Origin of the sequence: Dissulfuribacter thermophilus, from assembly GCF_001687335.1 — a bacterium.
Taxonomy (GTDB): Bacteria; Desulfobacterota; Dissulfuribacteria; order Dissulfuribacterales; family Dissulfuribacteraceae; genus Dissulfuribacter; species Dissulfuribacter thermophilus.
This window is the reverse complement of the sequence record NZ_MAGO01000014.1, coordinates 1-51,768: the sequence shown is the minus strand read 5'-3', so window position 1 is coordinate 51,768 and position 51,768 is coordinate 1. Positions and strand designations below refer to the sequence as shown.

The following is a 51,768-nucleotide window of genomic DNA, read 5'->3' as shown; positions in this document are numbered from 1 at the left end:
ATTTTCCTATACCGGCAATCCAGTCACCTATATAGTGAGTGATAGCTATAACAACCATAACGATTAAAAGATGTTCTAAAATTATTTTCCAAGGTTTTTCTCGTTGGGCTTTGGCCAGGATATAACTGAGCATTGTCAAAACAGAAAATCCCCAAGCAATGCTTACTAAGATCGCTTTTTCAAGCGGTAGAAATACTAAAGGGATGAGAAATGTAAAAGCAAATATAAATTTGGATAAGAATGTTACAATTGTAGATGCCCAAATTTGTTTCTGTGTATGAATATTTTCTGATTCTTCAGATACATGTATCCCCAAGGCGTCAGAAAAAGCATCAGCTATTGCTATAGTAATAATCCCACCTATCACAACTATTTTTGAATGGGTTCCAGAATGCAACCCTACTATGAGCCCTAGAGTAGTGATTGTTCCAGAGGTTAAACCGAACGAAATACCTGTCTTCAATGCATGTTTCATATTATTATTCATTTTTTCATCTAACGAGTTTTTATAAAAATATAATTTCCAGCCTGATTCCTTTCCGGAAATCTATTTCCCTTAAACGATCTAGTTACAGGAAAATCGTCGGAAACTCTGGACATCCGAACTCCATCCCTCCTTATTTTTTATTTTTTTACAACCTCATCTCATGTTTCAACATATTTTTATCAACTAAATCCAAATGCAAATCAGTGGATTTTGCTAATATTGTGCACTAAGCAGTAAAGAAGCCACTGGGTACGCTTGCCTCTGAGGGTAAAGCGGGATTTTCTCTCCTTTCGAACTATTTGTTTGAAACGATCTCGGTCCCTGAACCTGGGATCTCGTTTGCGAAACTGCCTATCTGCTATATAGGCATCTATTCCCTGGCTGAAGACCATCTCTATGTTCTTCTTTGTGTGAAACCCAGCATAAGCAGTCAACTTTACTTCCTTAAAAATATCTTCATCAGGAGACAACACCTTACAAGTCTTACTGGACCTCTCTATCATGGGCTTCAACCCAAATTATGCACTTCAAATGCCGCAAAAAAAGAATGCATATAAAATTTAATATGCATATCATAACATATGCTGAGTAAATACTTCACCTGATAGATCAATAGCAATTTTCACATGGTAACAAAGAAGTAAGCTCCATAAAAATAATTTTCAAGATTAAACTTTGAACTCGTCCGGTTTCAACTGTATATACATACATTCAAAGCCTGAGACCGTTTCTATTTTTGTCAATAATAAAGAATTGACTCTTTATTTCTTTACTATTGGTGTTTAGTGGGGACATGCTTCTGCACCTGAAATCGGAAATTAAGTTAGAACGTAATTTAATTCCTATATCATGCAGTATTTATGGAGAGCATACTATCAAATTTTCCGTTTCATGATTCCTTTATACAATTATGTCTATCGCCCCAGTTTCGCTTGAAGTCCGCGTATGCCTTACAGTTCAGCCGGAAATTGCTCCTGTATGATAGATTGCCAATCAAGGTGATCAGCGGTTGGCGGCCTTGCCACAAGTTGCCCCACACCCTGCGCATAATGCGCGACATGGAGTAGAAGTCCCGGTCGCAGGAAAGCATTTCTTCGATGATAACGTCCAGGGAAAAATGCTTATATTTGGCCACTGGGAAGGTCAGCGTGTAGTATTTCCAGTGTTCTGGGAACGAATCAAGGGCGATGCGATCCTCCGTTTTCATCTGCTTCCACAGGCGCGTACCAGGCAAGGGCGTCAAGAACAGCACGTTGAGATTGTCCACACCATACTGACTGGCCGCTTCGGCCACACGTTTACCGATGCCCGGTTTGTGTGCGTCCAAACCGATGATAAAAGACCCCACTACCAGAATGTTATGCCGTTGTATGCGTCGTACGGAGGCGCGGAAGTCCTGGCCTTTACGAAGGTTGAATCTCTTGCCGAGCTCCACAAGCCCTTCCGGATCGGGGGACTCAAAACCGATAAATACGCCTCTGCACCCGGCCTTCGCAGCCAACGCCAGAAGTTCATCGTCATCGGCGAAGTTAATGGTGACCTGGGCAACCCATTCCTTTTGCAAGTTCGCCTGTGCCATAGCGCGGAACAAGTCCTTTGCGCGGCTGATGTGTTCAGGACGTGTGCCGATGAGATTGTCGTCCACCACTAGAACACGTTTATCACGAATAGACTGAAATTCCCGCAAGACATCCGGAATAGGGCGTTGCCGGTAGCGGACTCCGTTAAACGCCGTCACGCTACAGAAATTGCAGTTCAAAGGACAGCCGCGTGTTGTCTGAATGGCCCCAAAGGCATATCTCCCAGTCAGCAAATCATGGCGGGCGAGTGGGATATCACTTATCTCGGCAAGCCCCCCGTCATACCGGCGCTTCAGGTTGCCATGTCGGGCGTCCTTCAGGACCTGCTGCCAGATACTATCGGCTTCCCCCGTAACAACTGAATCCACGCGTTCCATGGCCTCATCCAGGCACATGGTTGCATGAATACCACCCATGACGACGGGTATGCCCATATTCCGGAAGTACGCAGCCACTTCATAGGCGCGTGGTGCCTGTGAGGTGAAAGCAGTAATGCCCACAAGATCCGGCCGAGGCATGGCTTGATAGTTGGGAACTCCGAGATTCTCGTCCACGATCGTGATTTCCCACTCTGGTAGGGTCTTGCCAGCGAGAACCATAAGGCCGAGAGGTTTCCATACACGGTAACGGTTCCAACAGCTCTCCTTGAGGTTGACGATGCTGACAAGCGGGTTTGATGGATTGATCAGATATAGTCGCATGGTTTGTATTTACTCGTGATTGTGAATTTGCTATTCTGCTTCTTTACTTAATTTTACTCGATGTTTCTTTAATAAATGGGATATCGCGATCGCTATTCTTTGGTTTAACGCGTCTGTATAAAAATATATTTTCCAGCCTGATTCCTTTCCGGAAATCTATTTCCCTTAAACGATCTAGTTACAGGAAAATCGTCGGAAACTCTGGGGCCCCGAACTCCATCCTTATTTTTTCTATTTTATAACAACCTCATCTCATGTTTCAACATATTCTTATCAATTATTAATACCTTACAAAAGTAAAGCCACTTATGGTATATTAATTTTATGAAATGTAAGAGAGAATTTGACGGCAGAAAACTTGATCATAAGACCCTTGAAGCCATTCGTATGAGAGCAGTTCAGCAAGTTCTTGAAGGCAAAAAGCCAGAAGATGTTGCTGATTTTTATGGAATGAATCATCGGACTATCTACAGATGGCTTGAGAAGTATCATTATGGTGGCTTTGATGCATTGAAGGCCAAACCTGTTCCAGGGAGACCGCCCAAGCTTAATGCAAGTCAGTTGCAATGGTTGGCCAGAGCACTAAGAGACAAGGACCCAAGACAACTAAATTTTCCATTTGCACTTTGGACGTTGGCAATGGTGAAAGAACTGATTTTCAGGAAGTTTGGTGTGAGTTTAAGCGAGGTATCAGTAGGTCGCATTTTAAAGACCCTCGGTTTTAGTCCTCAGAGGCCCCTTTATAGAGCCACTCAGAGAGACAAGGCTTTGGTAAATGAGTGGAAAACCACAGAGTATCCTAAGATAAAAGCCAGAGCCAAGAAAGAAGGTGCAGTAATATTTTTTGGAGACGAATCCGGAGTGCGTTCTGACTATCATAGAGGCACAATGTGGGGTGAACGTGGAAAACCCCCGGTAGTTAAGTCCACAGGTGCATGTTTTTCATTAAACATGATATCAGCGATAAGCCCAAGGGGCCATTTTCGATTTATGACTGTTAAAGGTTCTGTAACTGCAGAGGTGTTTTGTGATTTTTTAAAACGTCTCGTCAATGGTATGGATCAGAAGATCTTTTTGATGTTAGACAATCACAGAGTTCACCATTCCAAGAAGGTAAGGGAGCTAGTATCGTCTTTAGAAGGGAAATTAGAGATATTCTATTTGCCTCCGTATAGTCCTGACTTGAATCCAGACGAGCAAGTTTGGAACCATGTGAAGCGCAAAGTTAGCCGGTCATTGGTGGTATCAAAAGAGCTTTAGAGAATAGAGTGATGGGAGCCCGCAGATCGTTGCAGAAGATGCCGGCATTGATTCGTTCATTTTTCAAGCATCCCTCATGTTGTTATACAATGGCATAATTACTGGCTTTACTTTTGTAGGTATTAATATCTCACCAGCGATAGTCTAGCTTTGTTTCAGGTTTTGGTGAGAATCGCTCGTGGGTAAGTGGTATGCATTTTAAGTAGGGTTGGAATAAGTAACTTATTGTAATAATGGAATTTTGTTGGTGGAGGCGGCGGGAATCGAACCCGCGTCCGAAGGCATTCCACTTAAGCTTCTACGTGCGTAGCCTGGGTCTTGACATTCGCCTGATGCTCCCCACCCAGGCAGGGGAACATGAGGCTAGCTTGCTGAATGTTCGCCATTCCAGACGCAAGCGATCCGGAATGACTATCCTGCCTGACCGTCACCCAATCTTAGCGGGCAGGCGCGCTAAGATGAGTGCTGGCTGTCTTATGCAGCCAGTGCGTACTCGTATTCTGAGTCGGCGTTTGTGTTTTTTCCCGATTTTTACGAGGTTCGGGGCCTCGGCACGCCACTTAAGCTTCCATACCCCCGTCGAATCCAATTCGCCCCCGGTATGGACGCTTATCTTGTATCACTAAACTAATGATTAGTATGCCTGGTGTCAAGCTGGGTTTATTTTATTTTGAATTTTTTTGCCAGTTCCCTATCTAGGTCCCTTCTTTTCAGTGCCTCTCGCTTATCATAGAGCTTCTTACCCCTAGCGAGAGCGAGTTCTACCTTGGCCTTTCCATTCCTGAAATAAATTTTTAGCGGTATTAAGGTATAGCCACGTTCCTGTACCTTTCCTGAGAGACGTTTGATCTCTCGTTTGTGGAGGAGCAATTTCCTGGGCCTTGTGGGATCGAGGCTGGTGTGGGTAGAAGAGTGCTTGTAGGGTGTAATATGCACATTTTGTAACCAGGCCTCTCCCCCTTTGAAAACTACATATGAATCAGTGAGATTGGCCCTACCTTCACGGAGGGACTTCACCTCTGGGCCCAGAAGGACCATTCCTGCCTCGATGGTGTCGTCTATATGATATAGATGCCTGGCCTTCCTGTTTTGGCAGACAATCTTTATGCCGTCATTTATTTTTTTCGCCATAAAACAACCTTTTTATGTTCCCTTCCTTCAACTCAACACTCAAAACTCAAAACTTCCAAAGTTCTTTTCCTTCAACTCAACACTTAAAACTCAAAACTCAACACTTTTTATTACCAGTCCCTTGGTTTTACGAGTATTTCCCTGACCTTTATGTCGAAAAGTCTGTTTGATGGTGCTGGTTTGATAATTACCGCGGTATCTGCACCATGGGCTGTACCTGCAATGGCAATGCAGTCCCTAGAGTCGATAAGCCCTGCATCCTGGGCCATCAATACAATCTCTACGCATACCTTCATGCCCTGGCCAAAGAGCCTGAGTGTGTTTGCTATCAGGTCCTGTTCAGAGTATCCTGTTTTTTCCCTGATAGCAGTGCCGATGTTTCTAAAGGCCATAGTGCCAGTAAAGACCTTTGCCCCAAATGATTCTATTTCTTGCCTGGTCTCAGGGCTCATTTCAAGGGTATCAGGCTCTTTGAAACCATAATTGTGAGTAACGATCACTGTCTTTTCAGACAATCCCTTTAGAGCCTTTGCAGCAAGGAGGCCGGTGGTTCCCTTGGTTGAGGCAACGACTACCTGTTTTATTTCTCTTTTTTTGCATTCATCAACCACTATATTAATCACGTTTTCCGTGTTCTTATAGCCAGGTTTTTCCAAATAAATGCTCATAGTAACCTCCAATTACGCGTATAAAACGCTAACAGCCTGATATCCAAGGATAGTCTCTACATCCTTAGCTAGGCTACTGTCTATTGAGGTATTATATTCATCCGGAAGTTGCAATACAACCCGGCCTTTACCTTCAATCGTGATGGCTAGCTTTGCAGTATATTGGCCGTGGTGCCTCTCAAGGACGTCCTTCAATCTCTCCATGGTGTCTTCTTTGACTTTGTCATGGTGAATCTCTATGATTACGCCAGTAGCCCTTTGATGCAGGGCCTCTTCTAAGGGAAGAAACTTTTCTGCGATTATTTTGGCATCTCCTCTGTCATCTGCCTTTTTGAATTTTCCCTCTACCCATAGCGGTTCGTCTAGGTCTATAAGGGCCTTGTGGTTTTGATAACACTCAGGAAAACACAGGACTTCCAAGGAGCCCAGTTGGTCTTCAAAGACCACAAACGCCATCCTTTCTCCCTTTTTGGTCTTTGTCTCCTTTTTTGACCTTACGATACCGCACAGTCCAACTGTCATGCCATCTTCCACGCCCTTTACGGATTCCGTGTTGTATGGCGTGAGTTTTTTTATCTCCTTAAGATAAGGGTCTAGAGGATGGCCACTAATAAAGAATCCAAGGGCCTCTTTTTCATAACCAAGAAGCTCTGAGGAACTCCATTCGTCAATGTCGGGAATATCAAGTAGCGTTACACTGGGTTTGTTGTTCTTGGATGAACTGTTCAATGCGCCAAACAGACTCTTTTGTCCGGATGTCCTTTCTTTTTTGGCCTTTTGTGAAAATTCTACTGCCTTTTCCAGTATATTCATGAGTTGAGCGCGCCTATAGCCAAGGGAATCAAAGGCACCGCACTTGATAAGGCTTTCAAGGGAGCGCTTGTTTACCTTGTGTGGGTCTATCCTCCTTAAAAAGTCCTCAAAGTCCTTGAAAGGACCATTTTTTTCCCTTTCCTCAACAATGGACTTTATGGCATTGGTCCCGAGATTCTTTACTGCAGAGAGACCAAACCTTATACCTCCATTTTCTACAGTGAAATCCACATCACATTTATTTATGTCAGGAGGAAAGATGCCGATTCCACGGGCCTTACAGTCGCTTATAAACTTTAAAACGCCATCGGTATTCCCAAGTTCATTTGTAAGTAGGCTCGCCAGAAATTCCACTGGATAGTGGGTCTTGAGCCATGCTGTTCGGTAGGCGATGAGGGCATAACATGCAGAGTGGCTCTTATTAAAACCGTAGCCTGCGAATTCCTGTATCAACTGAAAGAGTTTTTCCGCCTTTTCCCTGTCTACGCCTCTTTGGGTAGCGCCCTCTAGAAATCTCTCTCTTTGGGCCTCCATGACTTCAGGGATCTTTTTCCCCATGGCCCGCCGCAGGATGTCTCCTTCACCAAGGCTATAGCCTGCTACCTCCTGGGCAATTTTCATTACCTGTTCCTGGTAGACAATAACCCCGTAGGTCTCTTTGAGAATAGGTTCGAGTTCTGGGAGTAGATATTGGACCTCTATCTCACCATGTTTGCCCTTGATGTATTGATCCACCATTCCGCTCTTCATGGGGCCTGGTCTGTAGAGGGCCACAACTGCTATGAGGTCTGTAAATTCAGAGGGCCTTAGTCGCCTTAAAAGGTCTTGCATACCGCTACTTTCAAGCTGGAAGACCCCTATGGTGTCTCCTCTGCAAAGAAGCTCATAGGTTTTTGGATCATCAAGGGGGATTCTTGAGATATCTACTTTTTCCCCAGTATTTTTTTCAATGAGCTTGAGTGCGTTTTCAATGACGGTCAAGGTCTTTAGGCCCAGGAAGTCGAACTTTATGAGCCCAACCTTTTCCACGCACTTCATGTCGAACTGGGTCAATGTTTCCCCTTCCTGGCCTTTGGTCAGAGGGAGATATTCAACTATGGGTTTGTCAGATATGACTACTCCAGCCGCATGGGTTGACGAATGTCGTGGAAGGCCTTCAAGGGAAAGCGCAATAGAGAATAGTTTAGAGACCTCTGGGTCTTCTTCAATAAGTTTTTTTAGCCTTGGCTCCTGCTCCAATGCTGAGGACAGATTTATGCCCAGGCCTTCTGGAATGAGCTTTGCAATTCTGTCTACCTTCTGATATGGAAATCCAAGGGCCCTACCTACATCTCTAATCACTGCCCTGGCATTCATCCTTCCGAAGGTGGCAATCTGGGCTACGTACTTGCTTCCCCCATACTTTTGGGCCACATATTCAAGGACCTTATCTCTGTGCTTCATACAAAAGTCAACGTCAATATCAGGCAGACTGGTCCTTTCAGCGTTTAGAAACCTCTCGAATACCAGGCCGTATTTTACTGGGTCGATGTCTGTGATGCGCATGGCATAGGCCACGAGGCTTCCTGCAGCTGATCCTCTTCCAGGCCCCACTGCTACGCCGTGTGATTTTGCCCAGTTTATGAAGTCTGCAACAATCAAAAAGTACGATGCAAAGCCCTTTTCCTTGATAACCTTAATTTCAAATTCAAGCCGCTCTTTGTATCTGTCTCTTTCTTCTTTGTCTGTGATACCTAGCTCTTCTAGACGCCCATTTAGTCCGTCTCTTGCGAGTTTTTCAAAACGTTCTTCGTAGGTTTCGCCCTCTTTGAGTGGGAATCTGGGAAAGTGATGCTTACCTGTCTCGAGTTCTACATTGCACTGTCTTGCAATGTCCAAGGTATTTTTCAATGCCTCGGGGCAGTACTGGAAGCGCTCTGCCATCTCTTCCGGAGACGTGAAGTAGAGGTCTCTTGTGGTAAAGCGCATCCTGTCTTCATCGTTTACAGTCTTGTTGGTCTGTATGCACAGGAGAACATCGTGCGCATCTGCATCGTCTTTGGAAAAATAGTGGCAGTCATTTGTTGCAACCAGAGGAGCCCCCTTCTTTTGGGCCAGCTCCATGAGGCCTTCGTTAACTATCCTCTGTTCTGGTATGCCATTTTCCTGAAGTTCCAAATAGAGCCTCTCGCCAAAGATTGCCGCATATTTTTCAAAGGTCTTTTCTGCCTCTTTGAGCCCACCTCGAAGTAGGCTATGGGGGATCTCTCCGTGGAGGCATGCAGTCAGTGCAATTAGGCCTTCGTTGTATTGTTTAAGGGCCTCAAGGTCTATTCGTGGCTTGTAGTGAAAACCCTCTAGGTGAGCAAGTGAGACGAGTTTTAAGAGGTTCTTATAACCTGTTTGGTCTTTTGCGAGGAGTACCAGGTGATAGGCTGCCTCTCTGGAACTTCTGGCACTCTTATCCTTCATCCCCTTTGGCGCCACATATACCTCGCAACCAAGGATGGGTTTTATCCCATGGGAAATGGCGTTTTCATAAAAGTTTAAGGCCCCGTACATATTACCATGATCCGTCATTGCAAGGGCCTCAAAGCCATACTCCTTTGCCTTGGGAAAGAGGTCCTTTAGCCTTATGGCGCCATCAAGCAGGCTGTATTCAGTGTGGAGATGAAGGTGAGTGAACATCTCTTGTTACTCCCATTCAATGGTTGAAGGTGGCTTCGAGCTTATGTCATAGCAGACTCTGTTTACGCCATCTACCTCGTTTATTATGCGCATGGAAAGTCTTGCAAGGACATCGTATGGAAGTCGAGTCCAGTCTGCTGTCATGGCATCAACGCTGTCTACGACCCTAAGAGCAACAACATGATCGTATGTCCTCTCATCTCCCATAACACCGACGGTCCTAATGGGAAGAAGCACTGCAAATCCCTGCCATACCTTTCTGTACCATCCGCTCTTTTTTAACTCTTCTATGACGATAGCGTCTGCCTCCCTCAAAATTCTGAGTCTGTCTTCTGTGATCTCACCGAGTATCCTAATGGCGAGCCCAGGTCCTGGGAATGGATGCCTCCAGACTAGTTCTTCTGGCATGCCGAGTTCGAGGGCGAGTTCTCTGACTTCGTCTTTAAAGAGTTCCCTTAAGGGTTCTACGAGATCGAGCTTCATTACCTCTGGAAGCCCACCGACATTGTGGTGACTCTTGATGGTAGCAGAAGGCCCTTTGAACGAAACACTTTCTATGACATCAGGATATAGGGTCCCTTGAGCTAGGAACTCTACTTTGCCGATCCTTTTGGCCTCTTCCTCAAATATCTTTATAAACTCTTCACCGATGATCTTTCTTTTTTTCTCTGGATCAACAACGCCTTTAAGTTTCTCAAGGAACCTCGACGAGGCGTCAACATAATCTACCTTTAGTCCCAATTTTTTGAGAAACGAGAGTACTGTTTCCGCCTCGTTTTTTCTCAAAAAGCCATTGTTAACGAATATAGAGGTGAGGTTGTCTCCTATGGCCCTTGAGACGAGAAGGGCAGTTACTGTGGAGTCAACTCCTCCTGAAAGGGCGCAGATGCACCTACCATTGCCTACCTTTTCCCTTATCTCGCGAGTGGCCATCTCCACAAAGGAGTGCATGTCCCAGATGGGTTCACAATTACAGATCTCAAAGAGAAAATTTCGTATGAGATCAGTGCCGATTTCAGTGTGTACAACCTCTGGGTGAAACTGTACGCCATAGATGGGGCTTTCGCTGTGTGAGATGGCAGCAAAGGGGGTTGACTCGGTCTTCGCAATGGAGACGAACCCTGGAGCCAGTTCTTCAATCCTGTCTCCATGGCTCATCCAAACCTTGTATGTAGAAGAGCCAACGTTCAATCCCTTGAACAATGGACTGTCTTTTACTATCTCAATCTGTGCTGGGCCATATTCCCTCTTTTCACTCCTCTCGACCCTTCCGCCAAAGAGGTGGGTGGTGAGCTGCATCCCGTAACAGATGCCAAGTATAGGACAACCTAGATCAAATAGCTCCTTTTCGACCTTTGGGGCTTCTTTGTCATAGACACTTGAAGGACCACCAGAGAGGATTATACCCTTTGGGGCCATTTCACGGATCTTTGAAACTGGCAAATTAAAAGGGTGTATCTCGCAGTAAACCTTTGCCTCTCTGACTCTCCTTGCAATCAGCTGAGTGGTCTGAGAGCCGAAGTCAAGTATCAGAATGAATTGACTTTTGGGGTCGTTTTTCATTTTCAATCTCCTAATTCAATTCTTTTTTGAAAACGCTGAAAGCGTTTACTGATGGGCTTCGTAAACGGCATGGCCTTTGCCAATCCCTTGAGAAGTTACTTTTCGCTGTGTCTCTGTCAACCTCTCAAATCCGTCTTCAGTGACGACAAATGTATCCTCTACGCCAACTAAACCCAAGCCCGGCAATACCAGTTTTGGTTCTAGGGCCAATACCATCCCAGGTTTGAGTATCATTTGATTATCTCTTGAAATAAAAGGATATTCATCGATTTCAATCCCCAGACCATGACCTATGAATTGGACCTTTTCGTCACATCCCATAAAATTTTCAAAAAAAGGGCTTGATTTCATAAAATCAATAGAAATCTGGTAAAGAACGCCTGCGACTACTCCAGGACAAAGTTCGGCCTCAAGTCTCTCCATGAGTTCAATCATGGTATCCAATCCCCTTTCCAGGGTGTCTGGAAGGGCCCCTATGGAAAAGATCCTTGTCTCATCACCTAAATAGCCATTAAAACACCCACCCAGGTCTACGCTAACGGGTTCACCAGGGCCTATGATCCTGTGGCCAGAGCCCATTCCAAAAGAGGGTGAAACCCCGGGGCCTCCAGCAGGTGTAAGGGTAAATGAAGAGATGGCACCGTTTGCTCCTGTGAGGATTTGGCTCATGGAAAGGGCATTTCCCTGTGCCACTCTCATTCTCAAAAAACCCTGATGTCCGTTTTTTCTAAGAATTGCCTCAATGCATGCTGCAAATTCCAGTTCATCAATGCCAGGGGTGAGAAGGGCAGGTATTTCACTCATGGCCGCGTCTATAACCCTGCAGGCCATGCGTATCTGCTCGATCTCCCAGGGACTTTTTATTGCCCTAACCGTGCGAATATAATGGGTGCAGTCTGAAAAATTTGCATTTGAAAAGAGTTTCTTAGAATAAAAGGAGAATAAGCTGTGGGGTATGACATCAAATGTGGTCCAAACCTCTTGGGCCTCGGCAAAGCCATCTTTTTTTACAAGTTCAATTAAGTGGGTAAAGTTCTTGATTCTTTTTATATTATTTAGAGGGGATTCTTCCTCTGCCCGTCTTGAGGATCTCCATACATAAAAACATGGGTCCCCTTTTACTGGTATAATGAGGTGACCATCCTGTACTGTCCCTGTAAAATAGTATAGGTCTGCACTGTGCCTTATGATGGCAAGGTCACCGCCTTTTTCCTCCATCAATTCCTGAAATCTATTTATGCGGTTTTGAATCTCAGTTTTTGGAGTGAACAGTTGTGTCATTTAGTCTTGTCTCGATCCTTTTTGCCACGCGTAATACTGTATTTGCGTATGGTCTTGAGTAGTTATAGGTGAGGATTACCTTGAAGGCCTTTTTTTCTGTAATGTCCTTTGACCAGCCGTTTTTAACAAGGTAATTGGCCATGCTTGCAAGGGCGTCTTCGAGGGAAAATAGGTCTACCTTGCCATCTCTGTTAAAATCTACACCAAACCTCAAGACACTAGAGGGCATGAACTGACAGAGTCCAAAAGCACCGAATGGAGACCCTTTTATAGAAACGGGATCGATGTCGTTTTTTTTCGCATAGATCAATAGCGCCTTAAGCTCTCTAAAGGCCCAGTTTGCCTTTTTTTTCGCCTTTTTCTTGAAGAGTTTCATATAGTTCTTGTCATTTGCAACACTTTTTGGCAGCCAGGGTTTAATCTTTTCTAAGTCTTCTGATATCGCCATACTGGAGAGGATATTAAATATTCTGTACTTGCCAGTATAATTTCCAAGATCTGTTTCAACTAAAAGGATAGCAGCCTTTATCGTAGCGGGAACACCATATTTCTTTTCAACTTTGTCAAAAAGCTCTCTGTGACTAGCAATAAATTTTGTAGCCCTATCTATCCTTTCTTCTCTTAAAAATTTGGAATAATTGAGTTTGGCCTCTTTATGGAGCAATTTTTTGGGCATGGTTTTGGGTTCGAATTTGACCTCGCTTCTAGAATAAAGAGTTTCAAGACGAGCTCTATCAAAGCCTTCTTGTGAAAGCCTTGTAATAAGACCATCCCATAGCCCAATATCTCCTGCAAGAGCGCAGGTGTTAGTCAAAAAGGCCAGTATCAGTATTTGAAAACAGATTGAAAAGGCTATTTTAGACATTAATCGCCCAAGAATTTTAGCCATACAGAACGGGTTCTGGGACCATCGAATTCACAGAAGAATACCCTCTGCCATGTCCCGAGACAAAGACGTCCATCTTCCACTATGACAGTTACACTGGATCCCATGAGCGAGGCCTTTATATGGGCAGGGCTATTTCCTTCGAGGTGTTTGTAATCAAAGGACCATGGAACGATTTTATTTATGACTTCTAAGATATCCCTTTTGACAGCAGGATCAGCACCTTCATTAATTGTCAGTCCTGCAGTGGTATGCGGGCAATAAGCTACGAGTAAACCGTTATTTTTGTCCTTTACTGCGTCTGCGAGCTCTTGGGTGATATCAATGAATTCTGTCCTTGATTCAGTAGATACTACAATTTTGTTCAAGATTTTTCCTCCAAGTCCGATATGTTTTCTGTGAATGGCTCACTAAAGTTGGTATTTTATTTTTGTATTTTAATCCAAAAAAGGACTATGTAAATGGATCACAGTTTAGTATTGCCATCACTACCAGTTGCAGTTACGAAATTTTTGGAAGTAAGTCTCAATGAATCATGTGATTTAAAAGAGTTAGCCAATCTGGCTGGTACTGATCCCGCTCTTTCTGCCCAGATATTGAGGGTGGCAAATTCGCCTTATTTTTCAAAAGGACGAAGTGTCAGTTCACTTCAACAGGCCTCTGTAGTCCTTGGGTTGAAATTACTTCAAAACATAGCCCTAACCATTGGTATTTATGATACTTTTTCTGATTTGTCCAATCTTCCTAATTTCTCTTTAGGGGCATTTTGGTACCATAGCCTGTCTACAGCAACCAGTGCAAGACGCCTTGCTGAGAGAGTTGGTTTTGGGGAGCCAGAAGAGGCATTTATTGCGGGACTTCTTCATGATATTGGACAACTTGCATTGATTAAAAATTATCCAGAGAGATACCAACAGCTCTTTGAGCTCGCCAGTTCTGGAAAGTCGGTAACTGGGAAAGAAAAAGAAATTTGGGGGAAAAATCACGCCCAAATCGGCGCTGAATTGTTAAAAAAATGGAGGATACAACCTGTTATTTGTGATGCCATATGGACTCATCACCAGCTACCATCTGAAATTGCTCAATCCTCCTTGTTGGCCAAAATTATTTATTTGGCAGATATACTCAGCCGTTCCATGCAGAGATCAGATAGTGTGGATATCAAGTATCTCGAGGAATTAGGAAAAGATCTCTTAGGGCTAGCCCAAAATGATATAGAAGAACTTTCTGAAAAGATAGAAACAGATGTCAATGAACTGTCATTGATTTTGGGTTTTACCACAGAAAAGGATGGTGGCGACCTATTTTTGGAAATAGTCTCAGGGGAACAAGACCATAGATTAAACCTCAAAGACAAGGCCAGGAACTATTCACTTCTAGTTGGAACTCTTCAAAGTCTTGTTGGAGCCGTTAATGAACGAGAACTTATCGAGACGTTTATCAAGTCTTTGATATTGTTTTTAGATGTAAATTGTATCCTTTATCTCAATAAAAGGGGAAAGCATTTATACGGAGAGATTGCTTTAGGTACAAAGGATGATGCCTTTGCGACTAAATTGGCTCTCCCCATGGGACAAGGGACAATCTGGGACAAAGTTTTTGAAACTGGAAGACCGATTTACAGTAAAGATTTTTTTGCAAGAAGCTCAGCCAAGATTATTGAACGTAAGGTTTTGTCATATTTGGGACAGTCTTTTGGAATATTTCCAATTAAAGGTGGGAATGAGTTTGTAGGAGCTATACTGATTGGTGAAGAAGATGGCCAAAAGCTGAAGGAATATTCTGAGATTATTGGCATACTCTCTAATCAGGTTGGTCAGGCCTTGAAGAGTTTTTCATTGAGAAAGCTCCTCAGAAAAGAACAGGCGATTAATGAGGCAATTTTAAAACATACGAAAACTGGTTTTATACTCTGTAAGGAAGAGGGAGACATTCTTTTCTTGAATCCTATTTGTAAGACTTTTTTGAATTTTTCAAATGGTAATAAGGTGATAACGAGAGAAAACCTTTGGGATTTATTGGGAATCGATGAAGAGACTAAGACGGAAATTATTCGTGCCTCTAAACAAGGCAAAGAGCATGATTTTATATGGCATAATGAAAAGGATAACTGCGAAAAATGGATCCGCCTTTTGACTAACCCCATAGAAATAAACGGGGCAAAAAGGCTTTTAGTCGCAGTTCATGATATATCGGCTGAAAAGCTACTTGAGAAAGAGAGACTTCAACATGAGGCGCGCCTAAAGGAAGAACTTGGAAGAAAGACAGAGGAGTTGAGAGATACCCATGAAAAGCTCCTTAAATTGGAACGACTTAGTGCAACGGCTGATTTTGCTAGAAAGGTAGTTCATGAAGTAAACAATCCTTTAGGAGTGATAAAAAATTATTTGAGGATATTAAAGATTCAGTATGAAAAGGGCGAATTAGCTTCTGAAGCCATTGATGCCATTGATAGAGAAATCGATAGGATTTCCAGCATATTAAATCAGCTAAGGGATTTTGCTAATGGCGCAGGAGGTTTGAATAATTCTAGTAAACGTCCAGGATCTGTTGAGAATGCCATAATGGATATAGAGCGTCTGATTAGACCGGACTTGGATGAAAAAGGTATAAAGTTAGAGGTAACGATTGAATCCAATTTACCCTTGGTAAAGTTGGATGAAGATGGTATTAAGCAGCTTTTAATAAACATGATAAAAAATGCAGAAGAAGCTTTAGATGGAAGAGAAGGCATTATAAGAGTCAAGGCCAGGAAGGGGCCCTATCATAGGGTTATCATTGAAATCTCGGATACCGGTCCGGGTATCGATGTTGAAATTAAAGACCGGATTTTTGATCCATATGTTTCTACAAAAGGGGCCATGAATTCAGGCTTAGGTCTGTCTGTGTGTTATGGACTAGTCAAGAGTGTAGGCGGGGAAATCCATGTGAAGGACACGCCCAGAGGAGCAACATTTGAAATTGGGTTGCCAATTAGCTGAGGCGCAACATAACTGAAAATATTGAACAGGATGTAGCTGAAGTGGAAAAAAAGATTCTCCTAGTGGAAGACGATAAAAATATGCTAAATAGCCTGTTATTGCTCTTTAAGCATTCAGGCTTTTTTGTCACAGGCGTCTCTTCTGTTAAAGAGGCCTTGAACAAAATGCAAGAGGTGCGGTATGACGTCGTAGTTACTGACCTCGTCCTTCCAGATGGTGAAGGATTTGATATCATGGTTTACTGCAAAGAAAATGGCCTTGAAACCAAGGTCATTGCCATGACAGGGTATGCTACCCTGGACTCCGTTGTGACGGCCTTAAGAAAAGGTGCCTATGATTACGTAGTAAAGCCCTTTGATTTTGATATCTTAAAACACGCTGTAGAAAAGGCGTTTGAGGCGATTGATTTAAGAAATAATGCGTTGAAGTTGAAAGAACGCTATGCCGAACTTGTTGAATACCTGGACGATGGTTTTTTCGTTCTAGAAGGAACAAAACTTTTATATGCCAATGAGGCAATGGCAAGGCACCTTGGTGTCCCCAAAAAATCTCTTATTGGAACAAATATAACTGATTATTTGGAGCCTGATCACAAAAAAAGCTTTGAGTCCAAATTAAAGGGACTTTCATCCCCCCATTCAAGACCACTTTTAGAAGAATTTACCTTTGTCAAACGCGATTCTGGAGAACGACTCATTGCCGAAGTGAAGCTTAGTAGTTCGCCCTCGGAGGGAGGAAAAAATAAGTTTATAGGGCTTATAAGAGACATTGGAGAGCGTAAAAAACTGTGGGAGCAACTTGTCAGGGCGGAAAAACTGGCGCTCATGGGAGAAATGGTTGCAGGGATTGCCCATGAACTCAATAACAAGCTTACGCCCATCCTAGCATATGTAGATCTGCTCACCAAGGAGGGACTACCAGAGCATTTAGAAAAGAAGCTTGGAATTATTCTAAATGCCGCCCTTGGGGCAAAGGGTATAGTGGAAAGCCTTCTGTTGTTTTCACGGCAAGAGAAACCCAAGATCGGTCCTTGTGATATCAATGAGTTATTGGAGGCTTCAAAAGACCTTGTATCTGCCTCTTTTCGAGGTAGCAATGTAGAAGTCATAACAGAATTTGATCCTGATTTACCCCTTGTAAAGGGTGATCCACTCCAGTTGGAGCAGGTCTTTTCAAATATTATCAAGAACGCATTTGAGGCCCTTGGAGGAAACGGGAAGATAATTTTACGAAGTACTCAAATCGGCGATGATGTAGTAGTAACGATTGAAGACACGGGGCCAGGGATCCCTAGCAATATCATATCAAAGATTTTTGAGCCTTTTTTTTCAACAAAGGGAAGGGGAAGGGGGACAGGACTTGGCCTAAGTCTGTGTTATGGCATTATTAAGGAACATGGAGGAGATATCTCCGTCTGTTGTAATAACCAGGGCACGAGATTTTCCATTATGTTACCTGCGGAAAAACGGTTTATACATAAGAGTTTAGCAGAAACCCGCCCAAATTCTGAAAATGCCCCTCGTTCTATGTTGGGAAAGAAGAGGATTTTACTTGTGGAAGACGAACCTGAAATAGCAGCTCTTTTGACTGAGATCCTCGGCCAGAAGTTTGATGTCAGCTGGGCACGTAATGGAGATGAGGCCTTGAGATCAATAGAGAGTAATGTCTTTGATCTCATTGTCTCGGATATCAGAATGCCTGGACTCGATGGTATTGCCCTGTATCAACAACTGCGGGAAATGGATCCAAGTTATTGTAAAAAGATAGTCTATACAACTGGTATAACCTGCGATGATCGCACTAGAAAGTTTTTGGATGAATCCGGTGTGGAATGTGTTAGAAAACCCTTTAGAATTGCCGAGTTGATGGGTATTTTGGAAAAAAAACTCCTCTATTCCAAACAGCCTAATGGCTGTTCATTTGGGATTTGACGAGGGCGTCCCTAAATCGTTGTAGTTGTCCTTCATAGTAATCTTTTTTTTCTGGTTTCATGCCAATTGCTTGTTTTTCCAATAAAATGGCTTCCTTAATATTGCCATTTTTAAAATAGGCCTCAGCTAGAGTATCTAAAATGTATGGGGCTTCTTTTAGTTTTAGGGCCCTTTTTGCCAACTCCAAGGCATCCTTTGGTCTGAAGAATCTCGGGTCATTGCTTGTGGCATACAGCCATGCCAAATTGTTTAGGGCTTCAGGGAGATTGGGTGAGAGTTTAAGTGCCTTTTTCAAAAAGCGCTCTGCCTTTTCATAATCCTTTTTTTCTAGAAAGAAGTTTCCAAGTTCCAGATAAAGTTCAGGGCTGTTTTTCCCTCTTTTCAATAGCTGTTCAATATATATAGTTGCCAGATTCTCTTTAGCCTTTGTTTCCCACACATCTTTTGGAAGGACAGAGGGCAGTGCTAGTAATAGGATGGAGATAATGACAAAGGCGGTTTTAATTTTAAAAAGGCGTTTTTTAAAGTTTAACAATATCTTCCTATCCTCATAGGCGGCTACCAAGAAATCGACCCGTTCTCTAATACTGTAGTGATGCCAGTTTGGTTGATTTCTGATGCCCCCTGCAAGGTAGGCCACTTTTTCCAGGGCATTGATTAGATGAATGGGATTGTTATCTGTTTCAAAGATTGATGCGTCTGCCTCCCTCTCAAAATTTCTCATAAAAAAGCCAACAATAAACCTGAAATAGAGTAAGAAGCTTAGTGCAAAGGGTAAGACAGAAAAGAGGCCAACCATGATGGAATCGTCTTGGGCCTTGAGGAATAATTCCAATACGCCCTTTTTAGTCAAAAGCCAGACCCACAGGGGATCAATCAACCTGTAGAGAATGGATATATAGGCAAGGAGCAACACTATGTACCAGAGCATGTGCCGTCTTTTGATGTGTTCCATCTCATGGGAGAGCACTGCCCTGATCTCGGGTACAGATAGGTAGTTAAGAAGGCAGGGAGTCAGGAGAATATAGCGAAATTGTGGTACTATCCCAAGCACAGCAGCAGTACATACCCCTAAACCTTCTGCTGGCCAGAGGAGTATCTCCTTAACTCTTTGCCCTTTTTTTCTTAAAAAATCCTCTATTTCTTGTCTCAAAGGCGATGGAGGAAGTGGTACACACGACCATAATCTGTAGGTAACTGGAGGTAGTATTATAACCATCGATACTATAAAGATCCCAGTAAAAAAGAACTCTGAATAGGGCAGGTTTGTTGCCCTGAAGATGTCACCAATAATGCCTGCAAAGAGATATGGGACAAGAACAGGTAATACCAATCGCGATTTTTCTAAGACAAATTTATTTTGGTCAGGAAAAAGCTTTCTGATCTCACGAGAAACACGCCAACCTACTGACCATCCCATTATGACGTAAAGAAAATACAAGAAAAGCCCGATACTCTCTGTAAAGGTGTTGGAGAAGTCTATAATGGGCAGGTGTGGGAAAAACCATTTAAGGTTAAGGGCGTAAAGATCAATGAAGAGAGGAATTATTGCAAACCAAAGGATTTTGTCTGGAAGACGCCTCAATTTATCTTTGCTGAGTTTGGTCCAGATCAGGCAGAGTCCATACCATGCCAAGGTCTTGAGTCCCCAGATAATGGCCAAGACTTTAGGGGATAAATCAGGTGGAACTTCATCAGGTGCACCTACAATAAGTGAAAGCGCTAATATAATTGCGAGTAACTGGCTGTAAGGCATGATTAAAAACTAACACATGAACTCCAATTATGCACTTCAAATACCAGACAGAAAAATTTTTTTAATAGCATTACAGGACCTTATAAATTGAAGTGAGGGGGTTGTAGTGAGTCTTATGGAAAAATCCTTCACCTGAAGGCGTTGATTCATTCAGGTTTATATCTCAGGTGGTTTGGTCAAAAGGGGCTTTGGCTCTTGGCTGATGTGTCTGGTAAGTTGGTTTTTAGAGTGCCAAAGCTCGTATGTATGTCTAGGGCTTGGTTAAATTTGCAAAGGTGTGACCTAAACATTTTCGGTTTCATAATGGGAGGAAATGATGGCAGAAATCGGCGAGCGGCTTATGGACATATATGAACGGCTCTACAGACACTTTGGTCCCCAGGGGTGGTGGCCAGGAGATACACCCTTTGAGGTATGTGTGGGTGCAATCCTCACTCAGAACACTTCATGGAAAAACGTTGAAAGAGCCATTGAAAACTTGAAAATAGAAGGGCTTCTCAGCCCTGAACAGCTTTCAAAAGTTGGTTTGGTTGAGCTTGCTGAACTGATTCGTCCAGCTGGTTACTACAATGTAAAGGCAAAGAGATTGCGAAATTTTTTAGATGCACTTATGAAGGATTTTTGTGGATCATTAGACAAATTGTTCTCCCTTGAACTCTTTGAGGCAAGAAGGTGGCTTTTGTCAATTTCAGGAATTGGCCCAGAGACTGCTGACAGTATCTTGTTGTATGCTGGCAACAAGCCAATTTTTGTAGTTGATGCCTACACCTTTAGACTCCTTACTAGGCATGAGATAATTTGGGGAGACGAATCCTATGACGAAGTCCAGGATTTGTTTTTAAAAAAATTACCTAATGATGTTAAATTATTTAATGAATATCATGCCCTCTTGGTGGCCGTTGGGAAAGAATGTTGCAAGAAAAGCTCTTATAAATGCCAAGATTGCCCGGTTCAAGGTGTATAATTACGTGGTATTTTTTTTGCAGTAAATAGGAAAGAGGTGGTGATGAGCCAATTTAAGATATTGTTAATTACAGCATTATCTATTTTCACTCTTATAGTTGCCAATAAGGCTAATGCCTTAGATGATATAGTTTTTAGTGGAAAAGTTATAGATATATCTGGAAATAAGGTAACTATTTTAATATTCGGTCCTTCATGTAAAGGCTTTCACAAATATTCGGTGCCAGACGAGAATAAATTGCAAAAAGGTAAAATGATCAATTTTATTGTTTATGGGGACTGCAAGAGTGAAGGTGCCCCAATTAGGATCTTTACATTGAAGGATATGACTAATGAAAAATAACAGGCTCCTTATACTTTTAGTTTTTATATTATTTTTTAAAATAACCAATAATGCCACGGCATCTTTAAATGAATATTGTGCTACTCCTCCATTTTTAACCTCTTCTATTCCGGCAAATGTACTGTTTGTAATTGACAAAAGTGGCAGCATGAGTTGGTTTGCCTATTATGATCCATGGGCAGATGCCTCTTATGATCCCACTTCAAGTTATAATGCCACTAAGGAGTATGAAGGCTATTTTGTTCCAGATAAAAAGTATAAACTAATAAATGGAATTTGGACTGAAACAAATGATTCCCTATCATGCAACATACATCATTTTGTCACTAGTAGCTCAGGTTCTTTCTATCATATCCTGTATCCTGTCGGTGTTTGTAGCGGAAATCAATTAAACTTTGCTTTAATGACAAGGATGGATCTATTTAGATGGGCTATAACCGGAGGAAGACCAGTAAGTTGTACAGATGGAGACTTTACTAATCCAAACTGTGATCCCAATTTGGCCTGCACAGGTCCAACCTGTGTTTTAGAAACGATCAATGATGGTGTGTGGTATTTATATTTTGATGGAAAGTGGCATCGTTATGATGCACGAGTGGAAGTCCCTATCTCACGTATAAATGGCATTACACAGATCTTTGAGGATTTGGAAAATAGACCTAGATTTGGAGCGCTTTTTTATAGTAACGGCATAGAATCTCACAAGGTATATATTGGTGATTATCCTGATGGTAATGATGCTGATCCTAATCATCCATATACTTATTTAAAAAGATACATTAATGCCATGCCTCCTGGCGGTGGGACAGGATCTAGTATAGCAATGTGGGAGGCATATGATTATTTTAAGCAACAAAATGATCACAGATATGCCAATGGTTTTAGTCTGAGCACTCCCTCAAGTCTTCACCGTGATCCCGTTTATATTTGCGATGCATATCGTTCCAATTGTCGTCCAGCACCATGTATGAAAAATTTTGTAATTCTTGTCTCAGATGGACAATGGAATTATGGAGGAGATCCTCCTGGCTGGACCTGTTCAATTGATTCTGGGGGGACAAATTATTCTGCTGATCCAGTTGTCCCGGCCTATAGAATTCATACTGAGACACTCCGTACCATGAATGGAATTCCTATAAATGTGCATGATGTTTATACACTGGGGTTGTTCCTTGGGGGGACAGGAGAACAGTCTTTAAAGAATGTTGCGATGTACGGATCATTCGACACCAGTTCTAATACATGGCCAGACACATTGACTGGTTACCCACAAACTAGCTGTGAAATGGACGATTGTGGCCAAGGAAAGGGCAGTGCATGCACTCCACTCCCATCGTCCACACCAGATTGGGATAGTGATGGAGATGGGAAGCCAGATACTTTTTTAAATGCCAAGGATGCAAATACAATAAAGAATTCATTATTGAAATTTTTGCTTGATATCCAGAAAAAGACATCGGCAGGAAGTTCGGTTTCTATCTTGGCGACCAAGGCCAAAAAGGGTAGCATCATGAGCCAAGCCGTATTTTATCCAGAGAAAAAATTTTCCTCTTACAAAGTTACCTGGCCTGGATATCTGAATTCTTTTTGGTTTTTGAATACTAAAACAGCACAAAATATTAGAGAAGATACTGTCAACGCAACTTATTTAGACTTAACAGGAGATTATATAATAGATTTCTTATTGGATTCATCGGGGAATTTGCTGATTGATGCCTATAACAGTGCATTAAACGGTACAGCTACTACATTGGCTACACAATATTTTTCCCTCGACGATGTTCATAAGGTATGGGAAGCAGGAAATAATCTAAGATCTATGTCTCCAGCCAATAGGAAAATAAAATATGCGTTTTCGACATCAGAATGGTTGGAGTTCAATGCAACAAATGTAGATGGTAATGAGAGTGGAATTCAAAATTTTTTGGGGACAGATTTGAGCGAATATCCTTCATGCCTCGGTAGCAACTTGTCTCAGGCACGACGCAATCTGGTCAAATACATAAGGGGTGAGGACGTGGCTAATTGCCGTGAGCGAGAAACCGGGAGTGGCGTATGGAAGCTTGGGGACATTATATACTCCACTCCTAAGCTCATTAATTATAAAGATTATTCTATGATTTTTGTTGGGGCCAATGATGGCATGTTACACGCATTTAGAGTTGGCAAGGCCAGGAATGATGGTCTGAGCCCAGGGCAGATAGTGCGTGTGTGTGATGATTCCAGTGTTAACTGCACAGTGACTAAATTGGGTAAAGAAGAATGGGCCTTTATACCTAAGAATGTCATGCCATACCTTAGATATCTTGCTGATCCCAATTATTGTCACCTCTATTTTGTTGATTTGTCTCCATACATAATTGAAGAAGACACCAATAATGATGGTTATATTGATAAACGTATATTGATTGGTGGCCTAAGACTAGGTGGGGCATGTGGATGCACATCTACTGATTGTATTCTACCACCATCTGATACATGCTCAGATCCCAGTTCCTCAGAGTGCGTTGGCCTCTCGTCTTATTTTGCACTTGATGTTACTGACCCAGCTGATCCAAAATTCCTATGGGAATTTTCAGATCCTAAATTAGCGCTAACTTTTTCAGGGCCTGCTTATATAAAGAGAAAAAAAACACAGTTTATCATGTTTCTGTCCGGTCCAACAAATTATAGAGGTGCCGCAGGACAAGATTTGAAGATTTTTGTACTGAAGTTAAACGGGGATTTTAGCCTTGATACTGTCTATAAGTTCGATGGAGATGGAAAGGATGTTGGATTTACAAAAATAAGCGAATTGGCCTCCTACAATAGGACTTTTGGAGGCAGACTTTTTACCAACGGAATTGATTATGATGGAAATGGTACTACAGATGCCGTCTTTTTTGGAGTGAGTCAGTATACAGGTACTGTGTGGCAGGGCAATGTCATTGGTGTATTGACAGGTGATGATGATCCCATGAAATGGGATTTTGAGACCGTATTTCAAAGTGCTAGAGAGCCAATTACTTCCAAGGTGGAATATATGAAGTGTTTTGACATGAACTATATTTATTTTGGTACGGGAAGATGGTTTTATAAGACTGATGAAGAGGGTCAAAATATCAATGATACAGAGAAGTTGTACGGCATAAGGATTGATGAGTGTCTATTGGAAGGGCCTGGCCACTGCAGTCTCAACAATGCCCACAATTCACAGGATGTCTGCAATGAACTTGATCGAAACGCAGCGCAAAATGTTGCATGGACCATTGAGGACTTGGAGCCCAATGATGGGACATATTTTAAGGAACGGACTATTACCGATCCAACTAGTTCTAATATGAATCTTATATTTTTCACAACAATGCAGCCTTCTGCTGACCTATGTTCTTTTAGTGGTCGATCCAGGCTATGGGCCTTGAATTGCGCTACTGGTGGAAACATGACCTCCAGCTGTAATGGACAGTTTGCCATAAAAAATCATGGGGGGACCCTGTTCTTACAACTGTCACGAGGAAATATCGAGGATGCTTCCATAAATGAAGGTGTATTCTCTCTTGAAGGGGGACGTACTACTGGATGGATGACTGGGGTGCCTCCAGAGTCATCCACGCCTCTTGCTGGAGGTTCCCCAGGACGAGAAGGCGAGATAATGTTGTGGATGGAAAAGTGACGAATCAAAAGGGTCTTACACTAATAGAAATAGCAGTGGTTCTCGTAATTTTAACGATTCTTGGGACTATTTTTGTTAGAAATCTATCGCGTTTTCATGCTTCAAGCTCTGTTGAGAACGATTGTAAAATGATTCATGCCTTCTTACAGCAGATGAGGATGGAGGCATTCTCAAAGAAGGTCTCACTCAACATAGTAATATCAAATAACGGTACTAGATTGTGTGAAACTGTTCAGGGAAAATGTATAGACCTCAATAATCGGTTTTCTGCAAGTGGCAATTTTACCATTACTGATAGGGGGATTTTTTCTAACGGCAATATCCATTTGAGTGAGGCAACTACAGACAATCCAACCTATTCGTGTGTGGTGTTGTCTACCACCAGGGTAAGACTAGGAGAATGGAATGGCTCGAGTTGCATTGCAAAATAATATCTCAATATTGGCAACTGATCAGGGGGGCTTTTCTTTAGTTAAGGCCAAGGCCAATACAGAAGACGAGCCGTTTTCTGGCTATTTACCAATACATAATTCCACTGGCGGTTTTACCTTAGTTGAGGCACTTATTGCGATTTTGATACTTTCAATAATGCTGCTTGGTCTCATTCCTGCCTTTATACGAGCCTACAATATTAACTATGAACTTGCTAGCAGGGATACAGCAATAGATATCGCTCAGGAAGTCTTGGAACAGGCAAGGAGCAGCGGGTATTCTTCTGTAACATCTGGGATCCAGACCATATATCGCAGGATAAAAAAGACCACCATTCCTTATACTGTAAACACCACTGTTACGGATCTTTTTGATGGCGATCTCAAGAATGTCAAAGTAGTGGTATACTGGACCATTAAGGGTGAGCAAAAATCCTATAGTCTAACCACTGTTGTTGGAGACATTAATGAATAATCAAAAAGGGTTCACCCTTGTAGAGATCTTGATTACGATGGTGCTAGTGTCAGCAATAATTGGCATGGCATATTATGCATATAATAGACTCGCTACAGGAATCACTACAGAATCTAGCTCCATACAGGGAGCAATGGACAAGATTGTTGGACTTGAGTTGCTTAGGCTTGATATAGAACATGCGGGCTTTGGAATTGCTAAGGAAGAGACATGTTCGCCTGTGCGGTGGATTGCCACATTAAATTCCTCAGACCCATGTGATCCAGATATAGAAAAAGGGCTTATCCTTCGTTCAACATTGAATAATACCAATCAAAAAAACCTGGGTTGGATCCTTGTGGATTGTAAACAAGATGAAAGCTGGTTAAACCACATCATAGTGGATGAAAGAAAACAGCCTACAAATAATGTCGTATTTCTGGATTATAGAAAGCATTTTGCCTTTTCAGGCAATTTAAATTCAAAGTGCCCTCTAGATGCCCATTATATCGGGTACCCTGTTGATACCTCTGTTTCAAGTGGCTGTAACATACAGACATGTACAAGGATAGCATATGTATTGAGTTCGTCTCAGTCTCTTGCTCAATGTGCCCAAGGGACAAGGAACCTTTTGAGAAAAGTGGGAGGGGGGCTAGGGGCACCCATACTAAATTGTGTTGCGGACTGGGAAGTGCGTTTTGGGTTGGATACTGACACTGACGGTGCAGTGGACTCTGTTGTTTTAGGTACAGACCTTCCTTCTAGTCCAGATGAAATCCGTAAGCAGCTCAAATACATTAGTTTTTATGCACTTGTACAGGAGGGCAATTTTGATTCGACATATAATTATGGAAATAACGTCACAGTAGACAACAACGTTGTATTGACCTTTCCAAGTGACTGTCCCACATGCCCTAATTATCACTGGAAGGTGATAAAAAAGACAATAAGGTTAATGGACCTTTGATATGAAGGTATGGCCACAGTTTAGGCAAGAGCGCGGTATGGCCTTGATTACAGTGTTGCTCCTCGGCCTTTTTGGAGCAGCACTTGTCATTGGAATCTTCTACATGTCAAAAAATCTTGTGACAATGTCTGGTATAGGATCAAGATACGTAGGCGAGTTAGAAGAGGCGAAAGGTATAGTCCACTATATAGCTGGGACCATAATGAGTCCAACGAGAGACCTCAGGTGTGGCGTAAAGGGCGAAAAAATTTGTTTGCCAAATGGAAATGCAGGCTGTAATTCTAGTTCTATGGCATATATTTATATCCCGACCAACCTCTATGATTCTTCAAAGTATATGGCAAAGGCATGTTATCTATTCTCAGTGGAGGATCCTGAATCTGTAGAGCCTTACACAATGCATGGTTTTTGGATTGAGGTGTCTAATCCTACTACAGGTGAAAAGGTAGAGTTAGACTTTGTATATAAGGTAAAATGATAGACATCATGGGGAGAACAATACCATCTAAATCCTGTACGGCAAAAGGAGGCAAAAATGAATTTTGAACAATTTGGGCAAACTCGCCAAGTGCAGGATTTAGGTACCAAAAAACGGCGTCAAAGAGGATTCACCCTGGTAGAACTCCTTATAGTCATAGCTATTCTGGCAATTTTAGGTGCAGTGGCATTAAAGATGTATCAACCAATAGTCAATAGGACTGTCTGTTCTGAAGTTGAGGTGACTGTCCATGAGACAATGCTTGCAGCGGTAAAATATTTGAACGAGACTGGGACCGCACCCAGTGGTGATGCTACTTCATTGGGAATTAAGTATCCAGACCACGTTGCCTCAGTGGTTATAGGAGGATCAGGGAGCTCATCTTCACCCCTAACTGTAAATGGGACTGCGGTAGACAACAAATGTCCCAAGGGCACAAAGTATGTTTTGACTGAAAATGAGGTCAAGGGTAAATGGAAGTAAAGAAAATTCTACTGGAATAGGTGAGGGCAGTTCCAATTGCCATGTAAATTGTACTGACAACATAAACCGGTGCCGGACTTGCACGAAGTAACCTTCCCAAGGTTATCATTAGGGCTATTAAGAGCCAGTTTTTCCAAGAGAAAAAACCGAACAAGCACTTATCGTCACCTCTTTTTTGTATGCGTATCGTTGCCTTATTTGCTGCTTTGTCCAGGATTATTTTCCCTTTTATGAGGCCGATAACTGTGGCACCCAAAATACAAATAATTATCAACCAATTTTCATATTGGTTTAAAATTAACCATCTTATGCCCCTAAAAAATAACATAATTCCAACCAGAGACCACATGGCCCCAGCCAAAAAAAGTTGCTTTTTACTCGATCCTTTGGGCTTTATCATGTCAGATACTTTAGTCATAGATTTTTTTTAGTGCTAACAGTGCACCCGTTCTCCTTGGTTGTCGAGTGTCTGTGTACATGGAATATCTCCGCCTCGAATTTGGGGTACCCTGCGAGTGCTTACAGCTAGGGACTCTATCCCACTTTAAAGACGGTTTAACCTTTGAGAACATAGATTTTTTACTAGGCTATTGGTAGATTTTCAACAAATATCTTAATTTTAAATCCTGTGCCTGTCCTTTAGCCAAAGTGGAAGCAGTGATGACGTCCAATAGTTCAAGGTGAATTTCTTTGTTATGTCTTGACTCTATAATAACTGAATATTAAGGATAAAATCTTAAAATATCCTTAAAAAACTTGGGCACTGGAGGATTCCAATGGGGCTTGAAATCTTTTGTGACACCATAACAAAGTCTTTAGATCGGGGACCTGATATTGTAGATATTACTGGCGATCTAGAGAAAATCCTAAAAGAGAGTGGTATCGCCCTTGGAACTTTGAATGCTACGGTGATTGGCTCAACGGGCTCCATTACCACAATAGAATATGAAGAAGGTGTAATAGAGGATTTAAAAGATGCAATCAAGCGCCTTGCCCCAGAGGACGCCTACTATAGACACGAACTACGCTGGCATGACGGAAATGGTCATAGCCACGTCCAGGCTGCTTTGATGGGCCCTTCGATTGTCGTAGGAGTGAGGAACGCAAGACTCAATCTCGGCACTTGGCAGCAGGTGGTGGTCATCAATCATGACAACAAACCAAGGCAGAGGAAGATTGACGTAACGATTATAGGTCTAAGGCCTTGAATATCTATATTTCAGCCATTTGGAGTGCATAATTTAGGTTTATTTAGAAAAATCGAGGTCTAGTAATATTTTGTCGATTGTCTTACCGATTTTTTTCTCAATTTCTTTTTTTGCCTTATCTTCTATATTTTTTAAATTTAGTGTGGGGACAGGATGATGATAATCGCCTTTAATGGTTATGGGCAGTAGTGCTTTTCCCTGATCGTCTAAGAATATTTTCAGGGCCTTTTGCCTTTCTATAAATTTTTTACTTAGCTTTTGTGATAAAATTATGTCTACAGGGATGTCGAGCTTGCCCTTGAGGCCAATCTTTCCTTTGTCTATGTCTGCAGTAAAATCTTTGGCTGAAATATGGCTTTTAAAGATAATCCAGCCGTCTTCCATCTTTAGATTACCATGAATATCCCTAAAGGTTGGGCTGTTAAGTTCTTCAATCTTTAAGAGGCTTGAAAGGGCTAGTGTTACAGGGTTTTTTTGTATTTTACCATTAAATAGTTCATAGGTTCCTGAAAGGATAAGATGCCTTAATGGGTCATCCAATGGAAAAGCCCTTCCTGAAAAGGAGAGATCAGAAGAAAAGACACCAGACACAATATCCTTTGCCTTTGGTACATAAAGTTCCAAAAGCCCTACTATTGCAACCTGTTGAATGTCTAATCGTCCTTTGAATGGGACAATGGGATCGTTTAGGTCAGCGTCTACAGTGGAGTGAATTGAACCTCTGTAAAATTCTCCTATGTCCTCTTTTACTCTGAGTCGACCATTTACAAACTGATATTCGATCCTGACATCGCGACTCTTGATGCCTTTATATATCAATGTCTTGAATGAAAGAGTCCCTTTTGCTTTAAGGTCCTTTACAATGGGTGGGATGGGGGGAGGTCCTTTTGGTGTGTTGACTTTCCCCGGTGTCTTAACTGTCTTAGTGTGTGTTTTGTGTCCACTTGTCGCGGCCTTTATTTTTGTGAACAGTTCATCTGCATTCAGATTGTCTGTTGAAAGGTCAAGGACTAAATGAGGGACCGTAGTATAATTGGAAACATCACCTTTTATTTCAAAATCCCACTTATCAAGACCGACGACTGATTGAAAAGTTAGCCTTTGGGGATCGATTTCAACTTGCCCTTTTATTGTAGTGATAAGATCTTTGAGATGGGCGTCTGCCTTTAGCTCTATAGAGCCTTTGTAGAAAATATCACCTTTTGCGTCTATGTGAATTTCAGTATCTGCATCAAAGATACCTTTAATGTTTGGAAATTCCTGTTCTTGATCTGTAAAATTGATTAGACCTTCTGATACAGTAAATTTTTGTATTGTAATGGATATGGGTAGGAGAGCAGGTTGAATTTCTCTTGATGTAGGTTCTTTAGAGTCATCTTTGGGGCCTTGGTCAGGCCTTAACAGTGAACTGAAATTAAACTTACCGTTTTTTTCTCTTACGATATGTATAAAGGGTTTTTCAAGATGTAGTGAAGTAATTATTAACTTTCTGTTGAGCAAAGGAAAAAGTTCATAGCTTATTACTAATTCCTTGGCCCTGATAAAATCTGTTTTTTCATCGCTTTCTTTTAATGAAATATTTTTTAGAATAATACCTTTAAAAAGGCTGATGGTTGCGCCTTCAATGACTATCTTTCGTCTGGTAACCTCTTCGATTTTGGGCTTCAGTAAAGCAATTATTTTCTCATCTTTAAAGTAAAATTTAAGAAAAGTGCTAAATAAGATTATGGTAAAGATTATTATAATTGACGATATTGATATAATTTTTAATAATTTTTTCATGAGAGTTCCTAAGGGGTATTATTTTAAATTAGTAGTTGGGCGAATAAAAAATTTATTTCATAAGTAAGGCCATTTCTTCTGCTTCACTAATGGCCTTTTTTACAATATTATCGAGAAATGCCTCTTTAAAACCATGTCTGTCTATACAAATCTCTTTCATAAACTTTATTTCTTCGTCTATATCTAATCCATTTAGAAATCTTATATGGGAAACGAGATGAGCCGAGATAGGAGTTTCTAGGTCTGGATCAGTTTCGTGGTGGGTCAATATAGAGTTCTTTAGTTTTTCAGGAAATTCCCATTCTTCTGCCATGAGACCACCGACAATTTGGTGATCAAAACCCAGTAGCTTTTTTTCTAGCAGGGGGAGGGAAAGCCCCTCATTTTCATCCCATTGGTTTAAAGTATCACAGTATGTTTCCCTTTTCGATTTGATGAGTATTGGAATTCCAATATCTTGGAGAAGTGCTGCGGTAAAGGAATCGTCCTTTTCAGCCGGGTGTAGTTTTTCTGCAAGTTGTCTGGCAAGACTGGCTCGAAAACCAGAAGTGTACCAAAACTTTTTCAAATCCATGCATGACATTGTGATTTTAGGCAGAGAATCTCTTACCGCCAAAGGTAGAATTAGGGATTCAAGCCTTGATCTCCCCAGGAGATTTACTGCATGTACAATATTAGAAACCTTTCTACTAAGTCCGAAAGCAGCAGAGTTGACGCACTTTAAGACCATGACGTGCATACCTGGGTCTTTTTCTATCTCTTTTGCCACCTCCCTCATGGGAATGTCTGGGTCTCTCATCTTTTTTAGGGCGTTCATCACTGCCTGAGGAAAACTCGGCAGTTCAAAACCATTCAAAAGTTCCTTGATGGCCTTTTTAGGATCTTTTCTTTTCTTTATGAAAAATCTGAACATTAATTTCCCCTTTTTTCCCTGTACTATTCAGCTCGTCTTGCCATTTTATTGGAGAAGATAGAAAGGAGTCCTCCGAGCATTAAGTATCCAGTGATTACTTCAATCATGGCCACCAATTGTCCTGTGATGGTTTTTGGAACAACGTCTCCATAGCCAAGTGTGGTGAGGGTCACAACACTGAAATACAGAGGTGAGATTGGCGTAGGATAATCCCCATAATCTACACCAACTACAGTATAAAGCCATGCAAAGAACAGAGTAAGGGCAGTTACCCACAGCATCCAACGGGTCATGCTCCGTCCGCAATCCGAAGTAATGTACCATATCCAGTAAATTATATGGCACATGAGATTTTTTTCTCTAAACTCCTTAAGATAATTTTGATCTACTATAAAGCGCCTTAATTGATAGCCTCCAGCAAAATTTATGTCTCTGATATCCGTACCGATCCAGCTAGCCTTCTCATAACCGGTAATGGCTATGACCTTGGAGTGTCTGATATCTGCGTTGTCGAATCTGGCGCCTGCAACATTGGCCATACTGAGGTCTGCGTAGTTGAGTACTGATGATGTAAAATCGGCCTTTCTTAAATCAGCCTCTCTTAAACGACATGCCGACATATCTGCACATCTAAAATCTACTCCCACCAATTCAGCTTTGGTAAAGCTGCTTGACTGGAGATCCGCTTCAAAGAAAGTCGCTCCATTCAGCTTGGCCGCACCAAAACCAACTGCATGGGCCTTTACACTATTAAAATGGGCCTGGGATAGGTCTGCACCTGTAAAATCTGCCCCTGAAATGTCAGCTCCATTAAATAGGGCTTCACTGAGATCAGCCTTAAAAAAAATGGTGTCCCTTAGGTTAGCGTCCCTAAGATCGGCTTTTGAGAGATTGGCACGACTGAGGTCGGCTCCGCTTAAATCAATGCCTTCAAGGTTCAGTCCCTCAAGATTATTTATCCCAGGCGGTAGACTCTTGTGTTCTTTGATGTAATCAGCTATCTCTTTAGGCTTCATGTTTTACCTTTTAAATCTTTTATCGAGTCAATATGAAAAAGACTTTAGTGTTAGTTTAATGGAAGAATAGAGTATTGCCATCTTTGAAGGGATAACATATCTAAAGTGAAAAGAATCTCTCTAGACCTCGCCCTTTCGACAAAATTGTCGAAAGAGATTTCCCTTTGTCGATTCTAAATTTTCGCTCATCGTTCAATTCCTGTTGTAACTCTTTGTATTTACATAACATTTTTTTTGCCTTCTTTTTGGCATAGGCCTTGAATTTCATTTTAATAAAATAAAATGAAATGAAAGGAGGTAGTTATCATGAGGTAAGGTCCAAAATTAAATCCACTTTAAGAGAGATTAGTTAACGAAAAATAATTCTAAATTAAGGAGGACCAGAAATGAGAAAGGCTATAATTATAACACTTTTGTTTGTGATTATGGGTGCAACGCATGCAATTTCCTTTGGGCCAGGCGCTGCTAATTGTTTGAGCGGTAATCAGACCTCAGTTGTGCTACAGGGCAATCCTTTCACAATACAGGGTGTAGTAACTGCTATTGGCCCATACGGAAAAGGAATGAGTGTGGACACAGGTACAGATGTAGTCACTGTTTACGGTATTGGTCCAGCATGGTACTGGTATTCTAAGTCCATAGCCTATCCAACAGTTGGTGAAAATGTGTCAGTGGAAGGTCGAGAAATTACTCTTTCTGATGGCACTAAAAGAATGATTGCTACTAAGATCACCATTGGAGAAAATTCAATTGAACTCAGGGACTCTAAGACTGGCTTTCCACTGTGGCGTGGTGGAATGAAAAGACATGGTGGAGCCAATGGCTTTGGTTGTAAAATGAGAGGCTCTTGTCCAAAAATGGGGACAATGGCGCCTCAGAGTCAGGGGACAAATTAATAAAATGTTTACAGCAGAAGGGGGCTTTTGCCCCCTATGGGTATGATCTTGAAATGCAAAAAAGATATGCCTTAATCATAGCAATTATCACTTTGTTCCATGTATTTGGACTACAGTGTTCTAATGCCCAGGATTTTGCTAAATCTGGCATTGAGACACTTTTAAAGGGGAAGGTCGTATCCTTAAATTTTAGCGACAAATACATGGAGATAAAAAGTGAGCTCAATGGAGACATCTACAAGGTGTTTGTAGATGATCCAGCCAGGCTCAGGAGGATAAGGGTAGGAACGCCAATCAGGGTCGTAGCAGAAAAGAGTTTTGTCAGTGCAGGGACATTTATGGCTAGGGAGATCATGATTGCCGGAGCAAGATGTAGATGTGATCCTACGGGGGTGAGGTCTAGACTTCAGCGTGCAATGAGAGGCAGAAGCTTTGGAGGAGGATGGCACGGTCACAGTGGACATCGATAATTTTTTAACGGATAGATCCATTCCACTTTGGAAGGCCAATATCATTGTCTTTTCATGTCTGTTTATCATGGTATTGGTCTTATTTTTTTTACAAGTAGAACAAACGAGAAGGGCATTTTTACAAGACCAGATGGCCCACGCACAAATACTGTCTAATGTATTTAAATTACACGTAAGAAATGCAGTAGAGTCACAAAAGATTACAGATCAAATTGTAAAAACACATCTCAGAAATATTGCATCCTTTATTGACTACCTGGATTCTTTTGAGCCGTTTTCACCACAGGAATTGGAGTTGTTTGCCCGTAGGACTGGGCTTTATGGAATAGCCATAATAAGGCCCAATGGAAAGATAGTCACAAGCGTAAGGGAATGGTTGGAAAAATTTCCATATACATGTAATTCAAAGGAGAGTTTTAGTAGGGACCATGATGCCCATCTATTGATCCTGTCTAAAAAAGGCAGATACTCTGAGGGCTGTATTGTCTGCGCGCTTCCCTCTACTGACTTTGAAAGATTGCAGGCACAAATCGGGCTTTCATCTGTCATGAAGGCCCTACGAGATGTAAAAGGGGTTATTTCCATTGAGATCGATAGAGTAGGAGCCTCAGTCAATGGAACGGGCTTACAGTCTCCAGAGATCGAGATACAAGGAAAGACCAATTCCCCTTATGTGACAATGAGTATACCGGTTGAGAATAAGGTCCTAAAGGTGATTTTAGACGCATCACGTTACAGGGATTCAATGAATAGACTCTGGAGAAATTTCTTTCTGATTAGTCTTTTTATATTGCTAGGAGGGGCCATCTTGTCTTATTGGCTTTATAAAAAGCAAAGGCAGGAGATGAGGCGAGCAGTCTTGATTGAAAAGGCCATGAGCAGGCAAAGAGAAGATGCCATGATAGGACGTGCCGCTGCCACCATTGCCCATGAAGTTAGAAATCCCTTGAATGCAGTTCACATGGGGCTTCAACGACTTTTACTTGAGTCCGATTCTCTGGATGAGTCTGAAAAAAGGCTTTTAAAATTGAGCCTTACTTCTATTAGACAAGCAAATAGCATAATTTCAAACCTGCTCGAGTTTTCCAGACCCATTTCTCCCAAAGTAAAAGATGTCATACTGGACAAACTACTGGAGGAAGTGATCTATGTCTTAGGGCCTGAGCAAAGGGGAATTGAGGTGAAATTTACCTACAATAGACGACCTGTAAAAATTTCGATTGATCCTGAACTTATGCGCCAGGTCTTCTTAAACCTCGTTAAAAATGCTATTGAGGCCCAATCAAATGGCGGCTATTTAGATATAATAGTTGAAGATATGCCACAACGCGTAATCATCCGTATGAGAAATGGTGGAATAATGCCCAAAGAAAATCAGGTGGAACGACTACTTGAACCATACTTTACTACAAAGATTAAGGGTACTGGTATAGGACTACCTTATTCCAAACGCATTGTCAGTGCTCATGGTGGACAAATGGATGTACAGTTGAAAGATGGGGCATTTGAAGTAGAAATCACAATTCCCAAGGTTGGAGGTATACAAAGTTGAAAATTTTGATCGTAGACGATGAAGCCGTCCAACGAGAGCTCCTAAAAGGTTTCCTCGAAAAGGCAGGTCATGTGGTGTTCGAGGCCGAAGATGGAGAACATGCTGTTGCAATATTTCGGGAGGAACCCATAGATTTGGTGTTGATGGATCAAAAGATGCCGGGAATGAGCGGAGAAGAAACATTAAAAATGCTTAAGGAGATCAATCCGCTCGTAAGGTGCATTATGATTACTGCTTTTGGTTCAGTCTCTACTGCAGTGAATGTCATGAAGATAGGTGCAGACGATTTTCTCGAAAAGCCAGTGGATCTTGAATTTTTGGCTAAAAAGATTGAGGAGATTGAACAGGAACTCCAGGTTGAAAAGGACATTGAAGAGGTAGAGAAGGGGATTTGCGACGATGAATCACCCCTTCCAATTGAGATAATTGCTGAAAGTCGCGCAATGAAAAATGTCCTTTCTATGGTGAGACGAGTGAGCCCTACACCATGGACAGTCTTGATCAGAGGGGAGACGGGAACAGGAAAAGAGCTCATTGCCCGCCTTATTCATCTCTTGAGCGAGCGAAAGCATGGGCCTTTTGTCGAAGTAAATTGTGCGACAATCCCTGAAAATCTTTTTGAAAGTGAACTTTTTGGCCATGAGAAGGGGGCATTTACTGGCGCTGTTTCAAGGAGAACAGGCCTTTTTGAGAGCGCCAATGGTGGTTCCATATTCCTGGATGAGATTGGAGAGTTGCCGCTCAATCTTCAACCCAAACTACTAAGAGCCCTTCAGGAAAAACGAATATCAAGGGTGGGCTCTAGCGAGGAAATTGATGTGGATGTCCGAGTGATTGCTGCGACCAATAGAGACCTGAGAAAGATGGTAGAAGAAGAACGCTTTAGAGAGGACCTATATTTTAGGTTAAATGTATTTGAAATCACCCTCCCGCCACTTAGGTCCCGAAAGGAAGACATCCCAAAGCTGATAGAATTTTTTAAATCGAAGTATGCCTTGAGGGATGTAAGGTTTTCAAAAGAGGCGGTGGATGTGCTAATGAAATATAGTTTTCCAGGAAATGTACGAGAACTGGAGCACATAGTGCAGCGTACCATCACCCTAGCGAGGAGTAATGTAATAAGACCCTCAGACCTACCCCAAGAGGTCAGAATAGGGGAGAAGACCGCTCACGGGCCCTTGAAGGAAAGGCTTGAAGCAATGGAAAAGGAGATGATTCTCAATGCCCTTCAAGAGGCAAACTGGGTCCAGACAAGGGCTGCTGAACAACTTGGAATCAGCGAGAGGGTGTTGAGATATAAGATAGAGCGTTTGGGAATAAAGAAACAGGGGAAAAAGTAACTATTAACCCAAACTTTCATGACGAACGAATTCGTCACCCCCGTATAAAAGTGTTGAGTTTTGAGTGTTGAGCAGTTTTAAAAGTGTTGAGTTTTGAGTGTTGAGTTTTGAGTTGAAGGAAAAGGACTTTAGAAGTTTTGAGTGTTCAGTGTTGAGTCGAAGGAAGAGAACTTTGCCCTTTAAACTTTTTATGACAGCTTCGCCCTTCAGCCTCTGGCTTTTGTACAGGCAGGGCTTGCTTCTTCCTTCTACCTTCTGCCTTCTACCTGTTATACTAGTCGAATTATCCCAACGGGTATTTTCATGGTCAATTATGCAATTGGTGATCCCATAATTTGGGATTAATGAGTTAAAAATAGTAGCCAATACTAAAGCTGATCAGGTTTCTTTCAAAATACTCATCTACGAAAGACGAGTCATTTTTTGAGTAGTCATACTTGAGGGAAAGTCCAAATTTTTTGTAAGATTTTATGAGACCTATAGAAAAGAATTTTGAGTAATCTACCCTATTTCGGGATCTTTTTTCTCTGAAACTCGCTCTGTACCAGCTCAGTTGGGTAAAGACATCGAAATTTTTGGGCATGGAGACAGTCATGGTGATACCGCTTCCGTACCGGGTAAAGCTCTCAAACTTGATAGATGAAAATAGCCTTTGACGATTGAAGAAAATAGAGACCGAGGTGTTGCTCAAAAGATCCTTTTGAATGGATAGGTAAAGTTGTTCGACTCTATCGTCCCTATTGGGGTCTTTATTAGCATTTAAATTCCCCTGTAGGAGGGGGCCCATTCCCATACCTGATCCAATGAATCTTTGGGCAAATTTCTTTTCTGCTATTGATTCAAAGGCTGCTCTGAAGATATCGATCTCTTTAGGGTCTCTCATACCCCCGAGTGGGCTCATGTGGCCAGAGCCATTAGGTAGAGTCCCACTCAAAGATCTTCCAGACACACTCTCACTCGCTCTCCTATAATCAAGCCAGCCCACTGAGAAGGTAAATTGGATGCCAATGTCCTCATAGGGATAATATTCCATTGCCAATCCAACTGTGGCAACGTCGCGATCGTCTTCTGGGATAACGCCGCTTCTGATCCGCGTACCTCTTAGAAACACTGATGGCTTGAACGTACCCCTCTGATTGATGAAGCTCAGGTTCGCCTCTGCCTCGGTGAGGGAATCAGATTCTCCTTTAAAATATCTTTTCCAGTTGCCTCGGACATTAAAAGTTAAAAGCGTGGCCTCTCCAATACCAAAACCTTGGTTTAGGTCCACTAGGAGACTAGAGAATCCGGAACCCTTGCCTTTGGGTAAAATGGCAGGGTTGGAGTCATATCCATTCCCCAGTTCAACTGATCCAAAGAAAGAGAGGGCATCTTTTTCAGTAAAAAGGACTGTGGTGCCCATGACTATGACAAAAACTGTTATGATCTTTAGAAAATTTTTATTTTGTATGACAAATAGCACTTTTTAGTTCCCTGTGGTCTTCTACTACCATATCGGCCTTTTGTAAGTGTTGTTCATCAAGGGTGGTCTTTATAGCTATACAGGAGGCGCCGGCCTGTTTTGCAGACAGTATGCCGGATGGGGCATTTTCAATTGCAACAGCTTCATCAGATGTTGCTCCCAGTGCCTCAATGGCTTTCAGATACGGATCGGGATAAGGTTTTCTCCTTTCAACGGAATCCCCGGTAATCACGCAGTTAAAATATGCCAAAATTTCTTTTGGCAAAATAGAGTTCAGAATCTCTCTATGGGAACTGGTAACCAGGGCTGTGGATGCACCCATGCCAAAAAGGGTCGAAAGTATCTCTGGTATTTCTGGATACGGACTTACTAAGACCCTATAGCGTTCCTGAAAGATCTGTTTTTGTCGCGCCAATATTTTTTCAAAATCGTTTTTTGTTATAGTGCATCCATTGTTACAAAATAGCTGTACTGCTGTGTCAGGTTCAATTGCACCTTCATAGAGGTAGAGTAGATTTGGGGAAACTGTCAGCCCAAATTCTTGAAACGCCTCCTGCCATGCCTTTACATGATAGGGCATACTGTTTAAAACAACTCCATCCATGTCAAACAGGTAGGCCTTGAATCTCAACTTCATCGTCTCCTTTTGCTTTAAATATTAAGTCGCGCTACATGCCTTGCAAAAAGGTAACAGTTTTTGTCCTTATAGCCAATAAAGCCATTTTGTACATTTGCACACCATGCCTTTTTTTTGTTAACACAATCAGAGCTCCATAGCCATGACTTTTCCACATCAAATAGGCTCACAATACAGTGGCCTGTCTTATGGGGAACAGGGTCTAGAATGGTCAAAAGTTCATCAATGGTTGGAAGGTGCCAAGTACTGACTCCACCAATACGTTTTTGATTCAGTGATTGTGTTCGCATCACTGCCTGAGACCATGTCATAGGAGAGGCAGAGCCCAAACTTTCCCAAAGAAGGCCAGTTTCTTTATCGAAGACAAGTTTGCTATTTAGTTTTTCATAGTCGTTTTTAGTCCAAATCATAGGTCTAAAGGATTCATCCAGATTGAAAGTCTGTCTTGCCTGTGAAGGAACAAGCTGGATTGGATCAGTGCGTATGTAACCTATTTTATTGGTATTTTTCTTTTCTTTTTTATACTCAAAAGTAGGCCTAACGGGACACCTAGACAGGGTTTTTTCCCTCCAAGACGAAAAGAGCTGGGAGAGTGCTCGTTCCATCTCAAGGGAGTCATTAAACCTGTCTTCGGGATTCTCTGATAGTGCCCCCTCCAAGAATGTATCCCAAGACCTGTCACAGTCAGGATTTAGTCTATGTAGAGGGCAGTCTTTTTGGGGGAGATGGCCAGAAAGCATTTTGTATAATACTAGCCCGACTGAATACAGATCTGTTTTTAATGGTCGAATACTGAGATCATTGTTCTTCAAGAGTTCGTATAGATACAGTTCATGGGTATGGCCTACGAATACAATACGCTTGTCAATTGCGGCCAGCACCCGTTTAATCCCCTTTTCCGGCACCATATATATGTAAGTCTTGAAAGAATTCGGGGGAAAACCATGGACAAGGAGGGCATGGTTCGTCTCTATTGTATTTGGAAGAGTCTTTAAAAAATCAAGGCTTTGATCGCTGAGTAATTTTCTTGTCATTGCAACAACTGTTCGTGCTTGGGGATTGAACCATCTTTCTGCACATACTGCATTAACAGCATAATCATGATTTCCCATGACGCATTTTATTTTGAGGGCCTGTGCAAGGCGAACAACACCATCTGGTTCCGGACCATAACCAACTAGGTCTCCAAGAGACATGATGGTGTCTACTCCATTGGATTCCAAGTCTTTAAGACAATTGTCCATGGCCTCTAAATTGCCATGAATATCTGATAGAATGGCTATCTTCATCGATATTTTAAATTGACACCCAGTTCTTATATATCCTATGCTGAGATAAGATATCAGTCCAGGTCTGTCTTTTCTCGTTTTAAAATGGAGGCACAATGGCCAAATATGATTTTGACCTAATTGTTATAGGTGGAGGTGCGGCAGGTCTTACAGTTACGGCAGGTGCTGCACAACTTGGAGCCAAGACCCTTCTCATTGAAAAGGAGCCAAATCTTGGAGGAGACTGTCTACACTATGGCTGTGTGCCAAGTAAGACCCTTATAAGGACTGCGCGTCTGTATCATCAAATGAGACGTGGACCTGAGTTTGGTCTACCCCAGGTCGAGGTCCCTCCAGTAGAGTTTGCCAAGGTGAGAGACAGGATAAGGCATGTGATAAATACCATTCAAAAACACGATTCCCCTGAACGATTCTGTTCTCTTGGGGCCAAGGTGATATTTGGATATCCAGAGTTCGTTGACGAACATTCAATTTCAGTAGAGGGCAAAATCTACAGTGGAAAAAAAATATGTATAGCCACTGGATCTGGTCCTATGATTCCCCCTATAACTGGAATCAAAGATGTATCGTATCATACTAATAAAACGATTTTTTTTATGGATAAGCTTCCTAAAGAGCTAACTATACTTGGAGGTGGCGCCATTGCCATAGAAATGGCGCAGGCCTTTTCCAGGTTAGGGTCCAAGGTTACGGTAATTCAAAGGAGTGAACGCATTCTCAAGAACGAAGATCCTGATTTTTCTGAGGAGATAAAAGGTATCTTAGAGGAAGAAGGGGTTAAATTTTTCCTTGGGACCAAGATCAAATCTATTACGCCAATAGGTGGTGGTGTAAGGGTTGATATTGGTATAAATGAAACCGGTGATGACATCGCAGTCCAAAGTGATGCCATCCTTATAGCACTGGGAAGAAAGCCAAATATCGATGGTCTTCTTTTGGAAAAGGCCGGAGTGGATTTTGATAAGCAGGGCATTAAGGTCGATGATAGGCTTAGAACGACTCAGAAACACATCTATGCAGCCGGAGACGTCATAGGAAAGTATCAGTTTACCCATGCCGCGGGTTACGAGGGAGGGATTGTCGTCACAAATGCCGTATTTCGAATCCCTCGAAAGGTTGATTATACCTATATGCCAAGGTGTACTTACACAGACCCTGAATTTGCCTGTATTGGCATGAATGAATCTCAGTGCAAGGCATCTGGAACTGATTATGAACTCTTTGAAGAGAGTTTTGATAGGAATGACAGGGCAATTTGCGAAGGGGCTGAAAGAGGGGAGATTAAGCTACTCCTGGATAAGAGTGGTACACCTTTGGGAATTCAGATCCTTGGGTCGAGGGCTGGAGATCTCCTTTCCTATTGGGTTGTAGGCCTTAAAGGAAGGGTAAAAACTTCAACCCTTGCACAGGCAGTGCATCCATATCCAACCTTTGGGGAAATCAATAAGCGTGTTGTAGGGGCCTTTATTTCCAAAAAGGTGTTTTCAGATAGAGTGAAAAAGGGCCTAAAATTTTTCTTTAATCTAAAAGGAAGGGCCTGTGGGTAGCATCAAACGATGCCACTGGGAATAGAGGATTATGGAATAATTGGAGACCTTTCTACGGCCGGCCTCATTGGAAAGGACGGTTCGATAGGCTGGCTTTGTGTTCCCTACTTTGACTCTCCAAGTATATTTGCCGACATACTCGATGCAGAAAATGGCGGCACCTTCAGGATTAGTCTCGAGAAAACAACTGATTTTTCGCAAAGATACCTAGAGGACACCGCGATTATTGAGACGAATATGCGTTCCAATGACGCTGTCCTGTCAATTGTTGACTTTATGGTTATAACAGCGGACCAACAGACTTCTTTTCCTCTGAAACGAGGTCTCTTTAGGAGGTGTCTTTGTAAAAGTGGGAACGCAAAAATTAGAGTCATCTTTGCCCCACGGTATCCCTATGCCAAATATAGCCCCAAATATGAAGACAGTGGATCGGCCCTTAAGGTCGAATTTAAGGACCTAAAGTTTCATCTCTTTTTCTATCCGGCTTTGAACTTTGACCCCCAAAAAGAGGTCTTTGAATTTTCCTTGTCTCAGGGAGAGGAGGCGTGTTTTTTTCTACCCATCGGAAATGAAAAATTAAAGGATTTCCATATAAATCCCCAACTTGTACATAGAATATTTAATAAAATTTATACTTTTTGGACCAATTGGATAGAGACAAACGAGACAGGCCAGATCCTTGATTTTGGTCCCTTTGAAAGGCTCATGCGAAGGTCTGCCATCACTCTAAAACTCCTTCAGTCAAAGGATACTGGGGCTATTGTAGCTGCACCAACCACCTCCCTACCGGAACAGCTCAGAGGAGCCAGAAACTGGGATTACAGGTTTTGCTGGATTAGAGACGCCGCCTTTACAGTACAGGCCCTATATCAACTGGGACATTTAACAGAGATGGAAAATTACCTGTCCTGGATAAAACAGTTGTTGAAGAGGGATGGGGCAAAAGGACTACAGATCATGTACGGAATCAGGACAGAGCAGACAATGGAGGAACAGGTATTAGACCACTTAGAGGGATTTAGGAGCTCAGGGCCTGTTAGGATAGGAAACGCTGCGCATCTTCAGAGACAACTCGACATCTATGGGGAACTTATGCTAGCTGCCACTCACCTTTCAGACTATGTGGGGCGGATAGATCTAGATTTTTGGGAATATCTGAGGGAAATTTGTAATTATGTTTCAAACACGTGGAGACTACCAGACAACGGAATATGGGAGGCGAGGTTAGGGGAACGGCACTATGTATATTCAAAGGTCATGTGCTGGAATGCCCTTGATAAAGGGATTTATATAGCTAAGAGGTATGGTTTCCCAGGCGAGGTCTCTCTGTGGAAAAAAGAAAAAGACGAGATCAGAAAAGAGGTATTAGAAAAGGGATGGTCTCAGGAAAAGCAATCATTCGTACAGACATATGACAGTGACAAATTGGATTCCAGCCTCCTTTTGTTACCGCTTACAGGTTTTATCCAATTCAAAGACCCCAAAATGCTCTCCACAGTGGAAAGTGTGGTGGAAGAACTTTCTAGTGGATTCCTCCTTTATAGATATTTGAATGAAGATGGCATGCCACGAGGAGAGGCCCCCTTCACCTTATGTACTTTTTGGCTAGTGGAAAATCTGGTTGGTCAGGGACGACTTGGCGAGGCCCAGACCCTCCTTTTTGAACTCTCCAACATGGCCAATCACCTAGGACTATTTTCAGAGGAATTTGACTATGACTGGAATATGTTTCTAGGAAATTTTCCACAGGCCTTAACCCATATTGGCTTTGTAAATAGTGTGTCTTCTTTTAGAAGAGCATTGGCTCAGAAGGAAAACTCTACTAGAAGATCGAAGTTAACTAGCGGTGACCTCAAAAAGAATAGAAAGATCCTAAACGATGGGGATTCATCCTACGTCTTTTCATCTCCTCAAGAGATAGGAAAGCGTCTAAAGGATACAATGAATATATTGAGAGGGGCCTTTTTTAAATCTGAATCTAAGAGAGTGGCCTATGAAGAAATGGCCTTTTCACCACTATACGAAAATTATTTGGATATTGCAGGAGCATTAAAACGGATTGATCTCAGCAAATTAAAAGACGATTCTGAGAAGATGCCATTTTGGATTAATCTCTACAATGTAATGACCATTCATGGGGTAATTTCTTGGGGCATAAAGGACTCTGTAAAGGAAATTTCAAACTTTTTTAGACAGGTGAGATACAACATAGGCGGCTACATCTTTTGCCTAGATGATATTGAGCACGGTATTTTAAGGAGAAATAAGAGGCCGCCCTGGAGTATCTTTAGACCGTTTTCATACGGAGACCCAAGAAGGGCATTTATGGTGGAGCACCTCGACCCAAGAATACACTTTACCCTTGTGTGTGCTTCGTCATCTTGCCCTCCAATCTCTATTTATTCACCTCAAGAGCTTGATATGCAACTTGATACCGCCGCAATGATCTTCATAAATTCCGGAGGGGCAAGACTGGTAAGACAGGAAAGGCTCCTCATTTTATCGAAAATATTTAAATGGTATGGTGCTGACTTTGGCAAGACAATGGAGGAACGCCTTCTTTTCATTTCTAAATATTTTTATGATGAACAAGACAGGCTTTTTGCCCAAAGTGACCATTCGGGGTATAAAGTGAGATATATTCCCTATGATTGGAGACTGAACCGAATTTAAAAAATGTTGGATAAAAGATATGGCAAGATGCGTTATTGCGTGCTAATTCAAAGTGGCAAAAAATATAATTAGGAGAGGAGTAAAATGCCGGAAAGAATCTACAATTTTAGTCCAGGTCCAGCTACACTGCCCTATGAGGTACTTCAAGAGGCCTCTAGAGATGTCTTGAATTTTCGCGATAAAGGCATAGGTATCCTTGAGATCTCACATAGATCAAAGGAATTTAGTGAAGTCATCCAGGAGGCCGAGGCAGATCTTCGAGAACTAATGGATATTCCAGATGACTATTATGTGCTGTTTTTACAGGGTGGGGCATCAACTCAATTTGCAATGGTACCCATGAACCTCCTCATGCCTGACAAAAAGGGTGCTTATTTGAATACAGGCACTTGGGCAAAGAAGGCCATTAAAGAGGCAAAGACCATTGCCAAGGTACAGGTGGCCTATTCAAGTGAGGACTCTTCCTTTGATCATGTCCCCACAGATGATCAATATGATGTAGATGAAGATGCAGAATATCTCTATTTCGTGTCCAATAATACCATCTATGGTACTCAGTTTCACAAGTTCCCAGAAAAGGGGAAGATGCTCGTAAGTGATATGTCCTCGGACATCCTTTCAAGGAGGTTTGATATCAGGCCTTTTGGTCTGATCTTTGCCGGAGCACAGAAGAATATGGGACCAGCAGGTGTTACCGTGGTGATTGTGAGAAAGGACCTTGTCAATCGTGCTCCAGAAAATCTTTCCACCATGTTTAAGTATAAGACCCACGCAGAAAAGGGATCGATGTTCAATACACCTCCGTGCTTTTCTATTTACTGTGTGGGAAGGGTCCTCAAGTGGCTAAAGGCCAAGGGTGGAGTAGATGCCATTGAAAAGATCAATAGAGAAAAGGCAAAGATACTTTATGACGCTATTGATAATTCAGACTTTTATAAAGGCCATGCCAGGCCAGATTCACGTTCCTTTATGAACGTCACCTTCAATCTCCCAACCCCTGAACTGGAGAAAAAGTTTGTAGAAGAGGCAGAAAAAGAAGGCCTTTCAGGGCTTAAGGGCCACAGGTCCATTGGTGGTATAAGGGCATCTATCTACAATGCCTTTCCAGTTAAGGGAGTTGAGGAACTTGTAGAGTTTATGAAAGAATTTGAAAGAAAGAATGGATGAGAAAACATAAGTTTTGAAAAAAGCCTTTTTTAAACGGATAGTAATAACTGTATTTTTAATTGGGGGCCTAATATATGTGTCGGCCCCCTTTTTATTAAAAAGAGTTATTTTAAATAATCTTAAAGAGTTCTACCCTGATTATGACATCGATTTTAAAGTCACAAGAATTGGTCTGACAAATTTAGAGTTTTCAGACCTTCGCATTGATAGCCCATCTTTGCCTTTTATCTATATTGGCGATCTGGATATAGTCATTTCTCCATGGCATCTACTGAAAGGAGAGACTAATGAGGTACTGAGATCTTTGTCTGTATCTAGAGGGATAGCCCTAGACAATTTCTTTTCATTCGATCTTCAAAAGGCCCAAGATGAAGGCGGAATCCTTTATTCAGGTCATTATAGGGTAAGATTGTCAAGGTATGAATATTTTGGGAAAAATATTTCCGGAAAGTTACGTATAGGTCTCTTTGGGGATGGGCATTTAAATTTGTCATTAGATGGCATACCGAGCACTCCTACGGTGTGGGAGAGTTTTAATTTAAAACTAAAGAGCGATCTGAATTTTAAAGAGATTAATCTAAATTCCAAAATAGAAGGATTAAATATCTATGCTGGGGGCAATAGTATTTCTATTTCAGAAGTCTATACAGAAGGGTCTTTACGGAACATAGGGAAAAATTACCTTTTAAATGGTGAGCTAAATGCACCTAGCATTGGGTTGGCATCAAATAAAATCGGCCCTTTAAAGATCAATATAGAAGGGAATCAAAAGGCTATTTCAGCCAAAGCGCTACTGGTCTCCAATTCCATACTTGGAACAGATTTGATTTTTTATTTGAAGTACAATGAATTAGATCACGCCTCTTATGCATCCTTAAGGCTTCCAGCTACAATGGTAAACATTCCTGATTTGTCAATCGTAGATAAAGACTTTGCTGGGATTTCCATCTCTGGATTGGTTAGTCTGGCGGGAAAGGCCGATCTAAGCCGTTTAGAAGATGGCGTAGAGGCAGAAGTAGAGTTTGAACAAGGCAAGTTAAGTGATAAAGAGAATAAATTGGAGTTAAGAGGCATAGAGACTAAGATAGAGTTTAAAGATGCAGCACGATTTCTCATCCCGCCTTCTCAACACCTAAAAATTAAAAGGATAGTCTTTGGAGATTTCAAGTTTGAGGACATTGAATCGACCTATTCTGTGATTCCGCCTTTTGGAGTTTTGATTGAAAGTATCAGGGCTAAGTGGGCCAAGGGCTCCGTTTACACCCATGGCATCGTAATCCCTAGCCAGGAGGGTGAAATTAATGGTATTATATTTTGTGATAGAGTAAATCTTGCAGACGTATTGGCTCAGTTCGGGATCAACAAGGTCGAGGGAGATGGGGTGGTAAGTGGTAAAGTACCCTTTTCATTTGGTCAAAAAGGCTTGGTCATAGAAGATGGAGTTTTGTTTTCCCAGCCAGGGAAGGGGGGAAAGATAAGGATTGGTGAAGCAGAATTGATTACAAGTCAATTACCACCATCAAATCCGCTTTTTACACAGCTGCAGTTTGCTAGTGCTGCATTGAAGGACTTTGACTACGACTGGGTAAACGTCTTATTGGGAATGAAGGGCGAGAATCTCGTTGTTTCCATACAGCTTGATGGAACTCCAGCGTCGAAACTACCCTTCAGATATAATCCTTCAAAAGGCGTATTTGAGCCAGCTCATAAGGCTAATGGGATAAGGCAAAAGATGCGGCTTGATGTAAATTTAAACGTGCCCATAAATGAACTTTTGAGGCTGAAGAGAGGTATTGAGAGGAGAATCTCTAATGAATAGAGGGAGATTGTTTTTTGTTGCCGTTTGTTTGGTCTTTGGCGCTTCAATAATGGGGTGCACAAAACACCAAATTGAGACCAAGAGCCAGGTAGAAGTTGCACCAATTGAGGTAAAGCCAATTCACATAACAATAGACGTTAATCTAAGGATAGAAAGGGCCCTTAATGATGTTTTTAAAGACATCGATGAGGTGGAAACACAGGAGACTTCAAAGGGAGGCAAGGTAAATGGAAAGTAAAAAAAGTTACTACTCCTTGGTTGGTTGTATGATATTCTTGATGTTTTTTGTAGGAATGAATTATTCGGCTTTTGCCGTAGATCCTATAAAAGAAGCAAAGGCTAGGATGCTTAAAAGAATCCCGGCCATCTTGGAATTAAAACAAAAGGGAATAGTTGGTGAAAACAATAGAGGTTTTCTGGAATTGATAAGGCAAGACAAAAGGGCAAAGAAGCTAGTAGATGATGAGAATAGAGACAGACGGATCATTTATGCATTTATCAGTAAACAACAAGGGGTTTCTATTGATGTGGTTGAGAGATTGAGGGCTAAACAAATACGTCATAAGGCGCGTCCTGGAGAGTGGCTTCAGGACCAAACAGGGCGCTGGTATAAAAAAAGATAATAGTCGAGTGAGAAAATGAAGATCGCAATTACTGGGGCCAGTGGTTTCATAGGGAGTCATTTGAGAAGGCGTTTTAAAGATCATCGTGTCATTAAAAGAGATGACAGCATTGATGATATTTCAAAAAAGCTGGAGGGCATTGACTGCCTAATAAACTTGGCAGGTGCCCCAATAATTAAGCGTTGGACAGATGAGTATAAAAAAACACTTTGGAATAGCCGTATTGGAACAACAAAGAAGCTTGTAGCCGCAATAGAAAAGAAGGCACCGCGCATCTTTATATCTGTTTCTGCCGTGGGGATTTATCCTGACAGTAAAGAATGTGACGAAGATTGTGTTGGCACCTCAGAGGACTTTCTGGGAATGCTTGCAAGCCAGTGGGAAAAAGAGGCGCAAAAGGCGCAATGTCCTACGGCGATATTTCGTTTTGGAATGGTTCTTGGAAAAGATGGTGGGGCCTTAAAAAAGATGCTGCTTCCCTTTAAGCTCGGCCTTGGAGGCCCTATAGGGTCGGGTTCAATGGTTATGAGCTGGATTCACATAGACGATCTCATAAATGCAATCTCTTTTGTAATAGAGAGGGGTCTTACAGGAATTTTTAATGGTGTTTCACCGAATCCTGTAACAAATAAAGAATTTTCAAAGGCATTGGGACAGGCATTAAATCGACCTGCAATAATCCCTATCCCCATATTTTTTTTAAAAATCCTCTATGGCGACGCTTCGGTGGTGCTTACTGCATCTAAGATAGTATATCCAAAGCGTTTGCTTCAAGAAGGCTTTAGGTTTGAATATCCTGCGATCCAGGAAGCCCTCACGGATTTAATAGCCAATCAATAGACTATAGCAGCTGACAATACCAATTCCCAGCAAAAATCCCCTCATTTTTTGTGTTGAAAGCATGAAAAGTACCCTGGGTTTGCTTTAAAAAAGTCCTATTAAAAGTTTGTTCTTTGAATAGGTCTTAGGCGAAAAAATTAAAGTTATTTTAAAGTAGTGTCGATAAACATTAAAAAAAATTAAAAGGAGGTTATTATGCTAGACCTTAAGAAGTGCCATTTTTTGGCCTTTTTACTAGCTGGAATGCTGTTTTTCTTACCCAAAATAGTGGGAGCACAGGTTGAGGAAGATGACCTCACCTTTAGTGGAGAGGTTGTTTCTGTTGGAGGCGACAATATCACCATAGATGTTGGGGGTAACAATGTTACAGTGCCTGTAGATTCAACAGTAGAAAATGACATGGATGGAGACGACGCCCTTGAAGATATGCTTGAAACATTGGTGTCAGGAGACCAAGGTGCTAATGGTACAGCTATTGAGATTGGTGAAATTGTTGAGATGGAGGCAAGTTTTGGAAAAAGGGGGCTTCTTTTAAACAGGATGCGTAGGCCTTTCAAACGAGATGTTTTATGGCTGGGGCCCGCAAGTTATGAAGACGGTAATCTCACTTGTGCGGGAATTAAGGCAAGGGTTTTAGATGAAAGTGCTGGAGATCCGTTTTCCACACTAATTATTGGCCAATATGGCGAGAAAGTTTCCATTGGGGACCTGGATCTAACCAGTGTTAGGGTGAGAATAGGCTATAGTGATGACAATGGATATTTTGTAAAAAGAATTGTCCAGGGACCTATCCTAGACATTAGAGGACTAATTAGTGAGGTAGATGAAGACCAATCACATATTACCGTTAATGGTCTATCTATTAGTCTAAATGACAATACTGTCATTCGGGCATTTAGGTCTATTTTAGTATCTAAAGGGCTTGATAGGTCTGTACTTAGATCAGGCTTGCCAGTAAGGGTCCTGGCCCAGTACATCAATAATGAATATTTTGCTGTGGGGATTTTAGTGCTTCGTCAAAATCTCGTACGATTTAGGGCACTTATTAATGAAATTGAGGATGATGGGACGGCCGTTATTCAGACCCCGGGAACACACCTTACCCTTAAAGTAAAACTCGACACTACCCAAAATGATCTCAAGCCTGGAGATTTCGTGACCTTTTCAGGTGAAATCTTTGAAAATGGTCAGATAGGTATGAAAAATATTGGTAAGGTCGGACAAAGGTCTTCAAGAGATATCTTGACTCCTGCCCCTTCTTTTGCAAAGCAGCCAAAGCGCCCACAGCATCCTGGAGTTGGTGGTAAGATTGGCAGGCGGATTATGAAATAAAGCGAAGTCTACAATTCATAAGGGATAGCTGAGTAGACAGTCACCCCCCGACGTTAAAAATCGGGGGGGTGATATTTTTAACTTTCTTCTCCCCATCCATAAGGTACACAGAGAACAGGGCATGGTAGGAGACGAACAACCTTTTCTACAGTGCTTCCAAAAAAGATCTCAGAAAGCTGCCCCTTTCCCCTGCTTCCGTAACCTCCCATAAGAATCAGGTCTACCTGTAGTTCTCTTGCCTTAATGGAAATTTCCTGGAACGGAGTCCCGAAACTAACTATTGTATCCTTTACGATTGATTTGGCATCATTTCTATCTATAAAAGCTCTCATGGCTTGATGAGCTTGATTAATAAGGCGTTCTTTTGTTTTATCTAGAGTTTCCTTACAGTATTGGGAAATTTGACGAGCTATAGCTTCATCAATAACATGTATTAGAATACACTCTGCATTAAATTTCTCTGTGAGTTTTTTGGCATAGGCGACACCATGAGCTGCGCAATCTGAAAAATCTACTGGAATTAAGATAAGCGAAAGATTCATGTTTTGATCCTCCTATTTTTCCCACACAGTAGTAAACCACCCCTCAATATTGAAAGACTTTATGGGCTTAAACTTATTGTTATGGTTGATTAATGCGCCAGTTTGGCACTGCCTTAGCCAGTGATGAGTTGCTTTCGATTTACTACCTGAAGTTATTACGATTGCTCCTGACTTTAAATCGCTCTCTACAAGTCTTTTAGAAAAAATCTCCATTACGCTTGGGACCATGTTTGCAATTATGAGGTCATAACCTTGCAAATCAGTTTCCAAAGCAGATCCTTTTAAGAAAGACAATCGTTCTTTTGGACAATTGTTAAGTCCTGCATTTTCTCTAGCTTCTTTTATGGCTTCTTGACTGATGTCGATTCCCACTACCTTTTTAGCACCTAAAAAAAGTGCTGCTAAAGACAGTATGCCTGATCCTGTCCCACAATCCAAGACAATTTTTTCACTAAGGTTGCCGCGTCTAAAGAGCCAAATTAGCGCAAGTAATGCGCCTCTTGTGCTGGGATGGGTGCCGTATCCAAAAGATTGTTGACACTTAATAAAAATATTCTTTATACAGCCGTCTGTTCTATCCATGGGAGATGGTGGTTTTGATTCTCCCACAGGCACTATCCTTAAGGTGTTTTCAAGGAGAAGAGAATTATTTAGAGGGATGTCTACATCCTTGTCAACAACCGAAATGGAAAAAGGTAAGTCATTAGGAAATGACTTCGAAAATAGTTGGAGCAACTTATTTATTTCATGATCATTGTTGAATCCTGTGATTAAAAGAGTTTCTATATCATATTTTTTTACAGTAAGGCATGAACCAACTGGATGTGAATTCAAAATAGATACTATCTTATCTATTAGATCTTTTTCTCTATTGAAGATTTTTAAAATTAAAGAACCTTGCAATATATACCACTAAACCACTAATTTTTTTCTTTTTTAGAAGTCAATGTCTCCACCTTGGAATTTTCTATGATGACATCATATTTGTATCCGGCTCCAAAGTCTTTATCTGCATAAAGTGTTCCCTCAATAGCTATTACGTCTCCGGGATTGGGAAGAGCATTGGTGGTTATGACCAGCTCAGTGGGCGTACCCTCCTTACCACCTGTCCCATCTTGGATGTGTACCCAGTTTTTTCCCATAATCCCAGTAAGTACCTTTGTAACGTAACCATTTACCCGGAC

General features: G+C 41.8%; 43 protein-coding genes, 1 other RNA gene and 2 pseudogenes. 24 read left to right on the top strand and 22 right to left on the bottom strand.

Annotated elements, in window-relative coordinates:
* The 3 genes from DBT_RS10935 to DBT_RS10925 form a co-directional block, all read right to left on the bottom strand.
* Nucleotides 1-475, bottom strand: a 475-nt coding sequence (locus DBT_RS10935) for a VIT1/CCC1 transporter family protein (RefSeq protein WP_083186783.1), incomplete at its 3' end; no start/stop codon positions are given.
* A 212-nt stretch (nt 476-687) separates the two neighbouring features.
* The gene (locus DBT_RS10930; RefSeq protein WP_067620521.1) at nt 688-990 is read right to left on the bottom strand and encodes a hypothetical protein; all 303 of its coding nucleotides are present in this window, start codon (nt 988-990) and stop codon (nt 688-690) included.
* Between the two features lie 386 nt (nt 991-1,376).
* Nucleotides 1,377-2,768, bottom strand: a complete 1,392-nt coding sequence (locus DBT_RS10925; protein WP_083186782.1) for a B12-binding domain-containing radical SAM protein — start codon at nt 2,766-2,768, stop codon at nt 1,377-1,379.
* 324 nt (nt 2,769-3,092) lie between these two features.
* Between DBT_RS10925 and DBT_RS10920 the strand changes: the two are divergent.
* A pseudogene (locus DBT_RS10920) lies at nt 3,093-4,126 on the top strand (IS630 family transposase).
* Between the two features lie 147 nt (nt 4,127-4,273).
* Here DBT_RS10920 and ssrA read toward each other — a convergent pair.
* The 8 genes from ssrA to DBT_RS10880 form a co-directional block, all read right to left on the bottom strand.
* Nucleotides 4,274-4,626, bottom strand: a transfer-messenger RNA (tmRNA) gene (gene ssrA / locus DBT_RS10915).
* A gap of 62 nt (nt 4,627-4,688) precedes the next feature.
* A complete protein-coding gene (gene smpB, locus DBT_RS10910; RefSeq protein WP_141674286.1) occupies nt 4,689-5,159 on the bottom strand; it encodes an SsrA-binding protein SmpB in 471 nt (156 codons plus the stop codon).
* A gap of 110 nt (nt 5,160-5,269) precedes the next feature.
* Nucleotides 5,270-5,827, bottom strand: coding sequence for a pyruvate kinase alpha/beta domain-containing protein (locus tag DBT_RS10905; protein ID WP_067620515.1), 558 nt, complete (start codon nt 5,825-5,827; stop codon nt 5,270-5,272).
* A gap of 12 nt (nt 5,828-5,839) precedes the next feature.
* Complete coding sequence (gene dnaE / locus DBT_RS10900) at nt 5,840-9,307, bottom strand: DNA polymerase III subunit alpha (RefSeq protein ID WP_067620510.1); 3,468 nt, start codon at nt 9,305-9,307, stop codon at nt 5,840-5,842.
* Between the two features lie 6 nt (nt 9,308-9,313).
* Nucleotides 9,314-10,870 (bottom strand): glutamine-hydrolyzing GMP synthase, encoded by a 1,557-nt coding sequence (gene guaA / locus DBT_RS10895; RefSeq protein ID WP_067620508.1) that lies wholly within the window; start codon nt 10,868-10,870, stop codon nt 9,314-9,316.
* 45 nt (nt 10,871-10,915) lie between these two features.
* Nucleotides 10,916-12,151: a M24 family metallopeptidase gene (locus tag DBT_RS10890; protein WP_067620505.1), complete on the bottom strand. Its 1,236-nt coding sequence runs from the start codon at nt 12,149-12,151 to the stop codon at nt 10,916-10,918.
* Nucleotides 12,123-13,016 (bottom strand): lytic murein transglycosylase, encoded by an 894-nt coding sequence (locus DBT_RS10885; protein ID WP_067620502.1) that lies wholly within the window; start codon nt 13,014-13,016, stop codon nt 12,123-12,125. The genes DBT_RS10890 and DBT_RS10885 overlap by 29 nt, the downstream gene beginning before the upstream one ends.
* Entirely contained in the window at nt 13,016-13,408 is a 393-nt protein-coding gene (locus tag DBT_RS10880) for a secondary thiamine-phosphate synthase enzyme YjbQ (RefSeq protein WP_067620500.1), read from the bottom strand. Before DBT_RS10880 ends, DBT_RS10885 begins: the two co-directional genes overlap by 1 nt.
* Before the next feature lie 90 nt (nt 13,409-13,498).
* Between DBT_RS10880 and DBT_RS10875 the strand changes: the two genes are divergently transcribed.
* Together DBT_RS10875 and DBT_RS10870 are read left to right on the top strand one after the other, a co-directional pair.
* Nucleotides 13,499-16,018, top strand: a complete 2,520-nt coding sequence (locus DBT_RS10875; RefSeq protein WP_067620497.1) for an HDOD domain-containing protein — start codon at nt 13,499-13,501, stop codon at nt 16,016-16,018.
* A gap of 41 nt (nt 16,019-16,059) precedes the next feature.
* Nucleotides 16,060-17,949 (top strand): hybrid sensor histidine kinase/response regulator, encoded by a 1,890-nt coding sequence (locus DBT_RS10870; protein WP_067620495.1) that lies wholly within the window; start codon nt 16,060-16,062, stop codon nt 17,947-17,949.
* Here the strand turns inward: DBT_RS10870 and DBT_RS10865 are convergent.
* A complete protein-coding gene (locus DBT_RS10865; protein WP_067620492.1) occupies nt 17,924-19,705 on the bottom strand; it encodes a M48 family metallopeptidase in 1,782 nt (593 codons plus the stop codon). The two genes, DBT_RS10870 and DBT_RS10865, sit on opposite strands and share 26 nt — an antisense overlap.
* Nucleotides 19,706-20,018: 313 nt before the next feature.
* Between DBT_RS10865 and DBT_RS10860 the strand changes: the two genes are divergently transcribed.
* Genes DBT_RS10860 through DBT_RS12755 form a run of 8 tightly spaced genes read left to right on the top strand, consistent with a single transcriptional unit; the run spans nt 20,019 to nt 27,476 of the window.
* The gene (locus tag DBT_RS10860; RefSeq protein ID WP_279614894.1) at nt 20,019-20,669 is read left to right on the top strand and encodes an endonuclease III domain-containing protein; all 651 of its coding nucleotides are present in this window, start codon (nt 20,019-20,021) and stop codon (nt 20,667-20,669) included.
* Between the two features lie 42 nt (nt 20,670-20,711).
* Nucleotides 20,712-21,011 carry a hypothetical protein gene (locus DBT_RS10855; protein ID WP_067620486.1) on the top strand — a complete coding sequence of 100 codons (300 nt, stop codon included), beginning with the start codon at nt 20,712-20,714 and terminating at the stop codon, nt 21,009-21,011.
* Nucleotides 21,001-24,663, top strand: coding sequence for a pilus assembly protein (locus DBT_RS10850; protein ID WP_067620483.1), 3,663 nt, complete (start codon nt 21,001-21,003; stop codon nt 24,661-24,663). Before DBT_RS10855 ends, DBT_RS10850 begins: the two co-directional genes overlap by 11 nt.
* Nucleotides 24,660-25,094 (top strand): prepilin-type N-terminal cleavage/methylation domain-containing protein, encoded by a 435-nt coding sequence (locus DBT_RS10845; protein WP_161939968.1) that lies wholly within the window; start codon nt 24,660-24,662, stop codon nt 25,092-25,094. The genes DBT_RS10850 and DBT_RS10845 overlap by 4 nt, the downstream gene beginning before the upstream one ends.
* Nucleotides 25,069-25,569, top strand: coding sequence for a type IV pilus modification PilV family protein (locus tag DBT_RS10840; RefSeq protein ID WP_067620476.1), 501 nt, complete (start codon nt 25,069-25,071; stop codon nt 25,567-25,569). The genes DBT_RS10845 and DBT_RS10840 overlap by 26 nt, the downstream gene beginning before the upstream one ends.
* Nucleotides 25,562-26,515, top strand: coding sequence for a PilW family protein (locus DBT_RS10835; protein ID WP_067620473.1), 954 nt, complete (start codon nt 25,562-25,564; stop codon nt 26,513-26,515). The genes DBT_RS10840 and DBT_RS10835 overlap by 8 nt, the downstream gene beginning before the upstream one ends.
* A 1-nt stretch (nt 26,516) precedes the next feature.
* A complete protein-coding gene (locus DBT_RS10830; RefSeq protein WP_067620470.1) occupies nt 26,517-26,993 on the top strand; it encodes a hypothetical protein in 477 nt (158 codons plus the stop codon).
* 57 nt (nt 26,994-27,050) lie between these two features.
* The gene (locus tag DBT_RS12755) at nt 27,051-27,476 is read left to right on the top strand and encodes a pilin (RefSeq protein ID WP_067620467.1); all 426 of its coding nucleotides are present in this window, start codon (nt 27,051-27,053) and stop codon (nt 27,474-27,476) included.
* Here DBT_RS12755 and DBT_RS10820 read toward each other — a convergent pair.
* On the bottom strand, nt 27,457-27,894 hold the full coding sequence (locus tag DBT_RS10820) for a hypothetical protein (protein ID WP_067620464.1): 438 nt from the start codon (nt 27,892-27,894) through the stop codon (nt 27,457-27,459). The genes DBT_RS12755 and DBT_RS10820 overlap by 20 nt on opposite strands.
* A 358-nt stretch (nt 27,895-28,252) precedes the next feature.
* Between DBT_RS10820 and DBT_RS10815 the strand changes: the two genes are divergently transcribed.
* Nucleotides 28,253-28,684, top strand: coding sequence for a secondary thiamine-phosphate synthase enzyme YjbQ (locus tag DBT_RS10815; RefSeq protein ID WP_067620461.1), 432 nt, complete (start codon nt 28,253-28,255; stop codon nt 28,682-28,684).
* A gap of 39 nt (nt 28,685-28,723) precedes the next feature.
* Here the strand turns inward: DBT_RS10815 and DBT_RS10810 are convergent, their stop codons facing one another.
* The 3 genes from DBT_RS10810 to DBT_RS10800 are packed head-to-tail and all read right to left on the bottom strand — an operon-like array spanning nt 28,724 to nt 32,395.
* Nucleotides 28,724-30,466 carry an AsmA family protein gene (locus tag DBT_RS10810; RefSeq protein WP_067620458.1) on the bottom strand — a complete coding sequence of 581 codons (1,743 nt, stop codon included), beginning with the start codon at nt 30,464-30,466 and terminating at the stop codon, nt 28,724-28,726.
* Between the two features lie 52 nt (nt 30,467-30,518).
* Entirely contained in the window at nt 30,519-31,379 is an 861-nt protein-coding gene (locus DBT_RS10805; RefSeq protein ID WP_067620455.1) for an HDOD domain-containing protein, read from the bottom strand.
* Nucleotides 31,380-31,402: 23 nt separating this feature from the next.
* Nucleotides 31,403-32,395, bottom strand: a complete 993-nt coding sequence (locus DBT_RS10800; protein ID WP_067620452.1) for a pentapeptide repeat-containing protein — start codon at nt 32,393-32,395, stop codon at nt 31,403-31,405.
* 386 nt (nt 32,396-32,781) lie between these two features.
* Between DBT_RS10800 and DBT_RS10795 the strand changes: the two genes are divergently transcribed.
* From DBT_RS10795 to DBT_RS10780, 4 genes are read left to right on the top strand one after another with little or no spacing between them, the layout of a single operon-like run.
* Nucleotides 32,782-33,291 (top strand): single stranded DNA-binding domain-containing protein, encoded by a 510-nt coding sequence (locus DBT_RS10795; protein ID WP_067620449.1) that lies wholly within the window; start codon nt 32,782-32,784, stop codon nt 33,289-33,291.
* Between the two features lie 53 nt (nt 33,292-33,344).
* Nucleotides 33,345-33,761, top strand: coding sequence for a hypothetical protein (locus tag DBT_RS10790; RefSeq protein ID WP_141674285.1), 417 nt, complete (start codon nt 33,345-33,347; stop codon nt 33,759-33,761).
* On the top strand, nt 33,748-35,313 hold the full coding sequence (locus DBT_RS10785; RefSeq protein ID WP_067620443.1) for an ATP-binding protein: 1,566 nt from the start codon (nt 33,748-33,750) through the stop codon (nt 35,311-35,313). Before DBT_RS10790 ends, DBT_RS10785 begins: the two co-directional genes overlap by 14 nt.
* Complete coding sequence (locus DBT_RS10780) at nt 35,310-36,653, top strand: sigma-54-dependent transcriptional regulator (RefSeq protein ID WP_067620441.1); 1,344 nt, start codon at nt 35,310-35,312, stop codon at nt 36,651-36,653. Before DBT_RS10785 ends, DBT_RS10780 begins: the two co-directional genes overlap by 4 nt.
* Before the next feature lie 349 nt (nt 36,654-37,002).
* Here the strand turns inward: DBT_RS10780 and DBT_RS10770 are convergent, their stop codons facing one another.
* Genes DBT_RS10770 through DBT_RS10760 form a run of 3 tightly spaced genes read right to left on the bottom strand, consistent with a single transcriptional unit; the run spans nt 37,003 to nt 40,041 of the window.
* Nucleotides 37,003-38,115, bottom strand: a complete 1,113-nt coding sequence (locus DBT_RS10770) for a hypothetical protein (RefSeq protein WP_067620434.1) — start codon at nt 38,113-38,115, stop codon at nt 37,003-37,005.
* Nucleotides 38,093-38,752: an HAD family hydrolase gene (locus tag DBT_RS10765; RefSeq protein ID WP_067620431.1), complete on the bottom strand. Its 660-nt coding sequence runs from the start codon at nt 38,750-38,752 to the stop codon at nt 38,093-38,095. The genes DBT_RS10770 and DBT_RS10765 overlap by 23 nt, the downstream gene beginning before the upstream one ends.
* A 14-nt stretch (nt 38,753-38,766) precedes the next feature.
* Entirely contained in the window at nt 38,767-40,041 is a 1,275-nt protein-coding gene (locus DBT_RS10760; RefSeq protein ID WP_067620428.1) for an Lcl domain-containing protein, read from the bottom strand.
* Nucleotides 40,042-40,136: 95 nt separating this feature from the next.
* Here DBT_RS10760 and DBT_RS10755 point away from each other — a divergent pair, with 95 nt between their 5' ends.
* The 8 genes from DBT_RS10755 to DBT_RS10720 all read left to right on the top strand — a co-directional run bounded on the left by DBT_RS10755 (nt 40,137) and on the right by DBT_RS10720 (nt 50,042).
* Nucleotides 40,137-41,588, top strand: coding sequence for a dihydrolipoyl dehydrogenase family protein (locus DBT_RS10755; protein ID WP_067620425.1), 1,452 nt, complete (start codon nt 40,137-40,139; stop codon nt 41,586-41,588).
* A gap of 9 nt (nt 41,589-41,597) precedes the next feature.
* Nucleotides 41,598-44,261, top strand: a complete 2,664-nt coding sequence (locus tag DBT_RS10750) for a glycoside hydrolase family 15 protein (protein ID WP_067620421.1) — start codon at nt 41,598-41,600, stop codon at nt 44,259-44,261.
* Between the two features lie 84 nt (nt 44,262-44,345).
* The gene (gene serC, locus DBT_RS10745) at nt 44,346-45,428 is read left to right on the top strand and encodes a 3-phosphoserine/phosphohydroxythreonine transaminase (protein WP_067620418.1); all 1,083 of its coding nucleotides are present in this window, start codon (nt 44,346-44,348) and stop codon (nt 45,426-45,428) included.
* 13 nt (nt 45,429-45,441) lie between these two features.
* Complete coding sequence (locus tag DBT_RS10740; RefSeq protein WP_067620415.1) at nt 45,442-47,247, top strand: intermembrane phospholipid transport protein YdbH family protein; 1,806 nt, start codon at nt 45,442-45,444, stop codon at nt 47,245-47,247.
* Nucleotides 47,240-47,485, top strand: coding sequence for a hypothetical protein (locus DBT_RS10735; protein ID WP_279614893.1), 246 nt, complete (start codon nt 47,240-47,242; stop codon nt 47,483-47,485). Before DBT_RS10740 ends, DBT_RS10735 begins: the two co-directional genes overlap by 8 nt.
* Entirely contained in the window at nt 47,475-47,870 is a 396-nt protein-coding gene (locus DBT_RS10730) for a YdbL family probable chaperone protein (RefSeq protein ID WP_067620412.1), read from the top strand. Before DBT_RS10735 ends, DBT_RS10730 begins: the two co-directional genes overlap by 11 nt.
* Before the next feature lie 15 nt (nt 47,871-47,885).
* The gene (locus DBT_RS10725) at nt 47,886-48,710 is read left to right on the top strand and encodes a TIGR01777 family oxidoreductase (RefSeq protein ID WP_067620409.1); all 825 of its coding nucleotides are present in this window, start codon (nt 47,886-47,888) and stop codon (nt 48,708-48,710) included.
* A gap of 195 nt (nt 48,711-48,905) precedes the next feature.
* A complete protein-coding gene (locus tag DBT_RS10720) occupies nt 48,906-50,042 on the top strand; it encodes a DUF5666 domain-containing protein (RefSeq protein WP_067620406.1) in 1,137 nt (378 codons plus the stop codon).
* A gap of 77 nt (nt 50,043-50,119) precedes the next feature.
* Here DBT_RS10720 and DBT_RS10715 read toward each other — a convergent pair whose 3' ends face one another.
* The 3 genes and pseudogenes from DBT_RS10715 to DBT_RS12245 all read right to left on the bottom strand — a co-directional run.
* On the bottom strand, nt 50,120-50,584 hold the full coding sequence (locus DBT_RS10715) for a universal stress protein (RefSeq protein ID WP_067620403.1): 465 nt from the start codon (nt 50,582-50,584) through the stop codon (nt 50,120-50,122).
* Between the two features lie 12 nt (nt 50,585-50,596).
* The gene (locus DBT_RS12550; RefSeq protein ID WP_067620400.1) at nt 50,597-51,487 is read right to left on the bottom strand and encodes a 50S ribosomal protein L11 methyltransferase; all 891 of its coding nucleotides are present in this window, start codon (nt 51,485-51,487) and stop codon (nt 50,597-50,599) included.
* Between the two features lie 17 nt (nt 51,488-51,504).
* Nucleotides 51,505-51,768, bottom strand: a pseudogene (locus DBT_RS12245) (hypothetical protein); the annotation flags it as partial.

Bases quoted from the DNA above. Each gene is read 5' to 3' on its own strand.
- DBT_RS10930 (WP_067620521.1), bottom strand. From the start codon at position 990: ATGATAGAGAGGTCCAGTAAGACTTGTAAGGTGTTGTCTCCTGATGAA.
- DBT_RS10925 (WP_083186782.1), bottom strand. From the start codon at position 2,768: ATGCGACTATATCTGATCAATCCATCAAACCCGCTTGTCAGCATCGTC.
- smpB (WP_141674286.1), bottom strand. From the start codon at position 5,159: ATGGCGAAAAAAATAAATGACGGCATAAAGATTGTCTGCCAAAACAGG.
- DBT_RS10905 (WP_067620515.1), bottom strand. From the start codon at position 5,827: ATGAGCATTTATTTGGAAAAACCTGGCTATAAGAACACGGAAAACGTG.
- dnaE (WP_067620510.1), bottom strand. From the start codon at position 9,307: ATGTTCACTCACCTTCATCTCCACACTGAATACAGCCTGCTTGATGGC.
- guaA (WP_067620508.1), bottom strand. From the start codon at position 10,870: ATGAAAAACGACCCCAAAAGTCAATTCATTCTGATACTTGACTTCGGC.
- DBT_RS10890 (WP_067620505.1), bottom strand. From the start codon at position 12,151: ATGACACAACTGTTCACTCCAAAAACTGAGATTCAAAACCGCATAAAT.
- DBT_RS10885 (WP_067620502.1), bottom strand. From the start codon at position 13,016: ATGTCTAAAATAGCCTTTTCAATCTGTTTTCAAATACTGATACTGGCC.
- DBT_RS10875 (WP_067620497.1), top strand. From the start codon at position 13,499: ATGGATCACAGTTTAGTATTGCCATCACTACCAGTTGCAGTTACGAAA.
- DBT_RS10865 (WP_067620492.1), bottom strand. From the start codon at position 19,705: ATGCCTTACAGCCAGTTACTCGCAATTATATTAGCGCTTTCACTTATT.
- DBT_RS10860 (WP_279614894.1), top strand. From the start codon at position 20,019: ATGATGGCAGAAATCGGCGAGCGGCTTATGGACATATATGAACGGCTC.
- DBT_RS10855 (WP_067620486.1), top strand. From the start codon at position 20,712: ATGAGCCAATTTAAGATATTGTTAATTACAGCATTATCTATTTTCACT.
- DBT_RS10850 (WP_067620483.1), top strand. From the start codon at position 21,001: ATGAAAAATAACAGGCTCCTTATACTTTTAGTTTTTATATTATTTTTT.
- DBT_RS10840 (WP_067620476.1), top strand. From the start codon at position 25,069: ATGGCTCGAGTTGCATTGCAAAATAATATCTCAATATTGGCAACTGAT.
- DBT_RS10835 (WP_067620473.1), top strand. From the start codon at position 25,562: ATGAATAATCAAAAAGGGTTCACCCTTGTAGAGATCTTGATTACGATG.
- DBT_RS10830 (WP_067620470.1), top strand. From the start codon at position 26,517: ATGAAGGTATGGCCACAGTTTAGGCAAGAGCGCGGTATGGCCTTGATT.
- DBT_RS12755 (WP_067620467.1), top strand. From the start codon at position 27,051: ATGAATTTTGAACAATTTGGGCAAACTCGCCAAGTGCAGGATTTAGGT.
- DBT_RS10820 (WP_067620464.1), bottom strand. From the start codon at position 27,894: ATGACTAAAGTATCTGACATGATAAAGCCCAAAGGATCGAGTAAAAAG.
- DBT_RS10815 (WP_067620461.1), top strand. From the start codon at position 28,253: ATGGGGCTTGAAATCTTTTGTGACACCATAACAAAGTCTTTAGATCGG.
- DBT_RS10810 (WP_067620458.1), bottom strand. From the start codon at position 30,466: ATGAAAAAATTATTAAAAATTATATCAATATCGTCAATTATAATAATC.
- DBT_RS10805 (WP_067620455.1), bottom strand. From the start codon at position 31,379: ATGTTCAGATTTTTCATAAAGAAAAGAAAAGATCCTAAAAAGGCCATC.
- DBT_RS10800 (WP_067620452.1), bottom strand. From the start codon at position 32,395: ATGAAGCCTAAAGAGATAGCTGATTACATCAAAGAACACAAGAGTCTA.
- DBT_RS10795 (WP_067620449.1), top strand. From the start codon at position 32,782: ATGAGAAAGGCTATAATTATAACACTTTTGTTTGTGATTATGGGTGCA.
- DBT_RS10790 (WP_141674285.1), top strand. From the start codon at position 33,345: ATGCAAAAAAGATATGCCTTAATCATAGCAATTATCACTTTGTTCCAT.
- DBT_RS10765 (WP_067620431.1), bottom strand. From the start codon at position 38,752: ATGAAGTTGAGATTCAAGGCCTACCTGTTTGACATGGATGGAGTTGTT.
- DBT_RS10760 (WP_067620428.1), bottom strand. From the start codon at position 40,041: ATGAAGATAGCCATTCTATCAGATATTCATGGCAATTTAGAGGCCATG.
- DBT_RS10755 (WP_067620425.1), top strand. From the start codon at position 40,137: ATGGCCAAATATGATTTTGACCTAATTGTTATAGGTGGAGGTGCGGCA.
- DBT_RS10750 (WP_067620421.1), top strand. From the start codon at position 41,598: ATGCCACTGGGAATAGAGGATTATGGAATAATTGGAGACCTTTCTACG.
- serC (WP_067620418.1), top strand. From the start codon at position 44,346: ATGCCGGAAAGAATCTACAATTTTAGTCCAGGTCCAGCTACACTGCCC.
- DBT_RS10735 (WP_279614893.1), top strand. From the start codon at position 47,240: ATGAATAGAGGGAGATTGTTTTTTGTTGCCGTTTGTTTGGTCTTTGGC.
- DBT_RS10730 (WP_067620412.1), top strand. From the start codon at position 47,475: ATGGAAAGTAAAAAAAGTTACTACTCCTTGGTTGGTTGTATGATATTC.
- DBT_RS10725 (WP_067620409.1), top strand. From the start codon at position 47,886: ATGAAGATCGCAATTACTGGGGCCAGTGGTTTCATAGGGAGTCATTTG.
- DBT_RS10720 (WP_067620406.1), top strand. From the start codon at position 48,906: ATGCTAGACCTTAAGAAGTGCCATTTTTTGGCCTTTTTACTAGCTGGA.
- DBT_RS10715 (WP_067620403.1), bottom strand. From the start codon at position 50,584: ATGAATCTTTCGCTTATCTTAATTCCAGTAGATTTTTCAGATTGCGCA.